Here is a 57,671-nt window from a genome sequence, read left to right as displayed (position 1 = left end):
TGTACGTTACCATGCGGAACATCTTTCAGTGCATAAAAATCCTGATCGTGAGCGGGTATTTCGATACCGCTTTCCCAACGAACGGAACCGTAGAAGTTGAGCGCGCCCGGGTCATTAAATGTCCCGCCATCTACTGTAAGGTGGTAATAGTGAAAACCCTCGTCCATTGGGCCTTCGGTAGTGCCGGTGAAATAGCCGTCTGCATCTTTGGTAAGTTTTGTACCGCCCCTGCCGCCAAGGCCAAGGCTCACTCTTACACTGTCGGCCTTAGGCGCTTTAATTTTAAAGCGTACATAACCCTGCGAATTAACCTGGGGGTATTCCTGCTGGGGCTGGTTAAGACTTGACGGCACAAAATCCTCTTTTATCGGGGCACCGTTTTGGGCCATACAAACACTGGCAGTCAGCATACCTGCCAGCGCGAGGGATAAATGTTTTGAATTCATTTTTAGTTGTTTTTAGGTTTAATAATTAACTTATTCTTGTTATGATTGATTTATAAACTTGGTTTTATTGTTTATCTAAACAAATCAAAAATCCGCCGTAGGATTTGAGGTCTATTTTGATCATTTTATTCTGAGATAAAGAAATTACGGAATTTTCCAATTGATCTTCTTTTCCATCATTGATAAGATTTTTTCAATATTAAGGTTAAACCTTTAGCGCCACTAACACAAATGTCTTCAATTAACACACATTTGTTTCGGGTACAAGGGCAAAAAATACCGGTTACCGCTAAACATTTGTTATTGCATTTTGATAATATCAGTTAACCACCATTCGACAGATATTATAGATTTGTTACTATGATCTCTATATCTAAACCCAGCAAGTTTTTTTTCAGGCTTTTAACCGCATTTATGCTGTCGCATTTTTCTGCGGCTTCGCAAAAGGCGGTCAACCCGGTCATTTATGCCGATGTACCCGATATGTCCATCATCAGGGTTGGTAAAGATTATTATATGAGCAGTACAACTATGCACATGAACCCTGGGGTGCCCATCATGAAATCTACCGACCTCGTTAACTGGCATATTGTTAATTATGCTTATGATACCCTGGCTAACGTAGATGCCCTTAACTTAGCTAACGGAAAAAATGCTTATGGCAAAGGCTCATGGGCAAGCAGCCTGCGATACCATAACGGTTTATATTATATAAGTACTTTCGCTCAGACCACTGGTAAGACTTATATTTACTCAACCGCCAATATTGAAAAAGGGCCGTGGAAGCGGGCTTCTTTCAGTCCGTCGTTTCACGATAACTCTTTGTTTTTTGATGACGACGGGCGGGTATACCTGATAACTGGTAACGGTAAACTGAGGATTGTTGAACTTGAAAAAGATGCATCCGGAATTAAGCCTGGCGGAATTGATCAGACACTGATTGAAAACGCAAGCCTGCCCTCAGGCAACAAAGGCGGCTTAGGTGCAGAAGGCTCCCAACTTTTTAAGATTAACGGTAAATACTACCTGTTTAATATCGCCTGGCCCCGGGGCGGTATGCGCACAGTGGTTATACACCGGGCAGATAAGATTACCGGCCCTTACGAAGGAAAGGTTGGGCTCCAGGATTTAGGCGTAGCGCAGGGAGGTCTGATTGAGGGACCGGACAACAATTGGTATGCTTACCTCTTCCGCGATTTTGGTGCGGTAGGAAGGGTACCCTATCTTGTTCCGGTAGAATGGAAGGATGGGTGGCCGGTAATTGGCATTAACGGCAAAGTGCCTGAGATGCTGAATCTACCGCCGAATAAAAGTTTAGTTCCGGGAATTATAGCTTCGGATGATTTTGACCGAAAGAAAGGCGACCGTGCATTGCCGCTGGTTTGGCAATGGAATCATAACCCGCAAAACGAGTTATGGTCGGTTAATGCCCGAAAAGGTTTTTTGAGATTAACTACCGGACGCCGGGACACCGATTTTTTAACGGCAAGAAACATGTTAACGCAGCGAACCTTCGGCCCCGTTTGCAGCGGCAGCATCGCGGTTGACGTTACTCATTTAAAAGACGGGGATATCGCAGGCCTGGGCCTGCTGCAAAAAAATTACGGGCTGGTAGCCATTAAAATGGAAAACAAGCAATACCAGATCATTATGGTTAATGCGGGCGGCGGTAAGCCCGATACAGTCCAAACCATACCGTTAAAGCAGGCTGTTGTTTATTTTAAAGCCGAATGTGACTTCCGCGACCGGAAAGATGTTGCTCATTTTTTTTACAGCCTTGATAACCACGTTTGGCAACCCATCGGCACCCCTCTGAAAATGGCATATACGCTCCCCCATTTTATGGGCTACCGCTATGCCCTATTCAGCTACTCAACAAAAACGCCGGGTGGTTTTGCCGACTTTGATTTTTTTCGCGTACAGGATCAACTGACAGAACCGGGCAATTAACACCCGGTTTCAAAAAAACTTTTTTTTCTCTGAATTAAATTAATTAATGTGCTGTTTCGGTTACCCGAACAGCCATTTTTTTGTATTTTGCATACAAGTGTTATATTCTTGAACATTTGTTGGCCTCGCTACTATGTTTGTCGGGTATATTTGGAGAACAGTTATAACCAAACCCTGCAGCGTTTCGCCCGCAGTTCCCGCGATAGTATTCGCACTAAGTAAACTAAAATGATAAACAAGAACGTGTTTCTTATGAAACGCAGCGCAATTTCTTTCGATCGGAAGGTATACTCCCTGCGAAGGATTTTCCAGGTGCTGGCGATTTTGCCCCTATTTTGGATTGCATTTGGAGCACATGCGGTGGCTCAGCAAATCAAATTTACCAACCTGTCTACCAAAGACGGGATGTCTTCCAATTCAGTTAACAGTATAGTTAAAGATAAATTTGGGCTAATATGGATTGCGACGCTGGATGGCCTTAACCGGTACGATGGTAAGGATTTTAAGGTTTACCGGCTTGGCGGAGCCCCTAAGACCGGTTTTGGCGCAAAAGAAATTAACGTCATCCGCGAAGATAACTTTGGTACGCTATGGGTGGGCACCATGGGCGGTGGGCTTTATGAATATGACAGGAAACTGGATACCTTTCGCAATTTTAATAATCAGAGGGTAAAAAAACTACAAAGCGGTTACATCATTTCCTTGTATTGCGACAAGCATGATATTCTTTGGGTGGGCGCAATGGGAGGATTATATAAAATAAATACCAAAAACAACGATTTGGTACATGTTCCAACTGGAGGCAACCAACCCGGAACGATTACCTCGCGCGGCTTTACCTGTATTTGCGCTGACAGTTCTGACCACATTTGGGTCGGTACATTCGGCGGTCTATTCAGATCAGATGCCTCTCACTCAAAATTTGTTGCTTTCAGACATCATGACGAAGATAAGAATGGATTGCCATCCGACTTTGTATTGACACTTGCTACCGATAAGAAGGGACAACTGTGGGTGGGTACCTTGAACGGGCTTGCCAGGCTGGAACCAGATGGCAGCCATTTCACCACTTATCGGTATGATTATCGAAACGATCATAGTTTATGCAACAATATCGTCAACGCTATCTCCGCCGACAGCAATGCTGTTTGGGTTGCCACAGAAGGTGGCTTGAACGTTATTGATAACAAAACCGGTTTAATTACGCGGTATCAGCATGACCCAAGAAATCCTTACAGCCTGAGTAGTAAATCTATTCACTCTGTTTACATCGATCCCAGGGGAATATACTGGGTAGGCACGTATGAAAGCGGCATTAGTAAATACGATAAAAACCTCACCTTGTTTAATGTAGTTAAGGATAGTAATTTTGACCCGCAGGGTTTAAGCTGGCCGGTAGTATCATCATTTGCCGAGCGTAAGGATAGCGATATGTATGTCGGCTCCTATGGAGGTGGGCTAAACCTATTTCACGTTAAAACCGGGTTGTTTAATCATATCCAAATCAATTCAAAACAAAAAATTACCGCCGGCGGATTATCTATTCTTTCCATGCTGATGGACCGTCATCAAAATCTATGGATAGGAACTTACCAGCACGGACTATTCCGCTATGATACCCGCTCCGGTTCTTATGAACAATTCCTGGTAAACGGGGTAAAATACGATAACAATCAAAACAACATCTTCTCTTTGGGGGAAGATATTCAGGGCCGGATCTGGGTTGGGACAAATGGTGCCGGAGTGACCATCATTGATCCTGCCACCGGAAAAAAACAAAGGATGGTCCCCTTTCCCCATAGCGAGGATGAAATAAAACTACCGGTAAACGGTTATATACGCGATTTTCGGCAGGATCAGGATGGTTGCATGTGGATTGCCAGCTATGGTGCAGGTTTGACAAGATACCACCCGCAGAGCGGCAAGTTTGATACTTATAATCCCCAAACCACGGGCTTTCCGTTTGATCATATCCTGTCAATGCTTATTGATGAACAGAACAACGTATGGGTCGGAACCGGGGGTGATGGTCTTTTTAAGATCGACCTGCGGACAAATAAGATCACAGCATATACTGCGAAAAATGGGTTATCAAATGGTGTGATTCATAAAATCATCCAGGGAAAAAATGGCAATATCTGGGTTAGCACCAACCATGGGCTGTGCGTGCTGAATACGAAGACAAACAGTATTGTCAGCTATTCGCAGTATAACGGGCTGCAAAGCGATACTTTTTATGACTCATCCGGATTACTTGCCGCCGACGGCACTATCTATTTTGGCGGAGTAGCAGGCTTTAATTACTTTAAAGAAAGCGACATCAGAAAAAACAACAATGTCCCTACGGTAATGCTCAACCAGCTCAGTATTAACAATGCGGTGGTTAAGCCCGACCCGAACCATACAATTAACGAGGCTATTGAAGTGGCCAAGGAAGCCCGAATTCCTTATAAAGAGAGTTTTGCGATCAGTTTTATTGCCTTAAATTATACCCTGCCTCATCAAAACCGTTACAAGTATTTCATGAAAGGGCTTGATAAAAACTGGGTGGATGCAGGTGGTAACACTACTGCTTATTATACCAATCTCGATCCCGGTACCTATACTTTTATGGTGAAAGCGTGTAATAATGACGGACAATGGAACAAACAACCGGCAACCATAAAAATTATTATTCCGCCACCTTTTTGGATGACAGGCTATGCTTATTTTATTTACCTGGCTTTAATTGCCGGCTGTTTGTGGCTCATCCGGCGGAACGGCATTAAAAAGATCAGGATAAAGATGGAAGCCGACCAGGAGCGTAAAGCGGCTGAAGCAATGCATGAACTGGATTTGATGAAAATTAAATTTTTAACCAATTTAAGCCACGAGTTCAGAACGCCCGTTTCGTTGATAGTTGCACCGGCAGACAAATTGCTGGCCATGCAACCCGATCAGGAAAGCCTCAGCCAGTTAAGGGTGATTAAACGCAACGCCAGGCGCCTGCTCAACCTGGTTAACCAGCTACTTGATTTCAAGAAAATTGAAGAGCATGAATTACGGTTGAACTGCTCTGAGGGAGAAATCGTCCAGTTTATCAGAGATATAACTGATTCTTTCCGTGATCTTGCAGAAGCCAAGAATATCCATTTTTCTATGGCCAGCAATTTAGAGGCTGTTTATTGCCTGTTCGACCATGATAAAATTGAACGGGTTTTATTTAATTTACTATCCAACGCCTTTAAATTTACACCTCCCTCGCGCCAGGTAATTGTCACCATTACAGGAATGTACAGCGAAGCCGAAAACGCGTATGAGATCATTATTTCGGTTAAGGATAACGGTGTGGGCATGACCAAACAGGAGCTTAATAGAGTATTCGACAGGTTTTATCAGGCAGAGGCACCCCTGTCTGTTCTCAACCAGGGTAGCGGAATCGGATTGGCGATCACTAAAGAACTGGTTAATCTGCATGGGGGTGATATCACTGTTCAAAGTGAAAAAGAGCAAGGCAGTACATTTACAGTAAAACTTAAGTTTGCAGCCTCATCAGAAAAACATGATCAGGCAACTACGAGTGCAAACCACTCCCCGTTCAAGCAAATAAAAGCACATAACCTGCCCCAGGCTAATAATATCCCTGCCGACTGGGCCCATGTATTGGTGATTGAAGACAACGACGAATTCCGTAACTATTTGGTGGATGCGCTGGGCGCAAACTATAAAATGAGTTCGGCGATTGATGGCCGCGATGGCTGGCAGAAAGCACTTGCACTTCACCCTGACCTGATCGTCAGTGATATCAGTATGCCTTATATAGATGGTATCCAGTTAAGCAACAAACTAAAATCTGATAAAAGAACCAGCCATATCCCCATCATTTTACTCACTGCTCACGCCCAGCAGGAGGATCAGCTTATTGGTCTGGGTTCGGGCGCAAGCGATTATGTTACCAAGCCCTTTAACTTTGATATTTTGAATATCAAGATCAAAAATTTACTTAATCTGAATAAAAAGCTCAAGGAGACATACCAAAAACAAGTGAAGGTGCTTACTGAAGAAGGCACGGTTGAATCCTCAGTTGAAAAATTTATTAAAGACGTGGCGGTCTACGTAGACCAGAACATTCACGATCCGAGATTTTCAATTGAAGATATCAGCCACCATTTCAACATGAGCCGCGGATCATTTTATAATAAACTCATAGAGTATACCGGTCAGCCACCGGTCGAATTTATCCGCAATCTCAAATTAGAAAAGGCAACTGTATTGTTGAAGAAAACCGACCATACCATTGCTGATATCGCCTATCAGACCGGGTTTCCTACACCGCATTATTTTTCCAAATCATTCAAAACTAAATATGGTACCCTACCCTCTGAGTACCGGCAGCAATTCCATGAAAATTATGTTAAATAGAAAGTAACCTTATATGGCCGATTTACGAACCAAAAATTCACTGATCACTAATATATCTATACCGGTTCCTAAGAAACAATCCAAAGCATCCTGGGGTGTACAAACGATGGGTTCGTCCATTCGGTTAAATGAGGTGTTGATGAGCATGGGGCAGCCGGTTAACTCGAAGAAGGTTCTAATTAACTGATAAAAATCAGGATGATCAGTTGCGTTAACCGTTTGCAGACGTGCCGAGTAATCGACATGGGTAACTGCCGGAATGACCGAGCGAGCGCGTTTAATTGATGGAACATTGGTTTCGCCCTGTTGCTGATCTGCGATCCTTTTATCGCTTCTCACATCTCCTACCATCAACATATAAGGGCTTTTTACCCCAAGATCAAAATAATCATCTGCAAACTCTTCCAATACTGCCGGCGCAAACGGCCTGAAAGATTCGCGGAACTTTATTTTTTGGTTTAACAAACTTTGCATCTCCGGGTTCCGCGCATCTGCCAATATACTTCTGGCACCCAGCGCCCTGGGCCCAAATTCCATACGCCCGTTAAAGTAACCAACAACCTTACCGCCTGCAATTTCGGATGCAATGGTCGAATAAAGCTGCCTTTTCTCATATTTCTCATAAGCAAGACCGGAAGCGTTCAATGCCTGGAGCACCTGATTGGTGGTACATTCAGGGCCAAGCAGGCTATTTTGCATCCTGTCTTGACTGGTATTCAGTCGCTTATTGTCCAGATACTGGTGATATACTGCCAGCGCTGCCCCTAAAGCCCCTCCCGCATCGCCTGCGGCCGGTTGCACCCAAATATTTTTGAAGCCCGAAAGCTTCAGGATCTTCGAATTAACTACACAATTAAGGGCAACACCGCCTGCCAGGCAAAGATTTTCTATCCGATGTTTGGCATACAATGCAGTAGTGATCTTCAACATGATCTGCTCGGCAGCTGTTTGTATCGATGCCGCTATATCCATGTGCTTCTGGCTTATAGGTTCGTCGGGGTGGCGCCTCGCAGCATTAATTAATACATCGAAATGCTTTGAGGTCATCGTTAACCCGGTAGTGTAGTTAAAGTACTTCATGTTGAGCTGAAAAGAACCATCGGATTTCATATCAACCAATTCGTCAAAAATGATATCCAGGTATACCGGTTTACCATAAGGTGCAAGCCCCATTACTTTGTATTCATCGCAATTAACCTTAAACCCCAGGTGATAGGTGAAAGCCGAATACAACAATCCTAAGGAATGAGGAAAAGCGATATAACAATCAGGTTGAATATGGTGCCCTGCGCCTATTGAGACCGAGGTAGTTTCCCATTCTCCCACACCATCAACCGTCAGGATAACGGCAGATGAAAATGGCGAAGCATAAAAGGCCGACGCCGCGTGAGATTGATGATGCTTACAAAACAATAACTGTCCTTCGCCTGGCCGCCACTCCTGGTCGATTCTTCGAAGCGCGTTGACCAGCATTTTTTTAAAGTACAGCTTTTCTTTAAGCCATATTGGCATCGCTTTTAAAAACGGCCGGATACCATAGGGTGCAGAAGATAAAAATGTCTCCAGCAGGCGTTCAAACTTTAAAAAAGGTTTCTCATAAAACACAATATGGTCCACATCACTCAATCGGATACCAGCATATGCCAGGCAATATTCGATACTCTTTTGCGGAAAAGCAGCATCGTTTTTTATACGGGTAAAACGCTCTTCCTGAGCGGCGGCAAGAATAGCCCCGTCTTTTATCAGGCAGGCCGCGCTGTCGTGATAATAGCCAGATAAGCCCAGGACGTACATCGCAGTTAAAACAAAGAGTAGATAAACGGCGCCAGGGCCGAGCTTTGGGCTGCAACCAATAGTGTGCCGAATATAATCAACAGCAACGCTAATGGCCAAAGCCAATACCGTTTCCGGTATTTTAAAAATTTAAGAAAGTCGAGTAAATCTCCCATTAATATTGATTTTTAAAGTGATCGTTAGTGTCGCTCGGACTCTCTTGCCAATAGGTACTGGTACTATCCCGGTTAGATCTCCGTCTCTGTTTAACGAGCAAACGGTGCAAAGTAGCGATGGGGCTAAGCACAAAATAATAAAAAACCGTTAGCAAGATGTAAGTATTAACCACTCCCATAATAAAACCGACCTTTTCCCATAGTATTTGCAATGGGGAAAGCCAATATGGTTTTAACCACGCTAATAATAGCAAGCACGGGCCTATCCCAGCTAACACTGGGCTATTTTTACCTTTTAAAAAATATTGCCCGACTGTATAGGTAATTAAGATACCGCCGACAACCAGGCCGAAACTGCGATTTTTTTTTATCATCCTTTTTGTCTGAGCTTTACTTCCTTGTGTAAAAGGCTGTCGGCAATACCCAATTTTTTGTATGCATCAGATAGTCTTCCCATCGCAGCGTTATCACCCGGATTAGCTTGTAAAAAGTTTTTGTCTGCCTGTATCCCCATCAATATCTCCCGCACTTTATCCTGTTGCGCTGGTGGCAGTTCCGGAACGACTGATAAAGCTGCAGCGATGCTATTGCCTCTCAAATACATTTTTATTGCCCTCGCCACATAGCGGCTATCAGGATGGATATAATTAAGGGCGCAATAATAAACCGCAGCCATCTCAAAACGGCCAAGTTCGGCATTTAGATTCGCTGCTAAACCACAAAATGCTTCATTCTCAGGATACTCCAGGTTCATTGCTTCTGCGATCCTGACCTGAGCAGATTTATCATTTTTATCAACCGCGCGCTGATATAGCGCGCTCATTGCATCTTTCCATTGAATATCGTTATAGGTTACCCGGTGAGCCAGGGAATCTGCAAGGTCAACCTGACGATCAAATGATTTGGGCAAGGGTATGTTAAACGGCCAGCCTTTTTTAAGCAAAGCAATCTGGTATTCGCCTGCCAGTGAGTCCAGTTTTGTGATCGGCATCCCGCTCTCAAGCTCATTAAAGGTTAATCGCCTGAGCGGCCTGTCTTTAATCAGTTGCTGCTGGTCGAACGACCTGAAAAATGCATCTGCAAGGATACCATAGCCGTGCAGATTAGGATGAACATGTTCTAAAATAGTTTCCTTTCCGATGATCCGGTGAGGTGAATTCTCGCCGAACAATTTTTTTGCATCCACTAAATGAACCGCAGGATACCTTTTAACCAGTTCATCTATTATGCTGTTGATTGCTTCGGGTGCCCGGAATCTCAGTTCATCGAATTCCTTTGCGTTTTGATAGTAGTTTTTCGCGAGTTCAAAATTACCTTTCTGATAGGCGAGTTTCCCCGACTCGTAACTCTCATTAGCTGAAAGCAAACCTGTACCGGCACTAATAAAAGGTGGCTGATCTTTTTCATTACTCACCACATTGCTCAAAAAAAGAGGAATGTGGCGCTCGTTATATAAACGGCATAACTCATTCATATTATTCCTGAATTGCCTGATTCCGGCATAATACGTGTCAGATTTGTATGCTATTGTTTGTTGCGCAGCCATCCGCTTCATCAGGTTCTCGCGTGTATCTGTTGCCTTTCCGGATGGTTTAAAACGATTAAACAGGTTATTCATCAACTGAAATATTCTTAATTCGCGTATGCATACAATGGCTTTAACAAAAAAGCGATTACTGCCGATATAATTGGCCGACCCGACTCCCATCGCCCCATAATATTCGTTGTGGCCAGTATAAACCATTACAGCATCCGGCTGATATTGCATTACCTGCTTTCCGAAATCAAGCACGGCGTAAGAATTCAGGGCCGTCATGGCTACGTTTATAATCTCGAATTTTCGGCCGGGATACATTTGCATTAATCGAAACTGCAGCCATCTGTGAAATGCCCCGTTATGAAAATAGGGATAACCTATCGTTGTTGATTCACCTAAAACGAATATTCTATAGGTACGGTAGCCCTTATTGACTTCAAAAATTTCACTGCTCCCTTTTGTTGCGTTGACCGTATCAGAGAAAAATTTTTCAGATGCATACGGATTGACCTGCAGATACCGGCTATTAGAATAAGCTACAAAGAGGCTGGTATTGTGCCCATAATTGGACCAGCGCAGTACACTCTCTGTAATGGCCAGGATAATTAAGGGCAATAAAATGGCCAAAGCTTTAAATATCAACAATTTATATCGTCCGGCTTTTTTCCCCATTATTAGAAAAGATTAAAAAACAACGAAGCGGAAAATCCGCTTCGTTGAACTCACTTTATACACTAAAGAATAATTAGTAGCCGGGGTTTTGAAACAGCCTTGGGTTTTGCGCAATTACCGGTAAAGGGATCGGGTCCAGATACATTTTCTGAAGGAAAGTATGCGGGTGATTCAGCGGAATTACCTGGTACTGCCAAACGCCTTTGTTATCAGTCGGCGACGAATTGGTGATTTGCATTGCATGTTTATCAACGTTCATTACGGTCATCGCCTGTGCCCACCGGATGATATCGTAGAAACGCTTATTCTCGAAACAAAGTTCAACGCGGCGCTCCTGCCAGATGGCTGCACGCATCTGCGCCTGTGTAAGGCCTGGTGTAAGATTTGGCAGGCCGGCGCGGGTGCGGATTTGGTTAACAGCCGAATAAACAGAAGCGTCAGGGCCTGCTGCCTCATTCTGTGCTTCGGCATAGCCTAACAAAACTTCGGCATAACGAAAATAGATAAAGTTGGCACCGCTTGACGAACCATTACCCGGGCGCGCCAACGGATTTAACTTCTTCTTAAAATAATAACCGGTGTTACCCACATCGGCGCTGCCGAAGTCGATTTGATTGAGCGAAGGATGCACCTTGTCTATACGGGTATAAATGGTATCCGTTTTTGGCATCCATGTCATATAATATGGCGCGCCGTCATAAACTATCCAATCGTAAAATCTTGGCTCACGACCTACATAAGGATGTTGCGGGTCGTAACCCGATGTTGGATCGGCAATCGACTTTCCGTTGGCCATAAAAAACTGATCTACCAGCTCCTGTGTCGGGTCATAATTCCCCCAGGTGTAGTAAGTACCCAGAACATATACCGGGCCGCCATATTGCTCGAAAGTTGAACCTATAGTATTAGCCACTGCCTGACGATCGAATACAACCTCCTTATTATATTTATTTGCCTCGTACCAAATCGCCGTCGGATCGGCAAACAGACCGTATTGAGTTCCACCCCAATTGGTTATAAATTGTTTGAAAGTTGCCGCAGCAGTTGCCCACCTCGTAGCATCGTAATTGCCAAAACCGGCCACCTGATGCGGATCGGCCCCTGCGGCAGGCACGCTGGCGTTATAAGCGGGACTGGCGGCATTCAATTGCAGCCAACCTTTTAACATTAACGCCGCTCCCAAGGTCGCTCTTCCGGCATTAGCATCTCCCTGATTATATTTTACCGCCAGGTAACCATTATTTACAACCGTATCCAACGATGTGGTGAGGAAATTAAGCGTTGCCGCATAAGTACTTCTTGGTTTGTACAGTTCGTTGCTATCGGCTGAAATGTATTGTGGCGACATAATAATTGGCAGGCCTCCTATATGCAGAAACAGGTTGCTGTAGTAAAAAGCCCGCAGGAATCGCACTTCATCGATGCGTTTGTTAATCCATCCGGTCGAAAAATTTTCGTGGAACTTATTAACTTCCTGGATAAAAGTATTGCATTTACGGATGGTGGTATATGCATCGGTCCAGTTATATCTATTGATATCTGCCGGGCCGACCGAGCTTCCCCAGATGGAATAATTAGTAGATGATGCATCCAGGATACCTTGTTTCCAATTCCATGAGCTATAATAGATCCCTGCATCATTATCATCTGTAAAATTGTCCAGGTTTTCCGGCGCGTTATACAAATTCGGCAGGTTATTGTAAATGTCATTCAGGAAAATATCTGCATTTCCTTCAGAGGCCCACTGCGTGGTTTCTGTTAAGCTTGCTTTGTTGGTATTATCGAGTATGTCCTTCTTGCAGCCTGCTAATACGGCAGTTGCAAGGATCGCACTGATAACAAACAAGGTTTTCAATTTTTTGATTGTTTTCATATTCTGTATCTTTTTTGATATTAAAATGAAGCGCTCAAGCCTGTGGTAATTACTTTTTGATTAGGATAAGCCGTTTCGCCGCTGCTGTAACCTTGCTCAGGATCCATAAAATTGAGTTTGCTGAAGGTTAGGTAGTTTTGCGCTGTTACGAACACTCTTAACCTGGTCATCCCGATCCTTTTGATTATGGAAGACGGTAAGGTGTAGCCTAATGAAGCTGTTTTCAGCCTTAAGTAACCTGTATTGATGATCCACCAGTTCGAACCTTGGGTGTTGTTGGCGTAAGGCGACGAATCTACCCTTGGGTAAAGCGCATTCTGATGGGTTGGCGTCCAGCGGTTATTATAGTACTGGTAGGATGTATTGCTGTTATTACTTGCGAACGGCGTGGTCTGGAAGATTCCTCCAATGTTAAAACTTTCCTGTGCCGAGCCCTGGAAGAACAACGAAAGATCCACCCCTTTCCATGAAATAGTAGGTGTAAATCCGTAGGTGATTGCCGGATAAACAGGGTTACCGATAGGAACCTGGTCATTAACGTCTATCTTTCCATCGCCGTTTACGTCCTGATACTGGATATCACCGGGGTGTAGCGTACCAAATTGAGTTACATTGTATCCGTCCTTGGCATCTATGATACCGTCGCCATTTTTATCATCAGCGGTGCCAAAAATTTTGATGGCATTATAGCCAAAAACTTCGCCAAAAGGACGCCCGGTACGACGTCTATTGGGGTTGTTATAGGTTGACGGTGATTCAAAAATTTGAACCATCTTGTTTTTGGAATAGCTGAAATTACCATTCATTGATATGGCAATACCGTTTGCGAATTTGTGCTGTGTAGCCAGGGTAAATTCAAAACCAGAATTATCCATGATACCCGCATTTTGCTGAGCAAGCGCCAAGCCGTATTCCACAGGGACGGTTACAGAAGGCGCCAGCAGCATGCCTGTCCTTCTTTCTGTAAAATAGTCGGCGCCGATGGTAAACAAGCCCTTTAAAATAGTGGCATCAAGACCAATATCGGTTTTGGCAGAAACTTCCCAGGTCAGGTTTGGATTGGCTTCCTGAGGCTGATAAGAGCCTTGTACTACCTGCCCGTTACCAAATGCATACGAGTTTGAATACAAGTTATAGCCGCTCAAATACTGATACGGATTACCCGCCAGGTTACCAGACTTACCCCATGAGCCGCGAAGTTTCAGGTAATCTACAAACGAAACGTTTGACATGAATTTTTCTTTGCTTATTACCCAACCCGCCGAAAATGCAGGAAAGTAAGCATACCTATGGCCGGGGGCAAAATAATAATGCCCGTCATACCTGCCCGTAGCTTCCAGTAAATATTTTCCGTCATAAGCATAATCCACCCGGTAAACGTAACCAACCTGGCTGCCTGTCGATGAAGAGCCATTCAACCCCCGATCATTGGCATTTGAGCTACCGAAATTCAACTCATCGATCGTTAACTGGTAGTTATTCAGGCTGGCCCCGAAGTTTAGCTGTGAGTTGTTTTTTTCTTCGACTACCAGCAAGCCTGTGATGTCGCTCTTTCCAAAAGTATTATGGTAATTGACATAGCCATGATAGGTAAATGAGTTGTTGGCATAGTAGTTTTCGTACAGGGAAGTCGTTTGCGTGGCCGAACCCTCTGATGTGGCAATTGCACTCGAGAAAGTGTATGGCGTGGTAGTAGTATTAACAACACTGTAAAAATAAGGCTGGTGCCATCCCTTTTCTATATAGTTATACGGGTCATAAGCAAAATCGGCCTTAACACTCAAGCCTTTAATAAACGGCAGTTTCTGTTCAATGCTAATGGTGATCAACTCCGTAGTTTGATTCTTGCGGTAGTAGCCACCCGAATTAAGAACACCATATGGAGAGTTACCCGCAGATGCTCCATATTGACCATTTGACCATACCAAGGCCTGGTTAGGGATATATTTCAACAACCCTCGGAATAGCTGAGGTGTTGAGGTACTGGCGTCGATACTGTTGGTGTTTTCGAACGCCCCGTGGATCGACCCCGAAACAGTTGTTGTTGCAGTTGCATTTACATCAAGATTTAAGTTGTAATCATATCTGCGGTAGCTTTCGGCGCTAAACATACCCTGTTGATTCAGAACACCGATATTTGCAAAATACTTGACATCTTTAGTTCCACCTGTGAGTTGCAGGTTGCTTTGGGCAGTCGGCGTATTCTTATTCGGAACTGAAGCAACCGCATTGCTGCTTGGATACAGATCCGGGTTTTGTGCATTAAGATTTACATAGTTATCAATTGTAGCCTGAGGATAAGTTAGCGTAGTAGGTGAGCCCCCGTCGTTCAGGTAAGCTTCGTCAGTTAACCTCATATAATCCTGCGCGTTCAATGGTTTTGGTACGTATGTAGGATTTTGAACGCCGTATTGCAGGTTGAAAGTCAGCGTAGGTGCCCCTGTTTTACCACGTTTTGTTGTGATCAGGAATACACCATTGGCTCCCGCCAAACCATAAGGTGCAACGGCAGCGGCATCTTTCAAAACGGTTACCGACTCTACAGACTCCGGATCGATCTGGCTGATGTTGTTTCGTTGTATACCATCGATTACGATCAGCGGGCCGTTGCTACCGGTTGTGCCGATACCGCGAATATGCAGGTCCGGATTATCGTAACCCGGCTGCCCGCCATTTGGGCGCATACTTACCCCGGCCACATTACCTGCCAGCGAATTTGAAATGTTTGCTACAGGCGCAGTCGCCAGCACGTCTCCTTTAACAGTTGAGACGGCAGCAGTTGAGGATGATTTCTTTTGCGTACCGTAAGCTACAACGATCACCTCCTCAAGCGATCTGCCGTTTTCCTGAAGCGTTACATCAAAAGCGGTTTTTTTGCCTACAAGAAGTTCCTGGGTGGCATAACCTACGGCAGAAAATACGAGGGTCGCATTTTCGCCGGGCACATTGATCTTGTAATGCCCGACCGCATCGGTAGACGTGCCCGTCTGAGTACCTTTAACCATAACTGTTACGCCTGGTATCGGCTGCCCTTTTGCGTCCTTTACCGTGCCTACGATGAGAATCTCCTTGAGATTTATAGTAACCAAGGTATGCAGATCCGTTATGCTCCCGCGATTGATTGCTTTGAGTGACGAGGCTTGAACATCATGTTCTACTACTAACAGCAAAGCTGATAGGACAGATAATTTTAATGTCACCCGTGCAAAAGGTTGAATAAATTTTCTTTTCATACTAAAAATCTAATGTTTATAATAAGAGGTTATAATTGGTGATGCCTGGTAAGGCGTTAAGCTGCCCTAACTGGCGGCCTAATTGGTTAGTTTTGGTCTTTTATTTTCCCATTTATTAAAATTTAGGTTCACACTCCGTTTACTTTATGACAGCATCGTGCATCTTAGTATTCGTACAAAAGGACTGGATCGGCGTATTGTCGAATGCCGAAACTGTTGGTTATAATTGGTGGGATCAATGGACAGATCCGTTGAAATAAAATTATTTGGATAGCGAACTCCGGAGAACAACTTTTTGATTTAAATACACAACTCTCGTACAGAGAATAATTTAACTATCTAATAAACAGTGTATTAAATCAAATAATAGAAATTAATATGCAAGAGCCAGAAAAATTAAGGCTTTAATATATTTTGAGCCGGTTATGCCAAAATCAACAAAGTTGTTATCGAAATGATAGATAGTGGTAGCTGGATCGCCTGTAAATAGAGAAATTAGTATTGTTGAGTTTCTTTAACTCACGTCTCAATTCCCACCCACAGAGGGTTTGGTTGTTATAACTGACAATACAAACAAAGGACAGCGCGAGGCTGTCCTTTGTTTGTTATCTGCAAAACTAAAATTAATTGTAACGCCGCTGCGTTAGGAGTGTATGGTAATTTTAACAGATTTCAGATCGCTATCAGCCGAACTTGTTCCGTAAAACAACTCATATTCTCCTGGCGAAACCTGAACCCGGTAATTATCTGCGTTATAGAATTCAAACATCTTAGGTTCCAAACTGATGGATGCCGTTGTGCTTTTTCCGGCTGCGACAGGTAAGCGTTTGAAAGCTCTGAGGGTCTTTACCGGTCCATCCGGATCATTAACTTTCCGCACGTATAACTGTAGTATTTCTGTACCATCAATCTTACCTGTGTTAGCTACCGGCACACTAAATTGGATAGCCTCGTTCGGAGCAATAGTAGTTTTATTCAACGTTGCTTTTCCAATCTCAAATGTGGTATAACTCAAACCGAACCCAAACGGGAACAAAGGCGCGTCTGTCATAAATCTGTAGGTCCGTCCTTTCAGATTATAGTCGCTAAAGTCGGGCAGTTGCTGTGTGTTTTTATAAAAAGTTACTGGCAGATGCCCGGCGGGGTTATAATCGCCAAATAATACATCTGCTACTGCCTGGCCTCCAAATTCGCCGGGATACCATGCCTGTACAATGGCATCGCAATTGCTGGTTTCGGGCACCAAAGCGATAGCTGAACCCGAGCAATTTACAAAAACCACCTTTTTGCCTGCTTTCTTTAGCGCAGCCATACACTCCCGTTGAACCGCAGGTAACTCAATATCCGTACGGTCGCCTCCCTTAAACCCGGGCAGTTGTACCGGCATTTCTTCTCCCTCTAATTTAGGCGATATACCTCCGACGAAAATTACCACATCCGCATCTTTCACCTTGGCAAGCAACTGATCATATGCGATAGGAAATTCTTTGCCGAAATTAAACCCCAGGCTCGCTGCCCAGTTGTTTACCTGGCGATAATCCACTTCTATGTTGTAGGTCTTCCCTGCCTCAACCTGATAATTCGCTTTTGCCGGCAGCGCCCTCCAGCCTCCGCTTCTCAAAACCGATTGGCCGTTTACCTTAACTTCGGCTCCCCCTGTTGCTTCCAGTTTAAAAGCGATTTCTCCGCTAAATGTTGGTTTATATACCGTTTCATATTTTGCCGAGAAATTTTCGGTAGGCACGCCTTGCGCAAATTGATGAGCGCCCATAGTTGTTAAAGCGATAGGGCTTGTAATCTGCTCAACAATTACCGGGTCTCCGGTCATAGTCCGGTTGCTCCAATAAGTAGCCTTTAGCCCCGTCTTGCCGTAGATACTGGTTTGTGCAATCTCGGTCTCCACCACTTTGTCTTCTGTTAAGTCGCAGGCTTTGTCATAAATAAGCTGGCTGTCTGCTATTTTAGATTTGATACCTTCAAGGATATTCACTGTTTTAGCAGGCGTCCCGTTATAATTGCCCCATAGCATCTGGTTGTCGTTTGCATTAGGCCCTATAACAGCAATTTTTGGCAGGCTTTTATTTAAAGGCAACGTATTGTTTTTATTTTGCAGTAAGGTGATGGTTTCGCGGGCCATGTCAAGCGCTAACTGTTGGTGTTGAGGCGAATTAACGACACTTAACGGAATCTTCGTCCACGGTACCAGATCATCTTTATCCATTTCGCCCAATTCAAAGCGCTGGGTAAGTAAGCGGATAACACTGGTATTAATATCCTTTTCTTTTATTAAACCTTTAGCCACAGCTTTAGGTATTTCGTCGTAAGCGTATCCCGCGCATTCCACATCAGTTCCCGAAAGAACTGCTTTTGCAGAGGCGTGTGTAGCATCTGAAGAAGAATGGTGAGATCTATAAAAGTCGGTTATAGCACCGCAGTCCGAAACAACCAGGTATTTAAATTTCCAATCATCTCTTAATATCTGTCCAAGCAGCCGGCTATTGCCACAGCAGGGTTCATCGTCGAGACGTTGATACGCACACATTACTTCGCGTACATCCGCTTCGGTTACCAGCGATTTGAACGCCGGCAGGTAAGTTTCCATTAAGTCCCTGGCACTCACATCGGTAACATTCATTTGATGACGGCTCCATTCTGGCCCTGAGTGAACGGCATAATGTTTAGCGCATGCCAGAAGTTTCCGGTATTTCGAATCTGCAGGCCCCTGCAAACCTTTAACTACAGAAATACCCATTCGCGAAGTGAGATAGGGATCTTCGCCATAAGTTTCCTGCCCCCTTCCCCATCTCGGGTCCCGAAATATATTAACATTTGGCGTCCAAACTGAAAGATCATGAAAACGTTGACTTTCGCCCTTTTTCCGATAGTCATTATTTTTTGCCCTTGCTTCATCTGATACGGCATCAAATACATGAAAAAGCGTTTGGTCGTCAAAAGAGGCTGCCATGCCAATGGGTTCAGGAAAAACGGTAACTGGGCCCTGGTTAGCGTACCCATGCAAGGCCTCACTCCACCAGTTGAATTTTTTTATACCCAATCTGGGCACAGGATCGGAAACATCTTTCATTAATCCAACCTTTTCTTTTAAGGTGAGACGCTTAACCAGGTCTTTTGCCCTGACTTCAGACGATAATTTTGGGTTTTGATAGGGCAGCAATACCTGCTGTGCATGTAAGCCCAACTGGCAAAGCACCAGTAAGGGAGCGATAATTTTTTGTTTAAAGTTCATATTTTAATATCGGTATTAGGTTTGGAGTGGTTCTCCTTTAGTTAATGGTGATTCAAAGGTATTTGCGAAAATGCTTTGTGAATGCCACGAATGTGGAAATGAATAAAACAATAGTACAAAAAAACGCCTGTGCAGAGCTGAAAGTCCACACAGGCGTTATATTTATTTGGATAAGCGGCCTAAGGCTTACTCAAATTTCACCCAGTCGACCGCCGACGGACCGGAGCTTTTGGAAACAATAAAAAGATCATGTTTGCCCGATATTGATTTTGCAATTGCTGTTTTTACCTCTTTCCAATCCGTGCTTGCAAAACTCTTGATCGTTCCAACAAGTAAACCGTCAGGCTGATCCAGATGCACTTCAAAATTACCGGGCTGATCACCCATTATCCTGGCGGTAACGGTTTTTGGTTTTTTGCTAAACTCAACCGCGTTGTAACGCACCCATCCGCCCGCCTGGCTGAAAGTAGTTTTCCAGCCCTGCATGCGGTGAGCGGTGTCTATAAAATCAATGGCTACTCCGGTTTTACTCATGTCACTGTAGCGATCAATCTGAATTTCTTTATTGGAGCGGGTTAAACCTACGCCTCTTAGAGTCGGTATTACTTTACGGATAGTGCCGTCTGCATTAAAAAATAAACTATCGGCGTGGATGGACCGGTTCTTATCAAAGTTCGGCGACAGGTCGTCATTATGGTAAAACAAATACCATTGCCCCTTATACTGAATAACAGATTGATGGTTTGTCCAGCAACCTGATGCCGACTCATCCATCAGTACTCCCGTAAACGTAAATGGCCCAAGCGGATTTTTACTGGTGGCATATTCCAACCGTTCAATTTTATTTTCAACGTGCGGATACGTCATATAATAAGTACCGTCGCGTTCGAAAACGTATGGCCCTTCTTTTAAACCTTTGGTGGGAAAGTCTTTCAATATTACCGGGTCGCCGTCCAGCTCAAGCATATTTGATTTTAACTTAGCTCCGTAGAGATTGCCTTGCGCGTAGTAGATATACGCCTGCCCGTCTTTGTCGATGATGACATTGGGGTCAATACCATGAATGCCTTTAATCGGGTCCGGCTCCGCCTTAAACGGCCCTTCGGGTCGATCTGAAATGGCTACCCCCACTGCAAACCCGCGCCCGTTGGCCACACCGGCTTTAGCGTTTGTCGGGAAATACAGGTAATATTTGCCGTTGCGGTCGATGCAATCGGGCGCCCACATGCTGTAACTGGTCGAATCGGCCCAGGGAACGGTTTGCTGTGTTAAAATTACGCCATGATCCGTCCAATCGGTTAAATTTTGCGACGAGAACACATGATAATCGGCCATATTGAACCAGCCGGCGCGGCCGTGCCCTTTGGTCGCCTTGATGTCATGCGAGGGGTAAACGTAAACCCTGCCGTTAAATACCCTTGCCGAAGGATCGGCAGTAAATTGATCGGTGATAAGCGGGTTTTGTGCAAAACTGCTTAGAGCTGTACCCGAGAGTATAGCTACTGTTATAATTTTTAATGATCTCATTTTATTTCAGGTGAATATGCTATCTAAATAAAAGCGGTGCAAAATGTAATAAATCATTTCTCCAAACCGGCCAGGTGTGCCCGCCCGGATATTCATAATATGTGTAATTAATCTTCAGCAGATCGAATTTAGCCAGCATTGCCTTGCAATTTCTGTAAGCGATATCATCTTTATCCCCATCAGACACAAACAAAACCCTGAGGTCGTCGTTTACTTTCTTCCCGTTACTGGCCAAAAACTGATACTGTGCATTGGCAAGTTCATTTTGCGCAGGCACGATCCAACCAGAGCTGAAAACGCCCAGGTACGAAAACAAATTAGTATGGTAAAGCCCGGTATAAAGCGTATTTATCCCTCCCATTGACAAACCTGCCAGCGCCCTGCTCTTAGCGGTGTTTTCGGTATTATAGTTTTTGTCTACAAAAGGCATGATCGTACTCTCCATTTCTTGCTCAAATGCTTTAAGGCCCTGCTCGCCGAAGCCGGCAACCGGCATATTTGCATCCGGCATAACAACCAACATAGGTTTAGCTTTTTTTTCTGCAATCAAGTTATCAAGTATCAGGTCGGCCTTTCCTTGCATGGCCCAGCCTCGCTCGTCTTCTCCGCCACCATGCAAAATGTATAATACCGGATATTTTTGATTGCTGCTTTGACCGTAGCCCGGCGGAGTATAGATATAAAGATTGCGCCATGACCCGGTGACGGCTGAATAATAATGTTTTATGCTGATTTCGCCATGGGGTACATCTTTTAACGCATAATAATCGCCGCCTTTAAACGGAATTTCAATGCCGCTGGCCATACGGCCCATACCGTAGAAACTTTCACTGGCTGGATCCGCAACTGCGACGCCATCAATAAACAGCGTATAATAATGAAAGCCCTCCCCAATAGAGTCGGTAGTTGCACTCCAGTTACCCGCTGCATCTTTTACCAGATCGTATTTTTTACCCAAATCGATCTCAACACGACGGGCATCTGGCGCTCTGATACTAAACACCACCCGGTGATCGGGCAGGATAAGGGGGTACTTTGCGTTTCTGATATTAGTAGCGGCGACAACACCCTGCGGGTTTTGCGAACGGGCAACTATTCCGATAAGTAGCATTACAAGCAGCAATCCATTCTTTTTGTTTGCCATGTTATTTCGGACTAAGTGTTTTCAATTATGTATTTGCTCCGTAATCAATTTCTGATTTTTCATCCATGTAAAAAGTGGTTTCATCCAGGTTGCCGGGTTTTCTCTCAATACAAACCCATGGCCGCCTTTTGGAAACAGATGTAACTCTGCCGGAACGTTATTATGCCGAAGTTTTTCATAAAAGGCGATGCTGTTATCAACGTCGACCAGTTTGTCGTCGCCAGCGTGCGTGATGTATGCAGGCGGTGTATTTTTATCGGCTTGCAATTCGTTCGAGAACAAATCGATCGTTTGCTTTGATGGGGTTTTCCCCAACAGGTTTGTACGCGAATCTTTGTGTGTTAAGCCATCCTGCATACTGATCACCGGATAAACCAATATCACGAATGCAGGTCGTAAATTGATATGATCGCTATTATCGATATATGATTGCTGATAATGTGTTGCCAGCGTAGCTGCCAGGTGCCCCCCTGCCGAAAAACCCATGATACCAACCTTTGAGGTATCGATACTCCATTTACCAGCATTTTCACGTACTAACCGGATGGCTTGCTGGGCATCCTGCAGTGGCCCGATCTTTTTATCGATCATGGTTGAATCATCCGGCAAACGGTATTTGAGCACAAAAGCGGCAATGCCATTTTTTGCCAGCTCCTTGGCAGTCCGCACGCCTTCGGCTTCGTAGGTAAGCACTTTATAGCTGCCTCCCGGACAAACGATTACTGCAGCCCCGGTTTCATTACCCTTTTGCGGAAGGTAAATTTCCATTTCGGGGATCGTTACCCGGTTAATCATTCCCGAATAAGGTGCAGCTATATCCGGCAGCTTTCCCTGTCTTGAATTAGGAATAGCGCCGGGATACAATTTAATGATCTCCTGGGCCGAAGCTATCGCCGGCAGCCAAAAGAGAATGATCAGTAATCTGCAGACCTTTTGCATTTTATTTAAAAATCAATTGGCTAAATAAGTAAAGGTCATTCTTCCAAACCGGCCAATCGTGGAACCCGGAATCTACGTGCCAGATGTGCGGAACGTTGTTTGATTTCAGGTATTGATGAACTCCCTGGCTAATACCGAAAAGCCCGTCCCGATCACCGCAGGAAACCCACAATAACTTCAGTTTTTGTGTGGGCAGTTTTGGGTCGGGGACTAATTTAGCGGGCGGAAATGTATTAGGAGCCGACGAGAACCCGCCAACCCATGCAAAGGTATCCAGATTAGCGAGCCCGAAATCAAGCGATTGTCCGCCGCCCATCGATAAACCGGCTAAGGCTCTGTTCACCTGGCCTTTCTTTACCGCGTAGTGTGATTCAACGTACGGAATAATGCTGCCCAAGAGGTCTTTATCGAATACGCCGAACGCAGGGGCAGTGGCATAAACATTACCGGTAGCCCGATCATCTTTTTGTGCCCTTCCATTGGGCAATACCACAATCATAGGCGCAAGTTTTTTTTGCGCATACAAATTATCCAGAATAACATTTGGCGCGCCGTGTGTATACCATTCCTTTTCATCTCCGCCGATGCCGTGGAGCAGATATAACACAGGATAAGTTTTTGACGATGAATAACCCGGTGGCGTGTAAACCAGCATTCGGCGATCATTGCCAACGCTTTCGGAATGATAGGTTACCGAGTCTATTTTACCATGCGGGATATCGTTACGAACCTGATCAAAACCGGCAGGCGCAGCGGGAAAGGCGGGTTTGTCATCCGGTCCGAGGGTGATAGTTTGCTGCGGTGCCTGGCCATAAGTCTGTAAACCGATAGCCAGTATAAATGCTAAACTGCTAATGATTTTCATGATTATTTATTTTAAAGGATTAGTTTTAATTTTCAGGATGCTTACTGAATAAGCCGGGAAAGTATGCATAAATGATTTACTAACGCCGGTTATTTCGCTGGTTACAGGGATGATCTTCTCCGGATCGGTTAGTGAATTCGTGTCTTCGGGATGCTCCCCTTTTAATACAATCTCCGAGCCTGTTGGCGCAACTGCACCGGAGCCATTCAAATCCAGCGTAACAGCCTGTGCCTGTGGTGCTGTATTGACAACCTTCAGGTAAACCATTCCCGATCTGGTATCTTTGGTGGCTACAAAATAAAGCGATGGGCGGACGGGCTTCTGCCGGCGGCCGCGCGGCGGATTTTGGGGGTCGTGTACAGCAGTATCAATATGCAGCATCGGTAAGTCGACGGCGGTAACCGGCACCACGCGGTTACCGGTATTTGTATTAAACATTTTTTGAACGTAGTACGACGGTGAACCATAACTGTTCAGCGCATCATAACCAATAAGGTCGGATGCCCATTGCATGCCGGATGGCTCGCCGGTAGCCTCATTTTTTTGATTGACATTTACAAACAGCGGCGCAAAACAGGAAGCCAAAACCAAATCGCTGTTGCGCTCCATACCTGTCATCCAGGCAGCATCGCCTAAAGCTGCAATGAGGTTGGTTGTAGGCGAACCTTCCCGCGTAGCCCACTCACCTACAAATATTTTGGGACTTGTTTTGCGGTCATAACTATCATACCGGAACGCGTCCTCCTGCATCTGCCACGAATTCTGGTAATAGTGCTCATCCACCATATATGGTTTTGGCCCGCTTACCACCTTCAGCGATGCATAATTCTTTTCGTCTATAGTAGAGATGCAATGCAGGGCGGGGTATTTTTTATTGATCGCTGCGCGGAACTGGTTAAAACGGCCGTCGTAACTGTTTGAACGGTCGAACCAGTCTTCATTGCCTATCTCCACATAAGTAAGTTTAAAAGGTGCGGGGTGGCCATCGGCAGCGCGTTTAGCTCCCCAGCGGGTATGTATGTCTCCGGTAACGTATTCAATCTCGTCCAATGCGTCCTGTACATACGGTTCTAAAAGCGGGCCGGCATCTACATGATCCCCGCGTAGAGAATAGCCAGCGTAAACAGCCAGCAGAGGTTCCATGTGTATATCTTCGCACCATTCTAAAAACTCCAGAAACCCTAAACCGTCAGAAGCACGATACCCCCAACTGCCCGGATGCCCTGGGCGCTGCTCTAACGGCCCGAGCGTTGTTTTCCACGGAAAATGATCTGCCAGGTACGGGCCCTCTAAAAAGTTACCGCCCGGAAAGCGAAGAAAAGCAGGTTTCATATCTGCTAACAGCTTCATAATATCAGGGCGGTTTCCGTTAGGCCGGTTGTGATAAGTTGGCGGGAACAAAGAAACCAGGTTGAAATAATACAGCCCCGTGCGATCAGTGCTGATAACAAAGTGCGTATCCTTTGTAGGTACTACACCGCTGCCCGTAGTTAATTTGACCGAATATTTTTTCCAGAACGGCGTTTTTTCAATATTGACCGTTGCAGAAGCATATACCGTTTTACCGTCGCGGCTTTCAATACTTAGGGTAATTGGCCCGGCGGTATTGTTTTCTATCGTTGGCAGCACGGGGGCGTTAACATTAGGATTGCGGAACGGGAATGGCTTTTGACCAGCGCCTTTGATGTAAAACGAAGCATCGTAAGTTGTATTTGGCCTGACAGGGATACCCCAATAGCCTGCGTTGGCAACCCCGGCACGCGTGCCCGGTTTTTCGACCGTAAGGCGCAGGCATGATGTAAGGGCTTCGTTAATAGCGTGGCCCTGTTCGCCGCGTGGTACATTTTGCGGGTCGCCGCCGATAAGCTGAATGGCTGCTTTCGCGTCGCCATCTGTAATTAAGCTCCAGGCCTCCGGCTTTGAAGGATCGTTCCTGAACGACCGGTTTCGGATCAGTTCGCCGTAAAGGCCGCCGTCATAGGAGTAATTGATCTCTTCGGTCATCAGCCCGTATAACATCGGGCTTACCGCTACGCCGGGCTTCGTTAGATCCAGGGTCAGCCTGGTGTTTTGCGCCTGCAGCGGTAGTGCGAATAAACAAAAAAGCGCTGTAGCTGAGGTTTGTAAAAATTTATTCATTTTAGGTTTATTAAGTAGTTGTTTTATATGATGCGATAGCTTTTTCCTGCTATTGTTTTAATATCGTAGAGCCAGGTTTTAGGATATTCTGCTTTCAGTTTGCTACTATCGGATGGCTTAACAATCGGCATTTTAAGCTCGGTGACCTGATAAAAAGGATTGCTGTTTGCACCGGAAGCGACCTTTAAAACATGATTAGCTGCTTGCTGCTTCAATCGTAAACGGCAGTTACCACCGAGTTTTGAATAAACAATCAGCCTGGTTATCTGATGATCTTTCCAGGTGATATCTAACTTAAATCCACCACGCGCCATCAAGCCGCTGACACTACCGTCTTTCCAGGCATCAGGTAGCGCTGCCAGCGGAAAAATAAAGCCGTCCTGACTTTGCAGCAGCATTTCGGCAACTCCAGATGTATAGCCAAAGTTTCCATCTATCTGGAACGGCGGGTGTGCATCGAACAAATTTGGATACGTCCCTCCGGAAGCTTTTCCCCTCACCACCGGCGAAATCTGATCGGTAATGAGCTTATACGCATGGTTGCCATCTAATAAATGTGCCCAAAGGTTGATCTTCCAGGCCATTGACCAGCCTGTCGAGGCATCACCACGATAATTTAGCGAGTTTTTAACAGCGGCAAACAGCTCCGGATTACGGTAAGGCGAAATCTGATTGCCAGGAAACAATCCATATAAATGCGATACATGGCGGTGGTTATCGGTTGGCGAATCCAGGTCCTCGAGCCATTCCTGCAACTGGCTGTATTTGCCGATTTGCATTGGCGGCAACTGATCGCGATAAATGATCGCACTGTCGGCAAACGAATGATCGATATTCAATTCTTTTGCCGCCCGTGCTGCCTCCGTTAATAAACCAAATACCAGTTGGTTATCCATTGTAGTACCTGCCGACACTGATACCGAGTTTCTGCCACCAATATACTCATGCTCTGGCGATACCGAAGGCGATACGACCAACCAACCGTGATCGGGCTCTTTTTGCAATACATCAAAAAAATATTGAGCTGCGCCTTTCATTACCGGATAATATCTTTTTAAGAAGGCTTTATCCCCTGTAAACAAATAATGCTCCCACAGATGCTGGCATAACCAGGCGTTGGAGGTGGGCCACAAGCCCCAAAACGCCCCATCCACAACGCCGGTTATCCGCCAGATATCAGTGTTGTGGTGCAACATCCAGCCGCGTGCACCGTACATCACCTTTGCTTCATCTTTTCCTGTTACAGAAACGTCTTTGATCAGGGTAAATAGTGGCTCGCCCATTTCGGTCAATTGGGTGGTTTCACTTGGCCAATAATTCATCTCCGTGTTAATGTTAATGGTATACTTACTGTCCCACGCACCTTTCAGGTCGCCATTCCAGATCCCTTGTAAATTGGCAGCCTGCGAGCCTGGTTGAGATGATGAAATGAGGAGATAGCGCCCAAATTGAAAATACAATTCGGCTAATTGCGGGTCTTGTCCGTTCGCAAATTCGGTTATGCGAACATCGGTGGTTTTTTTTGTCGCTTCGGTAGTCCCCAAATCTAATCTCACCCTGTCAAAATAATGTCGATAAAAGCCGATGTGCTGTTTAAGTAAACTTGAAAATGTTTTCTTATAAGCCTCATTTAGGATGTTTTTTGCTTTTAGCTTAGGATCGGCCGTTAATGTGTGATAGTTGACAAAATTGGTTGCAATGGACAGATATATAACCGTTGTATCTGCGCCTTTAATGGTCACCCCCGATGTATCTGTGCTTTTGCTGCCGCCCGATATCCGAACCCTGCTTATGATATTGAATTTGACTTTCCCTTTTTGACCTTCATGGTCGCTTGTCAGGCCGGAAAGGATCAGGTCATTATCTTTCACCTCAAAACCGGTTTCAAGCGGACTCTGTAAACCAACCTTACAACTAATCATACCGGGTTTGTCGGCAGTTAGACGTACCATTAAAACATTATTCGAAAAAGAAGTGAAATATTCGCGTTTATAATTAACTCCGTTACAGGTGTATTTAACCGAAGCAGTGGCATTGCCGATATTTAATTCGCGCGAATAATTAGTGATATCGTCGTGATCCGGGAAATCCAGATACAAATTGCCGGCAATTTGATAAGGCATGCCGCTGTTGCCCTTTGGCCCAAGGCTTTTATTCGCTAATGCCTGCGCTTCCTGGAATTTTTTTTCTTTTAGAAGTTGCCTTACCTGGTCTACGTAGGGCCTGGCTGCCGAATCGATAGTATTGTTGGGCCCTCCCGCCCAAACCGTATTTTCATTGAGTTGTAATCTTTCCTTCGAGGTGCCCCCGAATATCATAGCCCCCAGATGGCCGTTGCCTATCGGTAGCGCTTCATTCCAGTTTGCAGCAGGCTTATCATATTTTAGTATGTTTCTATCTTGTGCATTACAAATTATCGAACAGTTCAGGATAGAAACAGCGAAAACACTTATTCGAAAAATCGCTTTCAATCTACCATTTACCAGCTTCGAAAGAGCAATAATTTGACTAAATGTTAATAACAAGTACTTTGAACGCCAAGGTCGGAAATAGCGGGTATCGCAAATCTTCACGATCATATTTTCCTTTAGATTTAAGAATGGTTAATTGGTAAAGCGAACAAAGCTAATCTATGAATCCGCCGTTTGATACAACAAATGTCGCTATCTGTCAAACAAATGTTCACACCCGGCAGCATTACACCGATCAAAAAACCTAATATCCATTCGTTAAATTCAAAGCCTGCCCGTACCCCGAAACCTATTCGGGCTCTCATGGGTCAGGAGATCAGCCACTACAGATTTTGGCTCGTACTCCGGGTAAAAGAGTAGCTCGCTACAAAAAACCTCATCAAAAGTGAGAAACTGATGGCAAATCATCATTATCCCTTTCTAAACAAAACACATTGGCAGCGCGATAATTATAATAACTTAATAATCAATAAATTATACATCATAAAGCCACCATTTGCGTGCCGCCATCATTTATTTTATAATTAATTGTTTTACCGTGGCAGGTTATGGAAATGTTTAATTTTCCATCGTTCATCCTTGAAACTTTCAGATCGAACACGCTTCCGAACGAATGGATGTTATCCAGGGCCATTTCATTCCACTCTTTTGGCAGCCGTGGTGTGCAATTAAAGCTATTGAAACCAGTTGGCAATATGCCAAACACCCCTTCAACAAATATCCGGCAATAAAGTGCCCCTTCGGCCGACAAATGCCTTTGGTTACCTTCGGGATAAGCTTCCACAGGATATGGCACATGCTCTCCTAACAGCCTCCTGCGCGAATAATAACGCAGGTAATCCATAGCCCGTTCTGTTTCACCGGCCTGAAATACCCCGCGAAGCGCATAGAGGGTTGAGCGGTCCCAGAATGTTTCTTTACCTGCCTCAGTAGCCAGTCCGTCTGCCGTCCACAATCTGGGCGAAAACAGTGCATTAACTGTTCCTTCGGCCCTGTTTAAAATACCCATGGTAAGGGGCACGCAGATCCAGGCGCGCAGTACATCATTGGTTTCGTAATATTTATACGTTTCAAACCCTTCTACATTTCCTCCAAAATATTTCTCAATATTTACCTTAAGTATGGCAGCCTGTTTTAAATAGGCATCGGTTTGTGCTTTAGGCTGATGTAGTTGTTTCCCCAGGTTAGCCGCCGACAGTAACGCACCATAATAAAGGCTGCTGGTTGGTATATTGGCTTTGCCGGATGGGAAACGCCCTTCCAGTTCGTCATGATCTGAAGTAACCACACCCTGATCGTTCAATTTGCGGTGGCAATATTCAAGGCACCAGGTAATGAGCGGCCATAATACTTTTGCCGAATCGGGCTTGCCATAAGCCAGTGCAAACCGCGAAGCGCCGTAAGCGATCATGGCCTGATCGCCCCTGTCCCCAGCCCCCTGCCATGTGGCATCGCCTTCGGCGACTATCGAACTCGGTATCGGCCTGTACTCCGGGTTCATATACCTCGCAAACAGCCGATAAGAGGTCATGGCGGCGAGGTTGCCGATGCTATCGCCCAGGAAAGCATAAAAAGGATAGGTGTATTCGGCCTGGTCGTTTGCCCAGATGGCTGCATAATAAGCAAGGCCGCCCGGGCCATGCATATAGCCCACCTTAGTTTTGTAAATACTTTCCGTCCCTCTTATTTTGGCAAATTTGAACTCAGTATTCAATAAGGTATCCGGCGTTCGTAGCTGTAGTGGAGATAAGATAGTTTTGATCCGTTTTTCGCGGGCTTTTTCTTCGGCATCTGCGTTTACCGTAACAGGCCGGGCAGGAAAATCCGTAGCCATATAATAAACGGCAAAAGCTGTATGCCCGCCGGGTTGAAGTATCCGGCTGCCGTCGCCAACAGACCCCATAATTACCGTGTGCGGCCTCACTTTACTTTGCATGCTGTCCGTTCTGACCTCCCGCCTCAAATATTCCATCGAAATATTGACCGGCTTATCCGTAATATTGGTAAATACAAACTTTTCGATAGCCATCGGTTTATCTACAGAAGGGAAAATACTACGTTCAATTTTTACCAGCGCAGGGTTGCTCGTTGTGGCCTCTATCCGCATAATGCCTTTGTGGCTGATGCTTTGAATATTATAGGTAAGGTTACCCGATTTTTTGCCAACGGCCAGATCGGTTTTTAACTGCCTGCCGTTAATAAAAAACCGGGGTAGCTCGTTGTCAACAAAGGTATAGTCAATATGGCTGCGGGTAGCATCAGGCAACATCCTGAAAGTAGGGAACACTACTGTCCGGGAGACAGATGATCTGCCGGCGCTATCTAATGCATATTGTACCCAAACCGACACCTTTTCGCCCGACATTTCGATATGATCGGCATGTGGCAGGCGGCCGTTGATGATCCATTTGATACTCCCGTCAGACTGGATGGCCCAGCGATCGGTTTGCTGGGGTAAAACATACGGCTGGGCATAAAGCGTGTACGGTAACAGGAAAATTAAAAAGCCTAAAAGTGCTTTATGAATAATTATTCTCATCTCATTATTTGGTTTTATTGGCCGGTGATTCATTATTTTAATTAGAAATTCCATGATATTATTTGTCCCGAATCATTGCTTATTCCGGAAAATTGTAATCGTATTTCCAGGTGTCGCTCATATTCGGGTACTGCTGTTTGCATTCCAGGTATTCGTTCATCATTCTGCGCATGGTCGGGTTTAGCGTTTCCAGGTATTCGGGGGTCAATAAACTGGCGTTGAGCAGGTAAAAATGCCAGGTTGGCGGATAGGCCGCACTATGGTAACCCATATGCAGGGTACGCCTTGGTACTTCCATAGTTTTGGTATATCCCCGGTGGATGAGGTTATTATTATAGATTACCGCCTGACCGGCCTTTAAATGTACGGGCACACCACCGGGCATTTCGGCACCAAGAGGGGCATAGTGCTTTGAGCCCTGGAATACTTCGTTCTCTTCGGGCGTATTCGGCCGGTTATGGCTGCGTGGTACGATCCAGAGCGAGTTTTCATCGACCAAAGGTAAATTGATCTGAACGCTGTTGTGAAACCGTTCTTTGGAGAACATCCAGTCTTCGATCTCGTCCTGCGGAATCTGAATAATATCCCTGTGCCAGCCGAGAGAATAAGAAGTACCAGCATTTGCCGCCAGTATCGAGGCATTATTAATGATCAGGTTTGGGCCAATGATTTCTTCAACAATCTTTAGTATCACCGGATTATAAAAGGCATGATGAATAGGCTCTGTTCCGGCCTTGGTTAATAAATGGAAATAATATTGCCTGGCTTCCTGCCCGAACGAAGCGATCTCATCGCCGAGATGCTGGAAAGAAGAACTGCGAAGCTGTGTATCTGCCGCCTTAATTTTAGGGCTTAACAATTCGTCCATAATGCCCCTGAAGTGATCAATTTCAGCTTGAGTTAAGACATTAACGATCACATACCCTTCTTTTTCGAAGGATTCCTTTAGATTTTCCATATGAAATTTTGTTTAGTTTATATTGATTTTTTGCTCATTTTCAAAAGCATTCAGGCATGACCATTCCCATACCCTTTTCAAAGAGTTCCTCTTAATTTCTATATCTGTTTTGTGTTTAAACTGCTCTGATCCGCTTCCTTATTTAATGAATTTAAACATTGCTGTTTGTAATTGATTATAAGTTATTTACGTTATATTTTACAAAATAGTGAACGTTGACTATTTGACAAACTTATATGCTTTATTTTGCACTTCCAAATTTTTTTACTTAAAAACTGTAATATTGCTTCGCGTGAAGACAAGTTCGAATAAAAACATCGGTATTAAAGAAATTGCGGAACGGGCCAAGGTATCCACCGGCCCTGTTGATAAGGTATTAAATAACCGCGGCGGCGTCTCAAAAGCAACTCGTGAACGTATTTTGCAGGCGATTAAAGATTTGGGATATAAACCAAACATTTTGGCCAGCAGGTTAAAATCGGCGAGAGATTATACCATTGCGGTTTTAATTCCTGAAGCTACGGATATGATCCCTTTCTGGTCGGCCCACAACACAGGGTTTGAGGAGGCGTTGAAGGAAGTCTCTCCTTTTGGGATCAATATCAGCATCCTGACTTTTGAGCAGAATAATGAAGCTTCTTTTAAACTACGTGTAGATGAGGTAATCGGTGAAAGTTTTGATGGTATTTTTATGGTGCCGGTATTCCATGATCAAACAATAAGGTTACTGGAACATTGTGAGAATTTAAACGTACCCGTCATCTTCTTCGACAGTAATTTACCCGGGCTGTCCAATATCAGCTTTATAGGAAATCATTCCAAAGACAGTGGGTACATGGCAGCTAACTTGTTAGATTATATCATATCAAAAAAAGGGGACATACTGATAGCTTCCATCGAACGTGAAGAAGATAATCACGTGCAATTTTCGGCCCGTGAAGAGGGCTTTTTAGCTTATTTTGAAAACTCCGGGAGGAGAATTGAAAAATTTACTGATAATACAGGAAGTGAAGAGGTGATCGGTAAAAATATTTCGGCAATTTTTATGAACAACCCGCACCTGGAGGGAATATTTATTGTGAACGGGATTGACAAAATTGCAGCCGCAATTACTGCGGAACAAAAACTCAATTACAGGATAATCGGCTATGACCTTGTCGATAAAAATATCCAAATGTTAAAGGACGGGGCCATCGATTTCCTCATCAGCCAGCAGCCCCAAAAACAGGCATACCAGGGAATAAAGTTGTTTTACGACCTTTTGATATTAAAAAAAACGATAGCTCCTTCTTATTTCCTTCCGCTTGATATCGTCATGAGGGCTAATATCGATTATTACCGGTTCCTGTAATAATAGTTCTTTTCATGGTAAAAAGATCAATGGCTAGTATTGGATGAAATTATTTATCGGCTTATCTGTAGGCGGTCGAATTTAACCAGAATAACGTCATTCTGCCTCAGATTGATATCGCGCTCAAAATTACCTTTGGCGTTCACCTCGATGACCTGTTGTTCAACCGGTTGATCATCACTTAATTGTTTCAATGTTTTAACCTGTTCTCTGCTCAGCTGACCGGGTGAGCCCATTTTGAAGTAAGCGGTATAGGGGTCGTTGGCCTGGTAGCCTGTTCTGTAAATGCTTAACCTGTATTTGCCGGTTTTTATATCTCTTAGTTTTAAATGAATGGCAGGCAATGGCTTTGCCGGCAAATCCCTTTTGTAAAATACCTGATTGTTTACGCTGTCTCGGGGCCGATCAATTGTGCAATCCCACAGTAATGCCTGCAAGTTTCCTTTTGCGTCTTTACAAACAAACGCATCCGGGTCGGCACAGGCTAACTCTGTACTGCCCAGTTCATTCAGGTACTTAAATGCATAATATGCCGGTTTCTTAATATCCTGGTAGTTCATCAGTCCAAAACCGCCATGGAAAGGCGTCGTGCGCGGGCCGGCTTCCTCAAAAATATCGGTAAACGTCCAATACGACATTGAATTAACATAAGGTAGAGCGTTTTTAACCGTGTTTAAAATATAAGCGGCCTCATGATAGCTGTCATGTATCGGATCCGCCGGTGTGTACGAAGCGCTCCACTCGGTATAATGTAGTTCCAGGTTGGGCAATGCAGAGTGCATGATCTTCTCTTTTGTACTGCGCATATCGTCTGCAACCTGGTTCCTGTTGCTGCTTAATACAGTTCCTGCATTGCCGGTTTCGTCCAAAAAACCCTGTTTTACGCCATAATCATGCGTGCTGATAAAATCGATGGGGACTTTTTGCTGTACGCAGAAATCAATAGTTTCGGGCACCCAGGCGTTTCCCGCGGTGGCTGGTCCGCCAACACGGTAGCGCGGGGAAACGCTTTTAATAGCCTGGGCTGTTTCTTTATAGAGTTTAAAATAATCCTGCTGCGTACCGGTGAAGAAACCATCTTTTAAATTAGGTTCGTTCCAGATCTCGAAATACCAGCTGGCTACCTCAACAATACCATAGCGCTCTGTCCAGTGGCTGACCAGCGCTTTGATCAGACCGTCCCATTTTTGGTAATCCTTTGGCGGGGTTACGTTCCCTCTCCACCAAAAAATAGTTTTGTTCCCGCTGGCCAGCCATCCGGGCATAAAACCTATTTCAACAAACGGCTTCATACCAATCGACTGCAAAAAATCAAACAGTTCATCAATATATTGCCAGTTGTACACCGGCTTGCCGTTTTTATCTTCGGAGTAAACGCCCATATCGTCAGACAGTAAGCCATGAAACCGGATATACCTGAACCCGCACTGTTGATGCGCTATCGTCAACTGCCTTTGCCAGTCGGCCCTTAACCCTTCGTTGGCCCGGCCGGCCCCAACGCAAAGATTGAAATTTTGGGATAGTTCCCCCTTCACCTGATTGCCATGTATCTCAATAATCCGTTGATTGGCTTTATTCTGGGCCATGGCTAATGCAGCATTTAGAAATAGAACGGCTGTAAGGAGCTTTGCTTTCATAGCAGGTTTGAAATTGGGCATCATGAAAAACGGCATTATAATTTAACAACAAGGGTTTTACCGGTATAAGTTACCGTTTTATTGGTTTTCGTTACTTCTGCAAGGCCTGCACCATGGTTTTGGTCAACCATGACAATGTTGAACTTGCGTCGTTTAAGCATTCCAGGATAAGTGCCTTTGGTATCAGAAATAGTTAACTGATGCTGAGCATCATTATAATTTAATTTGAATGTTGCATATTGGCCTTGCTCATAGTTATAAGTGTCATTCGCATCGCTGTAATAAGTAAATTCGCCGTTTGCACCCGGATAGATACGCAATTCAATCACATCGTCAGGTTTTTCGGTAGCATACTGCATAACCGGCCCCATCGGAATAATGGAACCTGCCCTGACATAGAGCGGCATAGTTTCAATTGGCGCAGCGGCCGCGATGGTTTCGCCGCCTTGATAGACTTGCCCCGTCCAGAAATCGTACCACTTAACGCCTTTTGGGAAATAGACCTCGCGCGTTGTTTTACCTGCCGATGCATTGTCACCTGTATATAACTGCTCGGTCACCGGGTTAACCATGAACGCCGGCCCGAACATGTACTGGTCAGGAATGCTGTAAACTTTCATATCATTCCTGAAGTCGAAGGTAAGGGAGCGCATCATGGTGTAGTTGTCCTGTGTTACCCGTCCTGCGAGAGAGTAGATGTAAGGCAGTAACCGGTAACGCAACTGATCGTATTTTAACAGGATAGCTTTGGTTTGATCATCCCAGTTGTTGGAGAATAAAGCACGTTCTCCTTTACCATGAACACGAAAGACAGGACAAAACGTACCGAACTGGAACCAGCGGGTGAACAGCTCCCGGTTTTCGGGCTTCGACCAGTCGGGAGCCTTCCAGTTGAGATGGTAACCACCGATATCTGACGTCCAATAAGGGATACCTGATACGCAAGCGTTAATCCCTTGCGGTACCTGGCGTTTAAAAGCATCGAAAGTACAGGTAATATCCGAAGACCATAAGGTTGCCGCGTTACGCTGCTCACCCGCAAATGATTGTCGGATCAGGAAAAAAGCGCGTTTATTCGGGATATCTTTTCTCCAGCCCTGGTATATCCCCTTTGAATGCTCTAAAGAATAAGTATTGAAATAATCAATCCCCTTACCGATGGAAAAATCAGCTTTACGGCGCTCATCAAGCAGGGTGCCGTTGTCCGGCTCACATTGGTCAACCCACCACGCGTCCCAGCCGTACCGTTTAACCAGGCTGTCGCGTGCCTGTTCCCAGTATAAATCCCGTGCTTTGGAGTTATGGGCGTCATAATAAGTGTCAAAAGTATGGGTAACCACATTATCCCAGGTAATGCTGGTCAGGCCGCCTATTTTATCCAGGGCATCATAATTCGGCGTTCCTTTTCCAAACACCGGCCATATAGAGATCATCGCATGAATATTTGCCTGGTGCAGTTCGTTTACCAGGGCTTTAGGATCCGGATAACGCTCCGGTTTCATTACATGCGAACCGATAGGCAGCGGATCCCAATAGTACCAGTCCTGCACGATAACATCCAGCGGAATATGATTATTACGGTAGTTGTTTTTGACAGAGATGATCTCGTCCTGGCTCATATACCTGTCCTGCGACTGGAACAACCCGAACGCCCATTTGGCAAACATGGGGGCCTTGCCTGTGGTAGTACGGTACAGATCAATGATATGATCGAAATCGGGTCCATAAAAAAAGTAGTAGTCCACTTGCTTGCCACTCTCCGATATATACTTGAATTTGGTGTTACCATCTTCGGCACCACAAAAAGTAGAAGCCGAGTAGTTATCCCACATTAACCCAAAACCCTTTGTGGATAGCAGTACCGGGATAGCGCCGGTTAGGTATTTGATCGCCATATCCTGATTCCGGCCCTTGTAATTGATGCCAAGCGAATCAAGCGGATGGCAACCTAAACCGAACAGGCCTTCATCTGCAGGTGAATTAAAGGATGTAGAACAGTTATAGGTATCAATACCGGCGATAGTTGCTGCTTCCATGCTTTTGCCCGCGGTTTGATCTTCGGCAGTAATGGCTGTGCCTTTCGCGGTAAAGTAGCTGATGGCGTTGGTGGCTTTATTGACGATCAGCTTTAAGCGAGAGGTAGTCATTACAAAGTTACCACCCGCGTCAGCCACGTTAAAAGCGGCTGGCTGTACCCAGTTATTATTGACGACAAGGGATGGTTTATCCGTAAAGGAATTAAATATGGTGTATTTTACCTCAATAATATCGGCACGGCAAACCTTTATTTTCAGCAACCCTTTGTCCAGACTGAATAAGACACCGTCTGTAGTTTTTTTAAACCCGAGTACAGTTGCGACGGCATCGCGTGGACAAACGGAACAGACAAGCACCGTTAAAATGATCCATAATTTACTGGGTTTGAGATATAAGTTGCTATATGACATGATTAAATAAATTGCTATTAAAGACTAAATAAGATTAATGGATATCGCCATAAAAAATACCCCGCCCATGCGTACCCACATAAACGCGCCCGTATTTTTTAGGATCTCCTGTAATTTGTAATATGAGCCCCCAACGGTGCTGCTCATCGTTAATACACACCCAGTGTTTACCGTCGTCATCTGATCGAAAAACACCATCTTTACCACTGATGGTTCCGACCAGGAACAAGGTGGGGTAGTCACCTCCTGGGGCGGCTCTACCAAAGCCAAAAGCATGGATCTCGCTAACCTGATCCAGCTTAGCAAACTCATAACTACAGCTCTTGATGTGATATAAGCCATCGAATGCAGCGATCCACAGATCCCCTTCCCTATCGGGAGCCATATACAATCTGTCCTGTCCGCCACGGATATCACCGCGGTTGACCCGCTGAGGCAAGCCGTCCTGTAGTTGCAGATCATGAGCTACGAAAGTATGGCCACAGTCGGTACTGGTATATAGCTTACCGTGGAACAAAGCCATACTATAAAATTTTTCGGGATTAACCGGGTCGGCGACGACCCTTTGATTAGCAGGCAAACTGCTTATTGGTTGCCATGTAGCTCCATTGTCTGCAGTCAGGTATGACGGACTTTGCTGTGGTGTCCAGATCCATTCGCGGCCGGATGCAGAAACGCTGACTGAACCGCTTTTGCTGGTGGCGTCTGGTATATTTTGCGTTGCGCGCCATGTTTCACCACCATCTAAAGAGTACTTTATCGTTGATCCGGAACCTTCACCAGTCTCCACCATAACATCACTGTTCTGAGCGGCGCAACTAATGCTGGTTGTATTGGAAAACCGGGGACCTGAAAGTTCTTCTGCCGGAACGGGTTTATCCAGGCAGTGGTGAACAAAACCTCCGTAATCGCCGATTCCGGATATAAGCTGTGCTCCTTTAGGCGGACTAAGTATATCCAATCCCACGGTTTCTTCGATCCCGTTGTTCATCACCGTCCAGGTGGTTGGTTTCCCCTGATCAAGGTTTGTAAGGTCAAAAGTTTCATGCAGGCCATAGCCCGTGGTAAATATGGCGTGATTGCTGTTAAAAGGGTCTATCTCCACATCAAACAGCCAGTGAATGCCGGTATATGCGATATAGGGTGCCGAAGAATAATCAAACTTGCCGCCACCGCCGCCCGTAAACACAGGCCTCCATGCCCCACCACCGTTTGTGCTCCTGAAAATATCATCGCCTCCGGCCTTGCCATAACGATGATAGGTGCTCACAATGATCGTCTGAGGGTGTTGTGCGTCAATGGCAACGGCAGCGTATCCAAAGCCCATCTGGTTTTCGGGCTGTGGTTTTATAGGGGTAATATCTTTCCACCCGCTTTGTTTAATGCCATAACGGTAAACCGCTCCGTCGGTTACCGCATCAGGTCCGGGGGCATCACTATAGGTAATGTAAAGTAATCCATCAGCCGAAAGTACGGCATGAGTAGGCATCAACCCGGTGGGCTGCCCGGGTACCGGTAACCAGGTTAAACCGTCATCAATACTTCTGAAAATGTTGTTTGTTCCCTTTTGCGAGATGCCTGCATAAATTACGGATCGTTTGCTGCCTGCTTTACGGTTAGCATCAAACAATACAAAGATGATCCCGTTAGGCTGTGGATAATACATGCCTCTGGATATCGGATTACCCGCTGCCGGGCTTGCGGGTATCGGAAAGCTGTCTACGCGCTTCCACGTTACACCCCTATCCTCACTTTTCCATAAGCCATCCTGGCGGGTGCCCATATAGATGATGTTGCCGTGAGCTGGATCTATGGCCATACGTTCGCCATTGCCCCTTCCGTTCTCATTCCCGCCCATTCTGAAAGGCACATCGATGCGTTTAAATGTTTTACCCCGATTGGAAGATGAAAGAATAGCGTTCGGCCCCGGCGAATGGGTGTAGGTACCGCAGGCTATATACAGGCGGTTGGGGTCAGACGGGTCAAGCGCGATGCTTTCCACACCCATCAGGTTATGATCTTTATAAGATACCCAATCAAGCAGGGGTTGCCAGCTTGCCGAGGCAGCGTTCCATTTATAGGCCCCACCCATATCGGTACGACAGTACAACAAGTCTTTTTCTTTTGGATGATAGATGACTCCGTCCACGAAACCTCCGCCGTGTATCTGCACGCTTTTCCAGGTGTACTTCTGCTCACGCAACTGTGCATCCGCCTTCGGGCAAACGACAGAAGCTATTAGAAACCATATCAAAACATGCGTATTTTTGTTCATTCTGTTAGTGATATGAATTGCGCGGTGTTATAAAAATTAATTAATAACCTGTTATTCATTTGCTTATATTAATGGAAGTAACCTGTCTGATATCTGCAGACGAAGAAGCAGCGAGGAGTTCATATTTCCCCGGCTCAACTATCCATTTATGCAATTGAGTATCAAAGTAAGCAAGATCGTTTACAGGGATACTCATTGAAACGATCGATGTTTTTGCCGGTAAAATCATGACTTTTTTGAACGCTTTAAGTTCCTTATCAGCCCTAGACACTGCAGAATTTATTTTCCGGACGTATAACTGAACAACTTCTTTACCGGCCACATTTCCTGCATTCCTTACTTTAACGCGTATTGTTATTTTGTCTCCTGATTGATAACTGTTTTTATCAGTACCCAAGCCGGAGTATTCAAATTTTGTGTATGATAATCCATAACCAAAACAGTATAAGGGATCGATTTTCCTGGTATCATACCAGCGATACCCAACCAATATGCCCTCTTTATAATCGGCCGTCAGATCCTTACCCGGATAAGTGTTTAATGAAGCCGCGGGTGAGTCATTTAGCGAAACAGGGAAAGTAAATGGCAAACGGCCCGAAGGGTTCACTGCTCCTTTTAAAACGTCAGCAAGCGCATTCCCAGCTTCCGACCCGTTAAACCACGACCAAACAATAGTGTGGTTTAACTTTTTAATTTCATTCAGATCATAAGGGGCGCCGGCCATAATTACGATGACCGTATTAGGGTTGGCGGCGCTAACTGCATTAACCAGCGCCTGCTCTCCAAAAGGCAGCGTGAGGCTTTTACGGTCGTGACCTTCGCTCTCATATTCACGATTTGAGCCGATACACAAAACAGCCACATCGGTTGTTTTTGCAAGCGCTACGGCTTCGCTGATCAGTTTTTGATCGGGTTGATCATAACCGCTGTTCTGCGCATCGGTGTTATTTGCTAAATAGTTAGCACGGTAGCCCCGGGCAAAACTAATTTTAGCCGTTTTGCCGAATCTTGATTTGATACCCTCTAATGCTGTTACCTCATATTTAGCTTTTACCCCGGCGCCATATCCTCCCAAAGCAAATGTGCGGGTGGCATTATCGCCGATGACGGCAATACTTTTAATGCTCCTGGTGTTTAATGGTAACAAATGCTCGTCGTTCTTTAACAGTACAATAGATTCTGATGCGATATCGTAGGCAGCTTTAGTGTGCGCTGGTGTAGCAATAGATCCTTTCGGGTGATTTGTACTAATGGATGTATGATACATCAGCCACAAAATCCTTCTCACTTTATCATCAATTATTTTTACCGAAACCTGGCCGGCTTTTACAGCCTCCAGCAGCGGGTTGGCAAAATACCACTGATCATACGGCCCGCTTGACCCCATTTCAATGTCCAGTCCGTTATTAGCGGCAGCAACGGTATGGTGCGTTCCTGCCCAGTCCGACATCACGACTCCCTTAAAACCCCATTCATTTTTTAATACTTTATTCAGTAAAAAATCATTTTCAGAGCACCAATAACCATTTATTTTATTGTAAGCCGACATAACAGCGTAAGCATTACCCTGCTGCACGGCTGCTTTAAATGCCGGGAAATAGATTTCGCGCAAGGCCCTTTCATCCACTAACGCATTTACGCTATCGCGGTTAAGCTCCTGGTTATTAGCAGCAAAATGCTTTATACATGCCGCTACATGCTGGCTTTGAATCCCTTTTACAGATTGAATAGCTAATTGTCCATTCAGATAAGGGTCTTCGGAATAATATTCATAAGTGCGCCCACAAAGCGGCATTCTGCAAATGTTGAATGCCGGCGCAAGCATGATATTTTTCTTCCTGGCATTGGCTTCCTCTCCTATAACTACCCCATATTTATTGGCCATTACGGGGTTCCACGTAGCTGCAATGGCCGAACCATTTGGTAAAAAGGTAGCAGAATCAGTAGTCCAGTTGGCCGACGCCCAATCGAAGCGTTTTATTTCTTCCCTTACGCCTAACGGACCATCGTCGCAGGTCAGCTCAGGGATGCCTAAACGCTGTACACCTGTCGAAGAAAACAAGGCATTGCCATGAAGCATATTGATTTTCTCTTCCAGGGTCATTTTTTTGATAATACCGTTGATCTTGTCTTTAAGAGCCGTTTCGTTTTTGTTCTGCGCTTCAACCCCTTTAAAAAGAAAAAGTAGAGCTAAAGAGGTTATTATATGTTTTATAGATATCATTCTCGTTTTGATTGACAGTTTATTAGCGCTATTTATCGGTAGCCGTAATTTCAATAGTGTGCTCTTTTATTCCCGGAGAGGTCGCCTTTAAAACAATGGTGCCCGGCTGGCCGGTTGATTGCACAATAACCTGGGCATAACCATTAAACAGCTTTCGTTTATATGGTGCTGCCGGATATACTAACTGGATCAAACCCGGATCGGTATTGACACCGGCCCATATATTTGGCTTGAGCAGTGGGGTGGCAACTATGGCAATGGTATTAGAACCCGGATGCAGCAATGAGGCATCAAGTTTAAACTCCTGTCTGTCATGGTCATCAGTAATCTGATGAGCGATCTCTTTGCCATTAATAAAAATGCTTTCCATCTTGCCTATGCTTTTACTGAAAAAAGTAGCCGTTGTGTACGTACTATCCGCAGGCATATTGAAACTCGCCCTGTAAACCAGCGCTTTCACTCTTTGTCCAAACGCGTCATCCCGGGTATCTTTAAACGCGTTTTGCCAGCCGCTATCATTGTACCCGGCCGCTACCTCTGCCGTAACGTTTAAATCGTTTACAAACTTTTCCTTAAAGTTTCCAATAGGAACCAGGTCAATCCGTTCTAAATATTGATCGGGTTCGAGCGAAGTTTGGTTTCCGTTACCTACTCCAATAATTTTACCAGGACCCTCAATTGAAAAACCGATCTCGTTATCAGCTGTTGGCACCGTCAGGCTATTTTTATCTGTAGCTTTTACCGTGAAGACGGCGATATCCTTTCCGTCAGCTTTAATCGAAGGCTGGCTGGCCTGTAGTTCAATTTGAGCAGGTGCTGATGTAGTTTTAACAACGTCGGTACTAACCTTCAAGCCTTTTTTATAACCTATGGCTTCCAGTGTCCCCGGTTCATATTTTATCTGCCATTCCAGGTGCCCGTTTGGTTCCATGGCTTTTTTGCCAAGGCTTCTTTTATTCAGAAAAAGTTCAACTTCATCGCAATTACTATAGGCACATATCCTTATTTCTTCACCCTCTTTGCCATGCCAGTTCCAATGCGGCAACAGGTGTACCATGAGTTGATCTGTCCACCATGATTTTAAATAATAATAGTCGTCCTTCGGAAAACCACAGGCATCAACCATTCCAAAATAAGATTCGACAGATGGCCACCCAAATGGCACCGGTTCGCCCCGGTAGTCAAAACCCGCCCATACAAACATGCCGGCTAGGTACGGACGCACGGCATAATGTTTCCAGCCTTGCTCTAAACTGTAAAAAAAATCACCTTGCTTTCTGTCGTATGCAGCAAGCTGATGTTTGTCAGCATCGTCAACATAAATCCCTCTTGATGTTACGGTCGAGCCTTCCTCGGTACCCCAGCTAAACTGATTGGGGTACTTTTGATGCTGTTCATCGGTATTTTTGGTGGCTATATAATTATATCCTAACAGATCTATCGTGGTCGAAATTCCGGAACCAATACCGCCGCTTATGGCCGCGGTAATATACCGGGTCGAATCGATCGACTTTGCAAAGGCCTGCATAGCACCCGCTATTCGTGCGCCGGTAATGGAGCCTTCAATGGCCCACTCTTCGTTCCCTATCGACCAGCTGATAACAGATGGATGATTACGGTCGCGCAGGATCATTCTTTTGACGTCGTTCAATTCGGTTGATGACACACCCATTAACCGGTTTTCGTCGATAACCAGCATACCCAGCCTGTCGCAGGCATCCAGCAATTCCGGGGTTGGCGGATTATGCGAACAGCGGTAGGCATTGCTTCCCATGCCTTTTAAGGTGCGTATCCGAAAATCCTGTAAAGCATCGGGCATAGCCGTGCCAACACCGGCATGGTCCTGGTGGTTATTGGTCCCTTTTATCTCTACCCGCTTGCCGTTCAGAAAAAAACCGGCATTGGCATCGAACCTGATCGTACGTATCCCGAATGTTGTAACATAACTGTCTACAACGGTACCATTTTCTTCAACAGCAGTAAGCAATTTATAGAGGTAAGGTGTTTCCAGTGACCATAGTTTAGGACGATCAACAACTAAAATATTTTTTACATCCTGGGATGCAAAAGGCTTCAAAGTAAGCCCTGTCGACCTGCCCGTCGCGAGAACAGCGCCGTTGGCGTCGACAATAGTTTCTGTTACGTCAAAATTCCTTTGTTTTTTATCGTTATTAAAAACAGTAACCGTCGCCGAAACATTGGCGATATCGTTTTTAACCTGGCTGGTAACAAACGTTCCGTTGGCAGCAATATGCAACTGGTTGGTTTTATTGAGCCACACATGGCGGTATATACCGGCGCCTTCATAAAACCAGCCCTCTTCCATCGTCGCATCAACCCGCACGGCGATTACATTATCGCCGCCATAGTTTAAATATTCAGAAATATCATATTCAAAACTATTATATCCACTGGGTTCGGTACCTAAATAATGCCCGTTAACCCATACTACGCTGTTGCGAAAAACGCCGTCGAAGGCTATGGATATATGCTTACCAAGATCCGTTGCCGGAATAGCTAAAGTTTTGCGATACCACCCTATGCTGGCTTCAGGAAAATTACGGCCTATGGCTTTTGATCCATGACTCAAACTACCTTTAGGGCTAAAGGGCTGCTCAACCGCCCAGTCGTGCGGCAGGTTAATTTTTCGCCAGCCCCGGTCGTCAAATTGCGGCGCCGCCGCGCCATCGCCGTAACCGGTCTTGGCAAAATAAGAGAAACCGGCCGTTCCGTTGTAAAAATCTTTTGCGGGATCGAAAGCATGGCCCAGCGCAAACCGCCAGCCGTTATCTATCGACAGGTGTTCGCGCGGTGATGCAGGTAGTGATGCTTGCGCACGTATAGTCGCTTTTGCAATCACCAATAATAATACACACAGCACGTATTTTATTATATATCTATTTTTCATTTTATCGATTAATTCTTTACAGGATATATCCTCGCGATCCAGCCACCGCCATTGCCCAGCACTATTTTTAGTTTATCTTTTGATGATAGCTTAATAATTTCCCTTTTATAATCAGTGGCATCTTTATCTGCATTTACCCCATCACGAAACAACTCGGCTTCATATATCCCGCTTCCTAAAAAAGACATATCTAAATTTATCTCCCGGGCATCCCAATTAGTCATCGCACCAACATACCAGGTATCACTCTTTTTACGGGCAATGGCCACATGCTCTCCTACCTTACCATCTAACACTACTGTTTCATCGAATGTGGTGGGTATTTTGGAGATAAAATCAGTACACTCCTGTTCTTTCATATATGCAGTCGGGCTATCTGCCAGCATGGCTAACGGGGCTTCAAAGACCACATACATAGCCAGTTGGTGACAACGCGTTCCCTGACTCATGGGATTGGAATTACTGGGCCTAAAATCGGGTTTGATTGCATTACGCATAGCACCGGGTGTATAATCCAAAGGCCCGGCCAGCATTCGGATAAATGGCAATGTTACATCGTAGCCCGGCACATCATCCGTGGTCCACTTTTCATTCTCCATTCCTTTTACACCTTCAAAATTGATGATATTAGGAAAAGTACGCTGTAACCCTGTCGGTTTATACATTCCATGAAAATCAATTAATAAATGATATTGAGCAGCTTTTTGAGCTATTTTATAACATGAGGCAACCATCTTTTGATCGTCGCGGTCTAAAAAATCTATTTTAAAACCTTTCACCCCCATTTTTGAATATTTGGCAAAAGCTTCATCCATACGCTGATCAATGGCGTACCAGCTTGCCCATAATATAACATCTACATTTTTTTGTTTAGCGTGATCTATAATTTCCTGCAAGTTTATCGCTGGAACTATTTTCATCATGTCTGTCTGTTCAGACCAGCCTTCATCCAGAATAATATATTGCAGCTTGTTGGCTGATGCGAAATCGGCATAATACTTATAAGTAGCAGTATTGATGCCCGCCTTAAATTCAACTTTTGATATATTCCAATCGTTCCACCAATCCCAGGCTACTTTGCCCGGCTTAATCCACGAAATATCGCTGATACGACAAGGTGATGCCAGTTTTTGTACCATATCATTATTTGCCAGCTCTTTATCATCCGCGCTAATGAGCGCCACCCTCCATGGAAGATTGCGTGTACTAATAGTTTTAGCTATATAACCGGCCCTTTCGGTAACCACATAATTCATATCGCTAAATCCGCCTTTTTTTTCTTTTAACGGATAATGCGCAAAATCGCCGTGAAAACCCAAACCGGCAGTATTATTACGTTTTAAAAACATTCCGGGATAATCTTCCAGATCCGCTTCCATTATCGCGGCCTTTCTATTATTCCCCAGATCAACTAAAACAGGCGTGAAAGCTAATGTGTCCTTTTTAAACCCGGATAATTTAATATGCTCATATAAAGCCTCAAAAGCCGACATGTAAATATCATTGTTCCTGATATCTCTTACGTAAGGAATAAGGGCATCATGATCATTCATAAAATTAAAGTTGGCTTCTTCATTTTTAATCGTTATACCCCCCGGACGCTTAATAAAAAAACGGTAGGCAACCCCATCATTATAGGCTCTTAAAATCAATCCGTAATCGCCCTTAAAGTTTATGGTAAGCTCATTATATTGATTTATGATAGATTGCTTTTTATATATAGGTGTAACAATTGTATTATTTACAGCCAGTGTTTTACAGCTACTTATTACCGCATTACTGCCTAAAACCTCGCCATCGTTAAGTGTTAACGAAATTTTGGATGGTGCAATAACCGCTATCCCTTCATAACTTACACTCCATTTAATTTGCGCATCGTTTTCCAGCTGTAGCGTGATTTTTCCATCTGGTGATTTTACAGATAATACATGTACCGGCTTCGCGTTTGATAACATAACAATCAATATTAACACGCTTACCAGGAAGTTTAATTTAGCATTCATTCGGGGATTATATATTTGATACTTGAGGTTTTCATGATAAAATATATGGTTCAACGAAAAGGATTATCCATATAAAACGAGATGATTAAAACTTAATTTGAGATTTAAAAATCACTAAATGAGGAGCCCTTTCCAAGGGCTCCGGCATTTGTTCCACATTAGTTATTATACTTACAAATGAACTCAAGTTGTTAGTTAAGGCACTCTAATCGCAGTTTCAACCCTTTTACGCATATATTCTTTTAATTGCTTTTGTTATACGCGGGGCAATTGCCCGTTGATATTTTAAGGTATAACTCGACCGGCTTAAAACCCGGCTCCTTTTTTCAGCGAATCCAATGCACGCTGGTTGCCTATGGTGTTAGTTTTACGGTTGAATATGTCGCTTGCCCATAAAAACGGCGCCACACCATTTGCTTTGGCTTGTTGTGTTACATAGCGATAGAAATGCATCTTGGAATTTACCGACAATAGCGAATCCGCCGGATAGCCTTTTAATTTATCAGCGTGATCTCCGGCGTCGTATTCGCCCATAATCACTGGTATCCCCTTATCCACAAAGTTTACTTTCAGACTGTGGAATTCAGAATTTACATAACCTTCTTCTGTAGCGGCCGTAGAGTTTCGATCCAGAAAGAGCGGATTTTTTGTATGAAAGGCGGCTCCCCAGAAATACCATTCTTTTCCCCAGCTCGCGTCGGCGCCTAAAATGGCAAAATTTGCCGGGGCATAATAATGGATCTCCAATATCATTTTGTTGGGCGTAGGATCGGTAGGCAAATTGGCATATTTATATACATTAGCAGGCTTAAGGTATTGGTTAGCCAGATCAATACTTGTGGAAGGCGACTGGACGATCAGCGTACGATAACTGTTTTTACCGCCGGTGCTGCGCACTGCATTAATAAACGTTTGGTGGTAACGCATTAAAGTATTTGTTGTTGCTTCATCCGAAGCATTCGGTTCATTGGCGCTGGCAAACATCAAATGTTCGTCATAATCACGCAGCGTTGTTGCTATCTGCTCCCAAAGCGCCTTTTGTTTGGCATCTACCGAATCCTGCTTAGCGCCTGTAGCGGTGCAGTTGTTTTCAAGCCAACCACCGTCCCAGTGAATATTAAGCATTACATACATATTATCATTAATGCAATATTGAACCACTTGCTTTACCCGGGCAAGCCAGGCTGCATCTATTTGTGCAGTTGCCTGGTTACTTAAATGCCCCGCATTCCACGAGCATGGTATCCGTATGGCATTTACACCAGATGATTTAACCAGGTCGATCAGTTGTTGGGTGATTACCGGCTGCCCCCATCCGGTTTCGCCACCGGGGGCTTCCATGGTGTTATAAATGTTCCATCCCAATTTAATATTCGCGGCCAATTGCACGGCTGTGCTGCCCATACCCGCTGCATCGGGCGCTTTGGGCGATGTATTATATGATGGATAAATTTTAGGGCGTTGTATTACGGTAACCCGCCTGCGCTGCCCGTTGCTTGAGTTTACAGCAAACAGCACCGAACGGCTAATGCCTGATGAATTTTTTGCCGCTGTTAAATTAATAGCTGCATCGCCGCTGCCGCCTGATATCTGGTTTAAATGCAGCCAGCCAATACCGGTAGTATCAATACTCCATGCACCGTCGGTAGCAAATGCCAAAGTTACGGTTCCGCCACCTTCGGGTATAGTATCTGTTATATTATCGAGTGTAAGCACCGGGCCTGATGTTTGATTTTTCTTGCATGACGCGGCAATTAAGATCACCATAAATGCGCCCAAAATCTTATAACCCGTTTTAATTTTAGTTATCATTATTTTCATATTCATTTGTTCTATCAAAAAGGTTGTTTTTGAATTAAAATAGCGTCACAGCTGTAACAGCTGTGACGCTTTAACTTATTTAACTTTTACAACTCTAACATTATCAAAAGCGCCATAAAAGCCCGTTGCTGTTGAAGAAGTGCTGTAATTATGGATATATATTGTGCACGCAGTATTGCCTGTAGGGCCGGTTAAATCGGCAATTTTGGCTATAGAAGCCCCTTCACCTTCGCCAAGCGTGGCATCTTTTGCGCGGAATGATGAGAGAGGAATAGTTACCGTTACCCAGCCTTTGGTGGTGTATGGCGCTGTTTTAGCTGCAGATACCTGCCATGGCTCCCATCGGGCCACATAGGTACTACCGGCAAAGCCGCCGAAAACATCTATCGTACCACCATTCCAGGGTTGTGGAATATTAACTTCAAATTTGAATGCCCAATTATCAACCGGATCGCTAAGGTTAGCAGCTGGCACCCACTGTGCGCCGTTCATCAGTATCGCATAATTTGAATAGGTATTTCCTTCGCCGGCACTAAGGACTCCATTTTTTAATGACATATATTGACCACCATTACCCTTGAAGTCAGAATTATACGGTGGCCATCCGCTATTCGGATCACCGCTGTATAAGCTGGCGCCGCCCCACCACTGCCAATTAAAATTACCGTTCCACTCCCAATCAGATATTCTTCCGGTTGCAACATCGTTTACATTGAACGTGGTAGTAGCTGTGCCGAATTTTGTGGTAATAGATACCGGGCCGCTTTTTGTTAATGCAGGCAAAATAAAACCAACTGAACTGCCACTGGCCGATGATGTAAAAGAGGTAATTGCAGTGCCGGCAAAAGTAAACGTTTGGATATTTTTAAGGTAAGTACCATAAATATAAACCGAATCGCCCGGGTTAGCATTCTCGTTAGAAACACCGGTAATGGTTGGTGTAGCAACTATTTTAAAATTAACCGAACCGCTTTTGGTGACCACTGATACCTGGTCGGTTGTCGTTTTCGCCGGCATAAGAAAACCAAGGGCGGTTCCGTCGACGCTTGATTTATACGACGAAATTGCGGTTCCACCATACGAAAAACTTTTAATTAGCACTAAGTTGGTACCATAAATATAAACCGAGTCGCCCGGGTTGGCAAATACGTTGGATATCGCGGTAATAGTTGGTGCCGCAGGGCCAAGTTTAAAAGAAAACGTTGTTGAACCTGCCGGTGTAGTATATTGTACGGTATAAAGTTTAGCTGTGTCGATTGCCGAAAACAATATGGGAGGTATTTGCACCACTGCACTGTTAGAAGCAAACAAAGCGGTATTAAATGTAGCAGGAACGCCGTCAAAACTTATTTGAGTTGCATTTTGTAAATTCTGCCCGACAATAACCACCCATTGGCCATTGGCTACAGCGCTATGCAAAACCGTATCGTTAGGCGAGGCGGCATAACTTTTAATGCTTGAAATAACGGGAGGGGCGCTGTTTTCGATACTTTTTTTACAACCCGATACTAAAGCCACCATCAGGATGAGAAGCGGCAAAATATAAAAACGGAGGTTTAAAATTCTTTTCATAATAGTAATATTTTAATTATTAAATTAATAATATGGTACCGGCGGAGCTGTAAGTTTAGGATCTGATGTTAACTCTGATGCCGGAATTGGTAAGGTAAATGAATTGATAGTTGCCGGGAGCGTAGATGGCAGCTTAGTTGTATCCCTTGTAGCTGTATGAGTTTTAGGATCATAACTAAACGAAACCCGGCCATATGTGGCATCCTGATCGTTAAGTACCTTTACAGCATTTGTCGGGTCATAATAAGAATACCTAACGAGGTCTAACCAATATTGTCCTTCATACGCAAGTTCAACTCTTCTTTCAACACGTAATGAAGTAATGTTAAACGAAGTTACAGGGGTTAAACCGGCCCTTGTTCGCACCTTATTAAAATAGGTTAAGGCGGTAGCATCTGAGGTAGTTGTATTATTACCGAGGATAGCTTCCGCGTATACCAAATACACATCGGCCAACCTGAGCACCGGATCGTGTTCGATGTCCGACCAGGTATCCATTGTAGGCGAATTGTTATCTTTTTCGTTGCCGATAATATGTTTTTTCATACCAGTGCCTGTTGCCTTATAACCACCGGAGGCCTGATTCAATTCCGGATAAAAATCGCCGTTGAGCATAATAGTGGCTTTGCGCCTTATGGTATCATTAGCCGAGTACATTCTGTATAAATCGTAAGTCGGTGCTAAGGATTGCCATCCACCTTGCTTTGAGGGAAGAAAATCGCTGGCTGGCGCATACCAGGTTTGCAGGTCGTTGCCATTGCCATAACCCACGCCCGGAGCCCATTGAAGGGCGAATAACATTTCGGGGCAGTCGTTGTTTTGTGGCCTGAAAAGATCATAATAACCGCGATGGTTCGGGTCATTCTGCCCAAATAACTCTAATCCGCTATTTTTACATACGTTGCCCGCATACTTTTTGGCACTATCAAGCAGGGCTTGGTCGCGTACGCCACCGCTTTTGCCTAAACCTGCCATAGTTAAATATACTTTACCCAGCATTCCCTGCGCCGACCACGTAGTTACCCGGCCTTTTATATCCGTTGCAGGAAGGTATCGCGCTGCGAAAGTGAGATCCTTGGCGGCGAATTTATAAACGTCTGAAGTTATATTACGGTAGAGCAATGGATTTTCTATTAGTTTACTGTTATCTTCAACAATAGGCACAGCTCCGTAATACATCGCCAAATAAAAATAGGCTACAGCACGAACAAATCTTGCCTCGCCTATGGCTGCATTTTTGTCTGCGGCCGGGATTGTTACAGGAGCCTGCTGCTGTATGGCACTAATAACGGTGTTACATTGCGCTATAATACTGTATAAGCCGGTCCAGGTGCCAGACACATAGCTATTTTGCGCGGTAATGGTGCGCGTAAAAAGTTGTACTAAATCGTTACTATATTGGAAGCTGCCCGTACCAGCCAATACGTCACCGAGGGGCAACATAGCGCCGCGGTTCCATTGCCACCATTCCGCACCTGCATACAGGCTCGCCGTAGCCAGCCGTAAATCGCTGGTAGTTTGGTAAAAATTATTTGAACTGATCTGCGAGTTGGACGGACGGTCCAGAAAATTCTTTTTACATCCGGCTATTGCTGCTGCAAATAACAGGATGACGATAATTCTATTAATTGATTTCATAAACATATATTTAAATCAGTAATCGTAGTGTTATTACAAGGTTATATTTGCTCCAAAAGAAAATGCACGGGGCGGAGCATAATAACCGTTATCCCATCCAGCCTGAAGCGGGTTCCATGAGCCAATCTCAGGATCCATGCCTTTATATTTTGTAATTACAAAAACATTAGATACGGTAGCATATATCCTGATTGAATGCACAGATATCTTTGACAGGAGATTTTCTTTGAAGCGGTAACCTAATGTGATGGTTTTGCACCGCAGGAATGAGGCATCCTCGATAAACAAATTATTAGGGCGATTATTACCGTTGGTATTGTCATTTCTTAATCCTACAATAGTTGTACCCGGGTTGGTAACATATACATTGTTAATATCGGAAGAAGAACCGGCCGGGTCTACCATACCTAATTTTGCATATTCTAATACATCTGTAAAATAGTTGGTATTATTTCCCGGATCGGTTTGCGATACCCTTAACTGATTGAACACTTTGTTGCCATAGCTGCCGCTAAAGAAAATAGTTAAATCAAAATTTTTGTAGTTAAAGGTATTGTTAATACCATACTGGAATTTGGGAGTTGGCGAACCCAAATAAGTCTCGTCTCTTGAATCGATAATACCATCGCCGTTCAAGTCTTTAAACATGCGGTCGCCATACCAGATACCGCCGCCTGACGGAGAAATTGGATAGGGCATGCCGGCCGAGTTGGCAGGGCGGGCATGTGTTTGAAAATCAGCCGGGGTTGAAAAAACACCGTCAAATATGTAGCCATAATATTCGCCAATGGGCTGGCCCACTACGGTTGTTTCAATTACATCATTATTAAACGACTCGCTTAAGTTGGCCTGGCTTCCACCTGAACCTAAATCAAGTACCTTGTTAACGTTTCGCGATACGGTAACAGTGGATTTCCAACTGAAATTTTTAGAATTAATATTAGTAAAGCCAACCTGGAAATCAAATCCCTTATTGCTAACCGAACCCACGTTGGCATAGGGCGCAGCCATTGTTCCTGGCGAATAACCCGCGGCCGTACCGGTGTATAACGGTAGCGGTACCTTGAGTAAAAGCCCATGTGTTTCGCGGTCGTAGGCATCGAATGAAAAGCTTAACCGCCCATTAAAAAACGTTCCGTCAAGTCCCGCATTGTAATAATCTGTTTTTTCCCAGGTCACATGCGGATTTGCTAAATTGCTCTGAAACTGTGCCGTGCCCGACAGGCCATTAGATACCGATGTAAGTTGCGTAACGAAAGTGTTGCCCGGTATACCCTGATTGTTGGTGAGCCCGTAACCAAGCCTCAACTTCAATTCATCTATATCCCTTACATCCTTTAAAAATGCCTCATGATTAATTTTCCAGGCAAATCCGCCCGAATAAGTAGTAACCCAGCGATTGCCGCTCGGGAAATTTGAAGAACCATCGTTCCGGATATTGCCGGTTAGCAGATATTTATCATTCCACGAAAAATTGAGACGACCGAAAAAGGATTCCTGCGCAGAGCCCCCTGCAGGATTAGAAAAGGAATTGTCGCCTGAGTTTGTAGCGGTAGAAATATCGCCGGCACTAATAGCCTGTACATTATTTGAAGCGAAGTTCTTTCGCGCGCCGCTAAGATTTTCGAAAGTGCTTTCCTGCGCTTCGTGTCCGGCTAAAGCATCGAATTTAAGTTTGCCGAAGCCATGGTTATAAGTTAAAAAGTTACGTATTACCGTATAGAAATTCTGACCGGCGGACGATGAACCGCTGTTAGGGCTTGGTGTGCCTTTACCAAAAGTATACGTTGGCGAAAATTGATCTTGTGTATTAAAATCGAAATTACCGGATAATTCATTCCGCAGCGATAAACCTTTAGCTAATTGTATTTCGGCATACACATTGCCAAATACCTGGTTTCTCTTTCTCTGGTTTTTGATAATGGAAGCTAATGCTACCGGGTTGGCCGAAGGTGTTACCCATCCGCTGGTGTTGGTAACTGCACCCCAGGAACCGTCAGAATTTGTTACCGGGATATCGGGGGTGTTGTTCAGTGCGGTATTAATTACACCACTACCAACATCAATACCACTCCCACCGTTAACAGATAAATTTTCATCAACGTGTGCTAATTGAAGGCTGGTGCCTATTTTTAGCCAATTGGTGGTTTTATTATCTAAATTGAGCCGTACCGAGTATCTTGTAAATTCAGATCCAAGGGCTATCCCCTGCTGGTTAAAATACGAGGCCGACAGCAAATATTGGGTTCTTTGATCGCCACCGCTTATTGTAAGCGTATGACTGCTCATCGGTGCTTTTCGGAATAATTCTTTTTGCCAGTCGGTACCCTTACCTAAATATTGGGGGTTGGCAAATTCGGGCCTTACATCAAAGCCCCATACAGCGGCCCGAGCGTTAATAAAAGTGGCAAGCTGTGGCAAGTCTACAGTGGGGAGTCTCTTAGGCAGCTCCTGATAACCAGCATAGAAATCATAACTTATCTGCGGAGCTCCGGCTTTACCCCGTTTGGTACTAATAACAACTACGCCATTGGTTGCCTGCGAACCGTATATGGCGGTTGCCGAAGCATCCTTCAATACATCTATTGATTCTATTTCGGCGGGATTAATACTGTTTAATGGATTGGAACCATTACCCGGGTTGCTTACGGGCGGAACAATAACACCATCAATTACAAACAACGGCGAATTAGAGCCACTTATTGACGACACCCCGCGTATTTGAATAGATACCCCGCCACCAGGTTGGCCCGAAACTTGCTGAACTACAACCCCCGCAATTTTTCCTTGCAGAGCCTGGTCAAAAGTTGTTGGTAGTGTTTGACGCAGGTCGTCCCCCTTTATCGAACTAATTGAGCCGGTAAGATCAGCTTTTTTCGCTTGAGCATAGCCAATTACTACCACTTCGTTTAAGTTTCTGGACGCTGGATTCAGTTTGACATCAATTGAACCGGCTTGTTTAACCGTTATTTCCTGAGATGTGTATCCCAAAAAGCTAAAAACCAATACATCGCCTGGCTTTGCCATTATTGTATAAGTGCCGTCAATGGAGGATACGGTTCCATCTGCAGTCCCTTTAAGTTTAATGCTTGCTCCCGGTATTGGCTGAGAATCGTCGGCGCTTGTAACTTTTCCGGTGACGCGATGAGTTTGCGCGTAGCCCGACAGCGCCATTAGTATGGTTGTCATAAAAAGCAGCATGCTGCAACTTATTCTTCGTAAATTTCTATCCATCTTGTAAAGTAATTTTAGGTTTATTAATAATTGGTCATAATTGGTTGGTGGTTAGTGGCGTTTAGTTTTGTTTCATATTTTATAGTTTTATTTAATTCAATCAGATAAAATATACCATCGTGGTCAGATAAGAAATAATTGCCGGATATGATGTACCCTGCAGTTAACCGCGATACAAATGCCCGAAAATACTGGCAAATTTTACCCGGCAAAAGAAATTAAAATGGCCCTTTGGTTTATTAGTTTATAATTGGAGAACGCTGCCATGAGCCAAACTCATGGTGTTAATATGCATTCTCAAAAACGAATCTATGACAGATTAAAAAAAACAGATGGCTAACTTGATAATGTTTATAGACCAAATGTTAACCCATATATAACACTCTGAAAACAAGATAATTACATTCATGTGAACAATAAAAAGGCTGGCTTTACGGTACGAATTGTTAACCTTTTAAAAAATAATCACCAATTGCAGCATGTTGTTTGGTGGGTTAACATTCTAATTTGGAGATAAACCCGGGATAAACTTTTGAAGGCTAATCTTTATGTTCAGACTCTGTTTCCGTCTTCTTCTGCCTGAGCGAATCTACATAGGCAGAGGGGAGTATATTATACTCATCCTTAAATAGTTTTGCAAAATATTTCGGCGTGTTGAAGCCTACCTCATACGATATCTGGCTGATGTTCATTTGACTGTTTTCCAGTAAATACACCGCCTTTTTCAGCCTGATTGACCGTATAAATTCAATAGGCGATTTACCTGTTAGCGTTAACACTTTTTTATACAGAGAAACCCGGCTCATATTCATCTGGCGCGCCAGTTCTTCTACGGAAAGATTGTAGTTTAAAATATTCCGCTCGATATATTCAACAATGTTCCTTAAAAGCTTCTCGTCGTCAGATTCAATGGTAACTTCCTGGAGCTGCACATCCATTTGTTTTTTATAAGTGCGTTTAAAGTTGTCTTGCAGGATCAACAGGTTTTTAATTTTTGACAGTAAAATTTCGAAATTAAACGGCTTGGTCATATAGTCGTTAGCGCCAATCTCCAAACCTTTCAATTGTTCTTCCTCACCCGTTAAAGCGGTCAACAAAATAACGGGAATATGTGAAGTCCGTTTATCATTTTTAATCTTTTTGCAAAGATCAATGCCATTCATATCGGGCATGCTTATATCACTGACTATAATATCAGGATGCTGCGACAGAGCTTTTTGCCAGCCTTCTTTACCATTTGATGCTTCAACAATAAAAAAAGTATCCTTCAAATTATCTTTTAAGTAAAACCGAAAATCATCGTTATCCTCTACCAATAATACTACAGACCGCTTGTTGGCATATTGGTGTTTAAGTTTTTCATCATTCTTTACATCCTCTAATTCGTTTAAACCTTCCGGGGCGGCTTCCGAACTATCCGTAACGACTGGTGCCGGATCAAATACAACGGGCACCGGTAACCGGATAATAAAGCAACTGCCATGGTCGGGTTCGCTTTCAACGGTAATTTCCCCGCCATGTATTTTTACAAATTCGCGGGTTATGGAAAGCCCTATACCGCTGCCCTGGTTAATTAATGATTCAGGGACATCGTTCTGAAAAAATCTTTCGAATATTTTATGATGTTTTTCAGGGGGGATACCTATACCGGTGTCTATCACCTTAATTTCTAAAAGATCATATCCGGGCGTGATTGTTTCGTCGGTTCTGTTTATCAACACGCTTACATGGCCGCCCTTCGGTGTAAATTTAAACGCGTTGGAAAGCAGGTTGAATAATATCCGCTCTATCTTATCATGATCAAAACTTGTCATCAACGTTTCAACGTCGCTGTCAAAAGCAAAAGAGATATCTTTTTCGGCGGCAATATCTGTAAACGAAAACGAGATGTCCTTAATAAACTTTACAATATCCCCTGGTTTATTATTTAATTTAAATTCCTGCACTTCCATCTTGCGAAAATCGAGCAGTTGGTTTACCAGGTTTAATAAACGTTTGGCGTTTCGCCTTATCATGCTCAGCTGCTGCTGTTGCTCAGGGTCTGCATGGTTAATCATTTTATCAACCGGCGCCATGATCAACGATAGCGGTGTTCTGAACTCATGGCTTACATTAGTTAAAAATTTAATTTTTAACTGATCAAGCTCAAGCATGCGCTTAACTTCCTGCCGTTCTTGTTCAATAAGTATTTTTGCTGCTTCTTTTTCTCTTTCTTCGGCAAACTCACGTCTTATTTTCTTTATTCCACGCCAACGAATAAAAAAGAGCAAAAATGCTATTAATACCAGGTAACTAATATAAGCGAAGGTTGACTTCCAAAATGGCGGAAGTACTTTAATTTTTAAAGTTATGTAATTCGGATTGTCGGGGCTTTCTATATTAATGGCCCTTACTTTAAAAACATAATCGCCTCCATCAAGATTTGTATAAGTTGCATTCCGGGTAGTATTATCAGCATTAAGCCAGTTCTTGTCAAAACCGTCCATAATGTACTGATACTTTACCTTGGACGGATTGAAAAAATTAAGCGATGCAAATTCAATGGTAAACACATTTTCGTTGTGGCTAAGTGTTATATCCCGAATTGCAGAGACGGCCTTTGATAAAATAATATTCCCATCAAATTCTTCATTGGCGGCTAAACTCGTATTAAAGAGCTTAAAATCCGTAA

At 44.3% G+C, this 57,671-nt stretch carries 29 protein-coding genes (2 of these 29 only partly in view); 3 read left to right on the top strand and 26 right to left on the bottom strand.

Annotated elements, in window-relative coordinates; translation table 11 throughout:
* Nucleotides 1-446: the start of an alpha/beta hydrolase-fold protein gene (locus BEL04_RS01440; protein WP_065999394.1), read on the bottom strand. It extends 748 nt beyond the left edge of the window; the window shows 446 of its 1,194 coding nt (coding positions 1-446); the start codon lies at nucleotides 444-446; the stop codon falls past the left edge of the window.
* A gap of 360 nt (nucleotides 447-806) precedes the next feature.
* Here BEL04_RS01440 and BEL04_RS01435 point away from each other — a divergent pair, with 360 nt between their 5' ends.
* Together BEL04_RS01435 and BEL04_RS01430 are read left to right on the top strand one after the other, a co-directional pair.
* Complete coding sequence (locus BEL04_RS01435; RefSeq protein ID WP_083227717.1) at nucleotides 807-2,396, top strand: glycoside hydrolase 43 family protein; 1,590 nt, start codon at nucleotides 807-809, stop codon at nucleotides 2,394-2,396.
* 252 nt (nucleotides 2,397-2,648) lie between these two features.
* Entirely contained in the window at nucleotides 2,649-6,797 is a 4,149-nt protein-coding gene (locus tag BEL04_RS01430) for a hybrid sensor histidine kinase/response regulator transcription factor (protein ID WP_175403975.1), read from the top strand.
* A 9-nt stretch (nucleotides 6,798-6,806) separates the two neighbouring features.
* Here the strand turns inward: BEL04_RS01430 and BEL04_RS01425 are convergent, their stop codons facing one another.
* The 14 genes from BEL04_RS01425 to BEL04_RS01360 all read right to left on the bottom strand — a co-directional run bounded on the left by BEL04_RS01425 (nucleotide 6,807) and on the right by BEL04_RS01360 (nucleotide 31,890).
* A complete protein-coding gene (locus BEL04_RS01425; RefSeq protein ID WP_065999391.1) occupies nucleotides 6,807-8,591 on the bottom strand; it encodes a carbamoyltransferase in 1,785 nt (594 codons plus the stop codon).
* 5 nt (nucleotides 8,592-8,596) lie between these two features.
* Entirely contained in the window at nucleotides 8,597-8,746 is a 150-nt protein-coding gene (locus tag BEL04_RS24555) for a DUF5989 family protein (protein WP_254659504.1), read from the bottom strand.
* Between the two features lie 370 nt (nucleotides 8,747-9,116).
* The gene (locus tag BEL04_RS01415; protein ID WP_065999387.1) at nucleotides 9,117-10,955 is read right to left on the bottom strand and encodes an SGNH/GDSL hydrolase family protein; all 1,839 of its coding nucleotides are present in this window, start codon (nucleotides 10,953-10,955) and stop codon (nucleotides 9,117-9,119) included.
* A gap of 73 nt (nucleotides 10,956-11,028) precedes the next feature.
* Nucleotides 11,029-12,828 carry a RagB/SusD family nutrient uptake outer membrane protein gene (locus tag BEL04_RS01410; protein WP_065999382.1) on the bottom strand — a complete coding sequence of 600 codons (1,800 nt, stop codon included), beginning with the start codon at nucleotides 12,826-12,828 and terminating at the stop codon, nucleotides 11,029-11,031.
* Between the two features lie 20 nt (nucleotides 12,829-12,848).
* The gene (locus BEL04_RS01405) at nucleotides 12,849-15,917 is read right to left on the bottom strand and encodes a TonB-dependent receptor (protein ID WP_217493592.1); all 3,069 of its coding nucleotides are present in this window, start codon (nucleotides 15,915-15,917) and stop codon (nucleotides 12,849-12,851) included.
* A 787-nt stretch (nucleotides 15,918-16,704) separates the two neighbouring features.
* A complete protein-coding gene (gene xyl3A, locus BEL04_RS01400; RefSeq protein WP_065999380.1) occupies nucleotides 16,705-19,308 on the bottom strand; it encodes a xylan 1,4-beta-xylosidase in 2,604 nt (867 codons plus the stop codon).
* Between the two features lie 186 nt (nucleotides 19,309-19,494).
* The gene (locus BEL04_RS01395) at nucleotides 19,495-20,835 is read right to left on the bottom strand and encodes a family 43 glycosylhydrolase (protein WP_065999377.1); all 1,341 of its coding nucleotides are present in this window, start codon (nucleotides 20,833-20,835) and stop codon (nucleotides 19,495-19,497) included.
* Nucleotides 20,836-20,854: 19 nt separating this feature from the next.
* On the bottom strand, nucleotides 20,855-21,979 hold the full coding sequence (locus BEL04_RS01390; RefSeq protein WP_083227715.1) for an alpha/beta hydrolase-fold protein: 1,125 nt from the start codon (nucleotides 21,977-21,979) through the stop codon (nucleotides 20,855-20,857).
* Between the two features lie 21 nt (nucleotides 21,980-22,000).
* Nucleotides 22,001-22,918, bottom strand: coding sequence for an alpha/beta hydrolase (locus BEL04_RS01385; RefSeq protein ID WP_065999371.1), 918 nt, complete (start codon nucleotides 22,916-22,918; stop codon nucleotides 22,001-22,003).
* Nucleotide 22,919: 1 nt separating this feature from the next.
* The gene (locus BEL04_RS01380; RefSeq protein ID WP_065999369.1) at nucleotides 22,920-23,783 is read right to left on the bottom strand and encodes an esterase family protein; all 864 of its coding nucleotides are present in this window, start codon (nucleotides 23,781-23,783) and stop codon (nucleotides 22,920-22,922) included.
* Nucleotides 23,784-23,789: 6 nt separating this feature from the next.
* Nucleotides 23,790-25,922, bottom strand: a complete 2,133-nt coding sequence (locus BEL04_RS01375) for an alpha-L-arabinofuranosidase C-terminal domain-containing protein (protein ID WP_065999368.1) — start codon at nucleotides 25,920-25,922, stop codon at nucleotides 23,790-23,792.
* A 23-nt stretch (nucleotides 25,923-25,945) separates the two neighbouring features.
* Complete coding sequence (locus BEL04_RS01370) at nucleotides 25,946-28,393, bottom strand: glycoside hydrolase N-terminal domain-containing protein (RefSeq protein WP_371327574.1); 2,448 nt, start codon at nucleotides 28,391-28,393, stop codon at nucleotides 25,946-25,948.
* A gap of 481 nt (nucleotides 28,394-28,874) precedes the next feature.
* Nucleotides 28,875-30,932: a hypothetical protein gene (locus BEL04_RS01365; protein WP_066003323.1), complete on the bottom strand. Its 2,058-nt coding sequence runs from the start codon at nucleotides 30,930-30,932 to the stop codon at nucleotides 28,875-28,877.
* Nucleotides 30,933-31,011: 79 nt separating this feature from the next.
* A complete protein-coding gene (locus tag BEL04_RS01360) occupies nucleotides 31,012-31,890 on the bottom strand; it encodes a phytanoyl-CoA dioxygenase family protein (protein ID WP_083227713.1) in 879 nt (292 codons plus the stop codon).
* A 292-nt stretch (nucleotides 31,891-32,182) separates the two neighbouring features.
* On the opposite strand from BEL04_RS01360, the gene BEL04_RS01355 reads away from it, so the two are divergent.
* Nucleotides 32,183-33,241 carry a LacI family DNA-binding transcriptional regulator gene (locus BEL04_RS01355; RefSeq protein WP_139112893.1) on the top strand — a complete coding sequence of 353 codons (1,059 nt, stop codon included), beginning with the start codon at nucleotides 32,183-32,185 and terminating at the stop codon, nucleotides 33,239-33,241.
* Nucleotides 33,242-33,294: 53 nt separating this feature from the next.
* Here BEL04_RS01355 and BEL04_RS01350 read toward each other — a convergent pair whose 3' ends face one another.
* The 11 genes from BEL04_RS01350 to BEL04_RS01295 form a co-directional block, all read right to left on the bottom strand.
* Nucleotides 33,295-34,878: a glycoside hydrolase gene (locus BEL04_RS01350; protein ID WP_066003321.1), complete on the bottom strand. Its 1,584-nt coding sequence runs from the start codon at nucleotides 34,876-34,878 to the stop codon at nucleotides 33,295-33,297.
* Between the two features lie 35 nt (nucleotides 34,879-34,913).
* Entirely contained in the window at nucleotides 34,914-37,325 is a 2,412-nt protein-coding gene (locus BEL04_RS01345) for a TIM-barrel domain-containing protein (protein WP_065999363.1), read from the bottom strand.
* A 34-nt stretch (nucleotides 37,326-37,359) separates the two neighbouring features.
* Nucleotides 37,360-39,600, bottom strand: a complete 2,241-nt coding sequence (locus BEL04_RS01340) for a hypothetical protein (RefSeq protein WP_217493591.1) — start codon at nucleotides 39,598-39,600, stop codon at nucleotides 37,360-37,362.
* A 55-nt stretch (nucleotides 39,601-39,655) separates the two neighbouring features.
* A complete protein-coding gene (locus BEL04_RS01335; protein ID WP_083227711.1) occupies nucleotides 39,656-41,824 on the bottom strand; it encodes a glycoside hydrolase family 3 C-terminal domain-containing protein in 2,169 nt (722 codons plus the stop codon).
* Between the two features lie 28 nt (nucleotides 41,825-41,852).
* Nucleotides 41,853-44,732: a beta-galactosidase GalA gene (galA, locus tag BEL04_RS01330; RefSeq protein WP_065999361.1), complete on the bottom strand. Its 2,880-nt coding sequence runs from the start codon at nucleotides 44,730-44,732 to the stop codon at nucleotides 41,853-41,855.
* A gap of 8 nt (nucleotides 44,733-44,740) precedes the next feature.
* Nucleotides 44,741-46,789, bottom strand: a complete 2,049-nt coding sequence (locus BEL04_RS01325) for a glycoside hydrolase family 97 protein (protein WP_217493590.1) — start codon at nucleotides 46,787-46,789, stop codon at nucleotides 44,741-44,743.
* A gap of 252 nt (nucleotides 46,790-47,041) precedes the next feature.
* Nucleotides 47,042-48,547: a cellulase family glycosylhydrolase gene (locus tag BEL04_RS01320; RefSeq protein ID WP_175403974.1), complete on the bottom strand. Its 1,506-nt coding sequence runs from the start codon at nucleotides 48,545-48,547 to the stop codon at nucleotides 47,042-47,044.
* 84 nt (nucleotides 48,548-48,631) lie between these two features.
* Nucleotides 48,632-50,128, bottom strand: a complete 1,497-nt coding sequence (locus BEL04_RS01315; protein ID WP_065999359.1) for a glycan-binding surface protein — start codon at nucleotides 50,126-50,128, stop codon at nucleotides 48,632-48,634.
* A 24-nt stretch (nucleotides 50,129-50,152) separates the two neighbouring features.
* Nucleotides 50,153-51,766: a RagB/SusD family nutrient uptake outer membrane protein gene (locus BEL04_RS01310; RefSeq protein ID WP_066003302.1), complete on the bottom strand. Its 1,614-nt coding sequence runs from the start codon at nucleotides 51,764-51,766 to the stop codon at nucleotides 50,153-50,155.
* Nucleotides 51,767-51,799: 33 nt separating this feature from the next.
* Nucleotides 51,800-54,955: a TonB-dependent receptor gene (locus tag BEL04_RS01305; protein WP_254659503.1), complete on the bottom strand. Its 3,156-nt coding sequence runs from the start codon at nucleotides 54,953-54,955 to the stop codon at nucleotides 51,800-51,802.
* 584 nt (nucleotides 54,956-55,539) lie between these two features.
* On the bottom strand, nucleotides 55,540-57,671 hold the 3' portion of the coding sequence (locus BEL04_RS01295; protein WP_065999353.1) for a two-component regulator propeller domain-containing protein. Its footprint extends 2,068 nt past the window's final position; only the last 2,132 of its 4,200 coding nucleotides appear in the window; the start codon falls outside the window, past its right edge; its stop codon occupies nucleotides 55,540-55,542.

The organism is Mucilaginibacter sp. PPCGB 2223, from assembly GCF_001705515.1.
GTDB lineage: Bacteria > Bacteroidota > Bacteroidia > Sphingobacteriales > Sphingobacteriaceae > Mucilaginibacter.
This window is presented reverse-complemented; position numbering and strand designations above follow the sequence as displayed.

Coding starts and splice junctions, on each gene's coding strand:
- BEL04_RS01435 (WP_083227717.1), top strand. CDS start 807: ATGATCTCTATATCTAAACCCAGCAAGTTTTTTTTCAGGCTTTTAACC.
- BEL04_RS01430 (WP_175403975.1), top strand. CDS start 2,649: ATGAAACGCAGCGCAATTTCTTTCGATCGGAAGGTATACTCCCTGCGA.
- BEL04_RS01425 (WP_065999391.1), bottom strand. CDS start 8,591: ATGTACGTCCTGGGCTTATCTGGCTATTATCACGACAGCGCGGCCTGC.
- BEL04_RS24555 (WP_254659504.1), bottom strand. CDS start 8,746: ATGGGAGATTTACTCGACTTTCTTAAATTTTTAAAATACCGGAAACGG.
- BEL04_RS01415 (WP_065999387.1), bottom strand. CDS start 10,955: ATGGGGAAAAAAGCCGGACGATATAAATTGTTGATATTTAAAGCTTTG.
- BEL04_RS01410 (WP_065999382.1), bottom strand. CDS start 12,828: ATGAAAACAATCAAAAAATTGAAAACCTTGTTTGTTATCAGTGCGATC.
- xyl3A (WP_065999380.1), bottom strand. CDS start 19,308: ATGAACTTTAAACAAAAAATTATCGCTCCCTTACTGGTGCTTTGCCAG.
- BEL04_RS01395 (WP_065999377.1), bottom strand. CDS start 20,835: ATGAGATCATTAAAAATTATAACAGTAGCTATACTCTCGGGTACAGCT.
- BEL04_RS01390 (WP_083227715.1), bottom strand. CDS start 21,979: ATGGCAAACAAAAAGAATGGATTGCTGCTTGTAATGCTACTTATCGGA.
- BEL04_RS01385 (WP_065999371.1), bottom strand. CDS start 22,918: ATGCAAAAGGTCTGCAGATTACTGATCATTCTCTTTTGGCTGCCGGCG.
- BEL04_RS01380 (WP_065999369.1), bottom strand. CDS start 23,783: ATGAAAATCATTAGCAGTTTAGCATTTATACTGGCTATCGGTTTACAG.
- BEL04_RS01375 (WP_065999368.1), bottom strand. CDS start 25,922: ATGAATAAATTTTTACAAACCTCAGCTACAGCGCTTTTTTGTTTATTC.
- BEL04_RS01365 (WP_066003323.1), bottom strand. CDS start 30,932: ATGAGAATAATTATTCATAAAGCACTTTTAGGCTTTTTAATTTTCCTG.
- BEL04_RS01360 (WP_083227713.1), bottom strand. CDS start 31,890: ATGGAAAATCTAAAGGAATCCTTCGAAAAAGAAGGGTATGTGATCGTT.
- BEL04_RS01350 (WP_066003321.1), bottom strand. CDS start 34,878: ATGAAAGCAAAGCTCCTTACAGCCGTTCTATTTCTAAATGCTGCATTA.
- BEL04_RS01345 (WP_065999363.1), bottom strand. CDS start 37,325: ATGTCATATAGCAACTTATATCTCAAACCCAGTAAATTATGGATCATT.
- BEL04_RS01340 (WP_217493591.1), bottom strand. CDS start 39,600: ATGAACAAAAATACGCATGTTTTGATATGGTTTCTAATAGCTTCTGTC.
- BEL04_RS01335 (WP_083227711.1), bottom strand. CDS start 41,824: ATGATATCTATAAAACATATAATAACCTCTTTAGCTCTACTTTTTCTT.
- galA (WP_065999361.1), bottom strand. CDS start 44,732: ATGAAAAATAGATATATAATAAAATACGTGCTGTGTGTATTATTATTG.
- BEL04_RS01320 (WP_175403974.1), bottom strand. CDS start 48,547: ATGATAACTAAAATTAAAACGGGTTATAAGATTTTGGGCGCATTTATG.
- BEL04_RS01315 (WP_065999359.1), bottom strand. CDS start 50,128: ATGAAAAGAATTTTAAACCTCCGTTTTTATATTTTGCCGCTTCTCATC.
- BEL04_RS01310 (WP_066003302.1), bottom strand. CDS start 51,766: ATGAAATCAATTAATAGAATTATCGTCATCCTGTTATTTGCAGCAGCA.
- BEL04_RS01305 (WP_254659503.1), bottom strand. CDS start 54,955: ATGACAACCATACTAATGGCGCTGTCGGGCTACGCGCAAACTCATCGC.